This window comes from Chloroflexus sp. (genome assembly GCF_056331925.1).
On sequence record NZ_JBWGQH010000030.1, the window covers coordinates 1 to 57,671 of the forward strand.

The 57,671-nt window shown below is 54.4% G+C and carries 53 protein-coding genes; 27 read left to right on the forward strand and 26 right to left on the reverse strand.

Features of this window, described 5'->3' with window-relative positions; translation table 11 throughout:
* The first annotated feature begins 360 nt into the window (after window positions 1-360).
* From nrfD to AC01ZF_RS14590, 3 genes are read left to right on the forward strand one after another with little or no spacing between them, the layout of a single operon-like run.
* Complete coding sequence (gene nrfD / locus AC01ZF_RS14580) at window positions 361-2,040, forward strand: NrfD/PsrC family molybdoenzyme membrane anchor subunit (protein WP_424675291.1); 1,680 nt, start codon at window positions 361-363, stop codon at window positions 2,038-2,040.
* 13 nt (window positions 2,041-2,053) lie between these two features.
* Window positions 2,054-5,038, forward strand: coding sequence for a molybdopterin-dependent oxidoreductase (locus AC01ZF_RS14585; protein ID WP_428112560.1), 2,985 nt, complete (start codon window positions 2,054-2,056; stop codon window positions 5,036-5,038).
* Entirely contained in the window at window positions 5,035-5,976 is a 942-nt protein-coding gene (locus AC01ZF_RS14590; RefSeq protein WP_428112561.1) for a TorD/DmsD family molecular chaperone, read from the forward strand. Before AC01ZF_RS14585 ends, AC01ZF_RS14590 begins: the two co-directional genes overlap by 4 nt.
* 95 nt (window positions 5,977-6,071) lie before the next feature.
* Here the strand turns inward: AC01ZF_RS14590 and AC01ZF_RS14595 are convergent, their stop codons facing one another.
* Window positions 6,072-6,899 carry an ABC transporter substrate-binding protein gene (locus tag AC01ZF_RS14595; RefSeq protein ID WP_424675288.1) on the reverse strand — a complete coding sequence of 276 codons (828 nt, stop codon included), beginning with the start codon at window positions 6,897-6,899 and terminating at the stop codon, window positions 6,072-6,074.
* Window positions 6,900-7,095: 196 nt separating this feature from the next.
* Between AC01ZF_RS14595 and AC01ZF_RS14600 the strand changes: the two genes are divergently transcribed.
* The 5 genes from AC01ZF_RS14600 to AC01ZF_RS14620 all read left to right on the forward strand — a co-directional run bounded on the left by AC01ZF_RS14600 (window position 7,096) and on the right by AC01ZF_RS14620 (window position 13,047).
* Window positions 7,096-9,069 carry an AAA family ATPase gene (locus AC01ZF_RS14600; RefSeq protein ID WP_424675287.1) on the forward strand — a complete coding sequence of 658 codons (1,974 nt, stop codon included), beginning with the start codon at window positions 7,096-7,098 and terminating at the stop codon, window positions 9,067-9,069.
* Between the two features lie 163 nt (window positions 9,070-9,232).
* Window positions 9,233-10,063 carry an NADPH-dependent oxidoreductase gene (locus tag AC01ZF_RS14605; RefSeq protein WP_424675286.1) on the forward strand — a complete coding sequence of 277 codons (831 nt, stop codon included), beginning with the start codon at window positions 9,233-9,235 and terminating at the stop codon, window positions 10,061-10,063.
* Window positions 10,064-10,164: 101 nt separating this feature from the next.
* A complete protein-coding gene (locus tag AC01ZF_RS14610; protein ID WP_424675285.1) occupies window positions 10,165-10,866 on the forward strand; it encodes a MerR family transcriptional regulator in 702 nt (233 codons plus the stop codon).
* Between the two features lie 3 nt (window positions 10,867-10,869).
* Complete coding sequence (locus AC01ZF_RS14615; RefSeq protein WP_424675284.1) at window positions 10,870-12,219, forward strand: BCD family MFS transporter; 1,350 nt, start codon at window positions 10,870-10,872, stop codon at window positions 12,217-12,219.
* A gap of 72 nt (window positions 12,220-12,291) precedes the next feature.
* Complete coding sequence (locus AC01ZF_RS14620) at window positions 12,292-13,047, forward strand: DsbA family protein (protein WP_428112564.1); 756 nt, start codon at window positions 12,292-12,294, stop codon at window positions 13,045-13,047.
* A gap of 51 nt (window positions 13,048-13,098) precedes the next feature.
* On the opposite strand, the gene AC01ZF_RS14625 is transcribed toward AC01ZF_RS14620, so the two are convergent.
* Genes AC01ZF_RS14625 through AC01ZF_RS14640 form a run of 4 tightly spaced genes read right to left on the reverse strand, consistent with a single transcriptional unit; the run spans window position 13,099 to window position 16,105 of the window.
* On the reverse strand, window positions 13,099-14,148 hold the full coding sequence (locus tag AC01ZF_RS14625; protein WP_428112566.1) for an ABC transporter permease: 1,050 nt from the start codon (window positions 14,146-14,148) through the stop codon (window positions 13,099-13,101).
* Window positions 14,145-15,203, reverse strand: coding sequence for an ABC transporter permease (locus AC01ZF_RS14630; protein WP_428112568.1), 1,059 nt, complete (start codon window positions 15,201-15,203; stop codon window positions 14,145-14,147). The genes AC01ZF_RS14625 and AC01ZF_RS14630 overlap by 4 nt, the downstream gene beginning before the upstream one ends.
* Window positions 15,204-15,243: 40 nt before the next feature.
* Window positions 15,244-15,669 carry an AAA family ATPase gene (locus tag AC01ZF_RS14635; RefSeq protein WP_476575456.1) on the reverse strand — a complete coding sequence of 142 codons (426 nt, stop codon included), beginning with the start codon at window positions 15,667-15,669 and terminating at the stop codon, window positions 15,244-15,246.
* Window positions 15,635-16,105, reverse strand: a complete 471-nt coding sequence (locus AC01ZF_RS14640; protein WP_424675279.1) for an ABC transporter ATP-binding protein — start codon at window positions 16,103-16,105, stop codon at window positions 15,635-15,637. The genes AC01ZF_RS14635 and AC01ZF_RS14640 overlap by 35 nt, the downstream gene beginning before the upstream one ends.
* A 317-nt stretch (window positions 16,106-16,422) precedes the next feature.
* Between AC01ZF_RS14640 and tpx the strand changes: the two genes are divergently transcribed.
* The 15 genes from tpx (at window position 16,423) to AC01ZF_RS14715 (ending at window position 29,443) form a co-directional block, all read left to right on the forward strand.
* Window positions 16,423-16,938, forward strand: a complete 516-nt coding sequence (tpx, locus tag AC01ZF_RS14645; protein WP_424675278.1) for a thiol peroxidase — start codon at window positions 16,423-16,425, stop codon at window positions 16,936-16,938.
* Window positions 16,939-17,159: 221 nt separating this feature from the next.
* On the forward strand, window positions 17,160-17,876 hold the full coding sequence (rpsB, locus tag AC01ZF_RS14650) for a 30S ribosomal protein S2 (RefSeq protein ID WP_424675277.1): 717 nt from the start codon (window positions 17,160-17,162) through the stop codon (window positions 17,874-17,876).
* Between the two features lie 169 nt (window positions 17,877-18,045).
* On the forward strand, window positions 18,046-18,573 hold the full coding sequence (tsf, locus tag AC01ZF_RS14655; RefSeq protein ID WP_157044816.1) for a translation elongation factor Ts: 528 nt from the start codon (window positions 18,046-18,048) through the stop codon (window positions 18,571-18,573).
* A gap of 69 nt (window positions 18,574-18,642) precedes the next feature.
* The gene (gene pyrH, locus AC01ZF_RS14660; protein WP_424675276.1) at window positions 18,643-19,383 is read left to right on the forward strand and encodes a UMP kinase; all 741 of its coding nucleotides are present in this window, start codon (window positions 18,643-18,645) and stop codon (window positions 19,381-19,383) included.
* Window positions 19,377-19,934 carry a ribosome recycling factor gene (gene frr, locus AC01ZF_RS14665; RefSeq protein ID WP_287908284.1) on the forward strand — a complete coding sequence of 186 codons (558 nt, stop codon included), beginning with the start codon at window positions 19,377-19,379 and terminating at the stop codon, window positions 19,932-19,934. The genes pyrH and frr overlap by 7 nt, the downstream gene beginning before the upstream one ends.
* A 25-nt stretch (window positions 19,935-19,959) precedes the next feature.
* Window positions 19,960-20,685: an isoprenyl transferase gene (locus tag AC01ZF_RS14670; protein WP_287906549.1), complete on the forward strand. Its 726-nt coding sequence runs from the start codon at window positions 19,960-19,962 to the stop codon at window positions 20,683-20,685.
* A gap of 4 nt (window positions 20,686-20,689) precedes the next feature.
* Entirely contained in the window at window positions 20,690-21,529 is an 840-nt protein-coding gene (locus AC01ZF_RS14675) for a phosphatidate cytidylyltransferase (protein WP_424675275.1), read from the forward strand.
* Window positions 21,530-21,571: 42 nt separating this feature from the next.
* The gene (locus AC01ZF_RS14680; RefSeq protein WP_424675274.1) at window positions 21,572-22,534 is read left to right on the forward strand and encodes an alpha/beta hydrolase; all 963 of its coding nucleotides are present in this window, start codon (window positions 21,572-21,574) and stop codon (window positions 22,532-22,534) included.
* A gap of 3 nt (window positions 22,535-22,537) precedes the next feature.
* Entirely contained in the window at window positions 22,538-25,285 is a 2,748-nt protein-coding gene (locus AC01ZF_RS14685) for an alpha-L-rhamnosidase-related protein (protein WP_476575457.1), read from the forward strand.
* Window positions 25,286-25,365: 80 nt separating this feature from the next.
* Window positions 25,366-26,814 (forward strand): cellulase family glycosylhydrolase, encoded by a 1,449-nt coding sequence (locus AC01ZF_RS14690; protein ID WP_428112574.1) that lies wholly within the window; start codon window positions 25,366-25,368, stop codon window positions 26,812-26,814.
* Between the two features lie 127 nt (window positions 26,815-26,941).
* Window positions 26,942-28,108, forward strand: coding sequence for a M50 family metallopeptidase (locus tag AC01ZF_RS14695; protein WP_424675271.1), 1,167 nt, complete (start codon window positions 26,942-26,944; stop codon window positions 28,106-28,108).
* On the forward strand, window positions 28,108-28,338 hold the full coding sequence (locus tag AC01ZF_RS14700; protein ID WP_424675270.1) for a hypothetical protein: 231 nt from the start codon (window positions 28,108-28,110) through the stop codon (window positions 28,336-28,338). The genes AC01ZF_RS14695 and AC01ZF_RS14700 overlap by 1 nt, the downstream gene beginning before the upstream one ends.
* A 35-nt stretch (window positions 28,339-28,373) precedes the next feature.
* The gene (gene cas4 / locus AC01ZF_RS14705) at window positions 28,374-28,844 is read left to right on the forward strand and encodes a CRISPR-associated protein Cas4 (protein WP_476575458.1); all 471 of its coding nucleotides are present in this window, start codon (window positions 28,374-28,376) and stop codon (window positions 28,842-28,844) included.
* 39 nt (window positions 28,845-28,883) lie between these two features.
* The gene (locus AC01ZF_RS14710) at window positions 28,884-29,135 is read left to right on the forward strand and encodes a hypothetical protein (protein ID WP_012615842.1); all 252 of its coding nucleotides are present in this window, start codon (window positions 28,884-28,886) and stop codon (window positions 29,133-29,135) included.
* On the forward strand, window positions 29,132-29,443 hold the full coding sequence (locus AC01ZF_RS14715) for a hypothetical protein (protein WP_424675268.1): 312 nt from the start codon (window positions 29,132-29,134) through the stop codon (window positions 29,441-29,443). Before AC01ZF_RS14710 ends, AC01ZF_RS14715 begins: the two co-directional genes overlap by 4 nt.
* 187 nt (window positions 29,444-29,630) lie before the next feature.
* Here the strand turns inward: AC01ZF_RS14715 and AC01ZF_RS14720 are convergent, their stop codons facing one another.
* The 7 genes from AC01ZF_RS14720 to AC01ZF_RS14750 form a co-directional block, all read right to left on the reverse strand.
* A complete protein-coding gene (locus AC01ZF_RS14720; protein ID WP_428132351.1) occupies window positions 29,631-30,242 on the reverse strand; it encodes a biotin transporter BioY in 612 nt (203 codons plus the stop codon).
* A 106-nt stretch (window positions 30,243-30,348) separates the two neighbouring features.
* Window positions 30,349-31,530 (reverse strand): MBL fold metallo-hydrolase, encoded by a 1,182-nt coding sequence (locus AC01ZF_RS14725; RefSeq protein ID WP_424675266.1) that lies wholly within the window; start codon window positions 31,528-31,530, stop codon window positions 30,349-30,351.
* A gap of 125 nt (window positions 31,531-31,655) precedes the next feature.
* Complete coding sequence (locus tag AC01ZF_RS14730; protein WP_424675265.1) at window positions 31,656-32,504, reverse strand: ferric reductase-like transmembrane domain-containing protein; 849 nt, start codon at window positions 32,502-32,504, stop codon at window positions 31,656-31,658.
* A gap of 12 nt (window positions 32,505-32,516) precedes the next feature.
* Window positions 32,517-33,458, reverse strand: coding sequence for an FAD:protein FMN transferase (locus tag AC01ZF_RS14735; RefSeq protein WP_428112580.1), 942 nt, complete (start codon window positions 33,456-33,458; stop codon window positions 32,517-32,519).
* A 14-nt stretch (window positions 33,459-33,472) separates the two neighbouring features.
* Window positions 33,473-33,883: a hypothetical protein gene (locus AC01ZF_RS14740; RefSeq protein ID WP_428132349.1), complete on the reverse strand. Its 411-nt coding sequence runs from the start codon at window positions 33,881-33,883 to the stop codon at window positions 33,473-33,475.
* A 103-nt stretch (window positions 33,884-33,986) separates the two neighbouring features.
* Entirely contained in the window at window positions 33,987-34,826 is an 840-nt protein-coding gene (locus tag AC01ZF_RS14745) for a PepSY domain-containing protein (protein WP_424675262.1), read from the reverse strand.
* A 35-nt stretch (window positions 34,827-34,861) separates the two neighbouring features.
* A complete protein-coding gene (locus AC01ZF_RS14750) occupies window positions 34,862-35,326 on the reverse strand; it encodes a heme-binding domain-containing protein (RefSeq protein ID WP_424675261.1) in 465 nt (154 codons plus the stop codon).
* Between the two features lie 439 nt (window positions 35,327-35,765).
* Between AC01ZF_RS14750 and AC01ZF_RS14755 the strand changes: the two genes are divergently transcribed.
* Both AC01ZF_RS14755 and AC01ZF_RS14760 read left to right on the forward strand, forming a co-directional pair.
* Window positions 35,766-36,446 (forward strand): response regulator transcription factor, encoded by a 681-nt coding sequence (locus AC01ZF_RS14755; RefSeq protein WP_428112585.1) that lies wholly within the window; start codon window positions 35,766-35,768, stop codon window positions 36,444-36,446.
* 67 nt (window positions 36,447-36,513) lie between these two features.
* Window positions 36,514-38,022, forward strand: coding sequence for an ATP-binding protein (locus AC01ZF_RS14760; protein WP_424675259.1), 1,509 nt, complete (start codon window positions 36,514-36,516; stop codon window positions 38,020-38,022).
* Between the two features lie 32 nt (window positions 38,023-38,054).
* Here the strand turns inward: AC01ZF_RS14760 and AC01ZF_RS14765 are convergent, their stop codons facing one another.
* From AC01ZF_RS14765 to AC01ZF_RS14805, 9 genes are all read right to left on the reverse strand, one after another.
* Window positions 38,055-39,074 (reverse strand): 3-oxoacyl-ACP synthase III, encoded by a 1,020-nt coding sequence (locus AC01ZF_RS14765; RefSeq protein ID WP_424675258.1) that lies wholly within the window; start codon window positions 39,072-39,074, stop codon window positions 38,055-38,057.
* Between the two features lie 82 nt (window positions 39,075-39,156).
* Window positions 39,157-40,146: an NAD-dependent epimerase/dehydratase family protein gene (locus tag AC01ZF_RS14770; RefSeq protein ID WP_476575459.1), complete on the reverse strand. Its 990-nt coding sequence runs from the start codon at window positions 40,144-40,146 to the stop codon at window positions 39,157-39,159.
* 206 nt (window positions 40,147-40,352) lie between these two features.
* Window positions 40,353-42,047 carry a fatty acid CoA ligase family protein gene (locus tag AC01ZF_RS14775; RefSeq protein WP_424675256.1) on the reverse strand — a complete coding sequence of 565 codons (1,695 nt, stop codon included), beginning with the start codon at window positions 42,045-42,047 and terminating at the stop codon, window positions 40,353-40,355.
* 30 nt (window positions 42,048-42,077) lie between these two features.
* Window positions 42,078-44,117: a S9 family peptidase gene (locus AC01ZF_RS14780; RefSeq protein WP_424675255.1), complete on the reverse strand. Its 2,040-nt coding sequence runs from the start codon at window positions 44,115-44,117 to the stop codon at window positions 42,078-42,080.
* A 15-nt stretch (window positions 44,118-44,132) separates the two neighbouring features.
* Window positions 44,133-45,017: an alpha/beta fold hydrolase gene (locus AC01ZF_RS14785; protein WP_424675254.1), complete on the reverse strand. Its 885-nt coding sequence runs from the start codon at window positions 45,015-45,017 to the stop codon at window positions 44,133-44,135.
* A gap of 14 nt (window positions 45,018-45,031) precedes the next feature.
* Complete coding sequence (locus AC01ZF_RS14790; protein ID WP_424675253.1) at window positions 45,032-47,131, reverse strand: putative bifunctional diguanylate cyclase/phosphodiesterase; 2,100 nt, start codon at window positions 47,129-47,131, stop codon at window positions 45,032-45,034.
* A 51-nt stretch (window positions 47,132-47,182) separates the two neighbouring features.
* Entirely contained in the window at window positions 47,183-47,653 is a 471-nt protein-coding gene (locus AC01ZF_RS14795) for a response regulator (protein ID WP_424675252.1), read from the reverse strand.
* Entirely contained in the window at window positions 47,650-49,476 is a 1,827-nt protein-coding gene (locus tag AC01ZF_RS14800; protein ID WP_476575460.1) for a sensor histidine kinase, read from the reverse strand. The genes AC01ZF_RS14795 and AC01ZF_RS14800 overlap by 4 nt, the downstream gene beginning before the upstream one ends.
* Complete coding sequence (locus tag AC01ZF_RS14805; RefSeq protein ID WP_424675250.1) at window positions 49,477-49,755, reverse strand: hypothetical protein; 279 nt, start codon at window positions 49,753-49,755, stop codon at window positions 49,477-49,479.
* A 228-nt stretch (window positions 49,756-49,983) separates the two neighbouring features.
* On the opposite strand from AC01ZF_RS14805, the gene AC01ZF_RS14810 reads away from it, so the two are divergent.
* Both AC01ZF_RS14810 and AC01ZF_RS14815 read left to right on the forward strand, forming a co-directional pair.
* Complete coding sequence (locus AC01ZF_RS14810) at window positions 49,984-51,141, forward strand: TolB family protein (RefSeq protein ID WP_428132338.1); 1,158 nt, start codon at window positions 49,984-49,986, stop codon at window positions 51,139-51,141.
* A gap of 23 nt (window positions 51,142-51,164) precedes the next feature.
* The gene (locus AC01ZF_RS14815; protein WP_476575461.1) at window positions 51,165-52,088 is read left to right on the forward strand and encodes a M48 family metallopeptidase; all 924 of its coding nucleotides are present in this window, start codon (window positions 51,165-51,167) and stop codon (window positions 52,086-52,088) included.
* Here the strand turns inward: AC01ZF_RS14815 and AC01ZF_RS14820 are convergent.
* From AC01ZF_RS14820 to AC01ZF_RS14840, 5 genes are all read right to left on the reverse strand, one after another.
* The gene (locus tag AC01ZF_RS14820; protein WP_476575462.1) at window positions 52,050-53,531 is read right to left on the reverse strand and encodes a nuclease domain-containing protein; all 1,482 of its coding nucleotides are present in this window, start codon (window positions 53,529-53,531) and stop codon (window positions 52,050-52,052) included. The two genes, AC01ZF_RS14815 and AC01ZF_RS14820, sit on opposite strands and share 39 nt — an antisense overlap.
* The gene (gene corA / locus AC01ZF_RS14825; protein ID WP_424675246.1) at window positions 53,525-54,490 is read right to left on the reverse strand and encodes a magnesium/cobalt transporter CorA; all 966 of its coding nucleotides are present in this window, start codon (window positions 54,488-54,490) and stop codon (window positions 53,525-53,527) included. The genes AC01ZF_RS14820 and corA overlap by 7 nt, the downstream gene beginning before the upstream one ends.
* Before the next feature lies 1 nt (window position 54,491).
* Window positions 54,492-55,097 (reverse strand): GNAT family N-acetyltransferase, encoded by a 606-nt coding sequence (locus tag AC01ZF_RS14830; RefSeq protein WP_424675245.1) that lies wholly within the window; start codon window positions 55,095-55,097, stop codon window positions 54,492-54,494.
* A 55-nt stretch (window positions 55,098-55,152) separates the two neighbouring features.
* Window positions 55,153-56,496, reverse strand: coding sequence for an aspartate aminotransferase family protein (locus AC01ZF_RS14835; RefSeq protein WP_424675244.1), 1,344 nt, complete (start codon window positions 56,494-56,496; stop codon window positions 55,153-55,155).
* 76 nt (window positions 56,497-56,572) lie between these two features.
* Complete coding sequence (locus AC01ZF_RS14840) at window positions 56,573-57,346, reverse strand: inositol monophosphatase family protein (RefSeq protein ID WP_424675243.1); 774 nt, start codon at window positions 57,344-57,346, stop codon at window positions 56,573-56,575.
* Window positions 57,347-57,671 lie beyond the last annotated feature (325 nt).

A 57,671-nucleotide genomic window follows, 5' to 3' on the forward strand; every position in this document is an offset into this window, starting at 1 on the left:
GGGGCCGCCGGGCCTGGTCATAGCAAGTACTACGCACCATCCCCTTCCCGGTCATATCTCGTTCCGCGCCATCCACTCACCTGTCATGTCGAGCGAAGCGAGACATCTTCTAGACAATAGCGCTATTCCAAACCCAACCAGCTATGCGTATCACCCCTGAAACATGTACCAATACTAACTACAATATGCTGTAATGGATATACCTCGCCGATCTGTTGCATTCCGTCTCGGCTAGTATGAGTTTTCTATGCATAAAACTGATGCTATTTATCGAAAATATCTACTTGTTCGATAATTGGTTCTATGCTAGTATGTCATAAGACTAAGATCATCAGTATACATAGCCAGAAAGAGCTGGTCATGACAAACTACGGCTTCCTCATCGATCAGCGGAAGTGTATTGGCTGCCATGCATGCAGTACCGCCTGCAAGTCGGAAAATGAAGTACCACTTGGGGTGTACCGCACATGGGTTAAGTACGTTGAAACTGGAACTTTCCCTAACACACGCCGACACTTCCAAGTTACCCGCTGCAACCATTGCGCCAACCCACCTTGTGTCCGCATCTGTCCGGTTACGGCCATGTATCAGCGCACCGACGGAATTGTCGAGTTCGATCCGAAGGTGTGTATCGGATGCAAGGCCTGTATGCAAGCCTGTCCCTACGATGCAATCTACATCGATCCTGAAACACACAACGCCGCAAAGTGCCACTTCTGCGTCCACCGGATCGATCAAGGTCTCAAACCGGCTTGCGAGATTGTTTGTCCCGAACAGGCAATCATTTCTGGCGACCTCGATGATCCCAATAGCTTGATCAGTCAATTAATCGCCCGTGAACCGGTATCGGTGCGCAAACCCGAGCAAGGCACTGCGCCTAAGTTGTTCTACATCGATGCCGACCAAACAACACTTACTCCCACCGCTGCCCCGGTGGCCTCCACTTTCATGTGGGCCGATGTTGTCAGCGAGCAGTTGGTTGGTCACCACAACGGGAACGGCAAGCCTAAAGTAACACGCGAAGTGATCCCGCTCACCGCCGCTTCGGGCGCTACTATTCGTGTACCGCGCGAGCAAGGGATGGGTAGCGGCAGTAGTGCATTGATGTTAGGTGGACGAGTCGCCGGCCATATGGTACAGACCGGTTATAATGCCCAGCATAAGATTCCGTGGCACTGGCCGGTACCGGCCTATCTGGTCACGAAAGGGATCGGCAGTGGCATCTTTATGGCAATTGCTGCCGCTGTTGGTCTCGGTTTAGCCCAGTTGTCCGCCCCACTACTGGCAACCGCTCTCTTCGTCAGCCTACTCTTTATTGCAATTACAACTGGTTTGCTGGTCTTCGATCTTGATAAGCCGTTGATGTTCTACACCATCCTCACTCGCCCACAGTGGCGCAGTTGGCTTACCCGCGGTGCGTTTGTGTTGATCGGCTTCTCGGCTATTGGTGGGCTTTGGTTCCTGGCTGAGGCCGGTGCAGCGCTCAATTTCTGGTCAGAAGCGACGATTGCCGGCTTGCGACCGGTACTTGCTTGGCTTGGGATGCCGTTGGCCGTCTTGGCCGCTATTTACACAGCATTCCTCTTTGCGCAAGCCGAAGGGCGCGACCTCTGGCAAAGCCCGCTCTTGCCTGCCCACTTGCTGGTACAGGCACTTATGGTCGGTTCTGGAACCTTGTTGCTCTTTGTGCCATTTATGTCAATGCCAACGGAATTTGCGAACCTGCTCGTGTGGCTCTTTGCCGGTAGCTTAGTACTTGACCTCTTTATGATCCTGGTCGGTGAATTCGGCATTCCGCACGCTAGCGAAGTCGCTGCACGCGCCAAGCACGATATTAGCCACGGTCGCTATCGCAACCACTTCTGGCAAGGTGCGATTGGCCTTGGTCACATTGTGCCGGTGATCTTGCTCGGACTAGTCCTCCTTGCTCCAGCATTGGCCGTGCCACTGTTGGCCGTGGCCGGGATAGCAACCATCGCCGGGTTGTACGCCTTCGAATACGCTTTCGTCATGGCGCCGCAACACGTGCCGAACAGTTAAGAAAGGTGTAGTCATGGCGACGTCATTCCTCAACCGCTTGTTAGGAACACTCGGACAACAGACAGCAAAGCGGGTCGAACCGCTTGCACCACCGGTCGAGCGCTATGTCACGAACGCTGCACCGACGACCAATCCGGTAAGGAGCGAACTCCGTGATTATCCACCGGTCGAACGTTGGAACGATTGGACGGAGTACGATCCGAAGCACTGGCCGCGCAAGGTGCCCCGCCATTATACCCTTGTGCCGACCGTCTGCTTCAACTGTGAGAGCGCTTGTGGGTTACTCGCGTATGTCGATGTTGAAACGCTGAAGATCAAGAAGTTTGAGGGAAACCCGCTCCATCCCGGTAGCCGCGGTCGCAATTGCGCGAAGGGGCCGGCCACCCTTAATCAGGTCTACGATCCAGATCGGATTCTCTACCCGCTGAAGCGCGCCGGTAAGCGTGGCGAAGGGAAATGGGTGCGCGTTTCATGGGACGAAGCCCTCAACCAGATTGCTGCGCGCATTCGGAAGGCAATTATTGAGAAACGTCAGACAGAGATTATCTACCACGTGGGCCGTCCCGGCCACGATGGTATTATGGAGTGGGTGCTGCCCGCCTGGGGCGTCGACGCTCACAATTCGCATACCAATGTCTGTTCGTCGGGTGCGCGCTGCGGCCAGGCGATGTGGATGGGCTACGACCGACCATCGCCCGATCATGCGAATGCACGTGTTATTCTTCTGATCAGCTCGCACCTCGAAACCGGCCACTACTTCAACCCCCATGCTCAGCGCATTATGGAGGGTAAAATGGCCGGTGCAAAGTTGATCGTGCTCGATACTCGCCTCTCGAACACTGCGTCGATGGCCGATGAGTGGCTTTCACCGTGGCCGGGCAGCGAAGCGGCAATTCTGTTAGCGATTGCCAATTATCTTATCCGTACCGGTCAGTATAATCGCGACTTCGTGCGACGCTGGACGAACTGGGCCGATTATCTCCGCGCCGAGCACCCTGATGTCCCGGTCAGCTTTGAACATTTTGAGATGAAACTCCAAGAGCTGTACGCCCAGTATACGTTCGAGTTTGCTGCCCAAGAGAGTGGCGTGAGCGCTGAACAGATCGAGCGAGTCGCCAAAATGATCGCTCGTTGCGATGGGAAACTGGCGACGCATAGCTGGCGTAGCGCAACCAGCGCTAACCTTGGTGGCTGGATGATCGCACGCTGCCTCTGGTTCCTCAACGTGTTGACCGGTTCGATTGGCGTTGAGGGTGGTACCTCGGCGAATGTCTGGGATAAGTGGGTCCCCCGCCATCCCAATATGGCGCCACACGTAAAGGTGTGGAATGAATTGACATGGCCGCAAGAGTATCCGCTGACGTTCTACGAGCTTAGCATTCTCCTGCCACACTTCCTCAAAGAAGGTCGGGGGAAGGTTGACACCTATTTCACCCGTGTTTACAACCCACTGTGGACCAATCCCGACGGTATGAGCTGGCTCGAAGTGCTGACTGACGAGAGTAAGATCGGCCTGCACGTTCACCTCTCACCAACCTGGAGCGAAACAGGTTGGTTCGCCGACTATATCTTGCCGATGGGAGTAGGTGCCGAACGTCACGACCTCATGAGTCAAGAAACCCACGCCGGCTGCTGGATCGCATTCCGCCAGCCTGTGTTGCGTGAGGCGATGCGTCGCTTGGGCAAGCCGGTGAAGGATACGCGCGAGGCGAATCCTGGCGAAGTGTGGGAGGAGACCGAGTTCTGGATCGAGTTGTCGTGGCGGATTGATCCCGACGGTAAGCTTGGTATCCGCAAGACATTCGAGAGTCCTTATCGGCCAGGTCAGAAGATTACCGTCGATGAGCTGTACGGCTGGATGTTCGAGAATCACGTCCCCGGTCTGCCAGAAGCAGCGGCGAAAGAGGGCCTTACGCCACTTGAATATATGCGGAAGTATGGTGCATTTGAGCTGCGCAAAGGCGTGATGCCAACGTTCGATAAACCACTTGCTGCAAATGAACTGGCGAATGCGACTGTCGACCCGGAGACCGGTATCGTCTACACTAAGACACCAGCTCCACCGTCGTCAAACATTACCCCGGTTCCCTACTTCGAGCCTGACCCAGAACGTGGGCGTCCGATTGGAATCAAACTTGAGGATGGTTCCTTAGTTACCGGTTTTCCTACGCCGTCGCGTAAACTCGAATTCTATTCGACAACGCTGCGCGATTGGGGTTGGCCGGAGTACGCAATCCCGACCTACATCCATAGCCACGTCCATCCCAGTAAGATCGACCGTAGCAAGAATGAGGCGGTGCTTCTCTCAACGTTCCGGCTTCCAACGCTGATCCATACGCGCAGTGGCAACGCGAAGTGGTTGTACGAGATCAGTCACAAGAACCCGGTCTGGATCCATACCAGCGATGCCGAACGGTTGGGGGTGCGTACCGGTGATCTGATTAAGGTTGTTACCGAAATCGGGTATTTCGTTGATCGGGTGTGGGTCACCGAGGGTATTCGCCCTGGTGTCATCGCATGTTCGCACCATCTGGGGCGCTGGCGCCTCCAAGAAGATGGCGGTGGCCGGCTGTCTACAGCGCTTGTTGAGCTGAAGCAAGAAGGTGATGGTCAATGGAAGATGCGGCAGATCCACGGCATTCAACCTTACAAGAGTGAGGACCCCGACACGTCACGGATCTGGTGGGAAGATGCCGGCGTTCACCAGAACCTCACCTTCCCTGTGCATCCTGACCCGATCAGTGGTATGCACTGCTGGCACCAGAAAGTGCGCCTTGAGCGGGCTGGGCCGAATGACCGCTACGGTGATATTTACGTTGATACCAAGCGTGCGCATGAAATTTACCGTGAATGGTTGGCAATGACCCGACCGGCATCGCAGGTGTCACCGAATGGTTTACGCCGACCACACTGGTTGTTGCGGCCCTTCCGCCCGGATCGCGAAGCATACGTACTGCCACAATGGAAGGGTGCTAAGGTAGTGGAGAAAAAATCGTGAACACGGACGCCGATCTGGTAGCCCGCTATGCGTTGGCAGACCTGATCGGCCGCCAGTTGTTGGCGCCGCCGACCGCCGCTGATGTGGCGGAGGCGGCGTCGTTGCCGGAATTGGCGGCTGTGATGGCTGACGGCCCAGAAGCGTTGGCGATTGCTTACGAATATCTGTTCGGTCGCAATGTCTATCCTTATGAATCGATCTATCGCGATGAGGAGTTAATGCTCAATACGGCTGTGGCTGAACAGGTTGCTCATTTTTATGCTGAGTGTGGATTTACTCCTGAATATAACATCGGTGCCCCCGATCATATCGGGCTAGAACTGATTCTGCTGGCACGCCTCATTGCTACCGAGCACACCGCGTTGGCGCAACATGATCATGCGCTAGTGCGCTGGGCGCGCCAACGCACGGCTACATTTCTCCACTGTCATATCGCCGCCTGGGCGCCAATCTGGGTACGTGCCGTTCAACGCATTCCGGCTCACCCCTTTTACCAAACACTTACCACATTCCTGCTGGAACTGCTCGGTAGTGAACTCGAACGGCTGGCAGGTGAGCAGGTATCGCATACGACCTACATCCCTTTACAACCGGCGAATCCCGCCGCCGACGAGACCGATCTGAGTGCGCTTATCCGCTATTTGATTACCCCGACTAAATCGGGTATTTTTCTCAGTCGCGCAGATTGTTCGATGCTCGCCCGTCGGCTCGGTTTTAGCATTCCCATCGCTGACCGATTTACGATGGCACGTACCTTGTTTGAAACCGCCGGTCAATTCGATCAGGTCGGTGAATTGATCGACATGCTACGTGAGCTGTTCGCCACCGAGCTTGCGGAGTTACACCGCCTCAGCGACACGCAACCGTTGTGGCAACCATTGCTGGAACCGTGGGTAGCACGCCTGGCCAATACCAACTGGTTAACAACCGAACAATAGCTTGCCGCTCACAACGTGGATGGTCGGCAGGTTATTGCATCTATTCACGAACCGGATCATGACTACCCATCCACCGCTGCTGCAATGCTTGTAGCTCACCGCGTTCTTCCAGGCGGATGCTCGATAATTAGCATTTTATTTCGACACAAAAGCTGCAATGCTTGTAGCTCACCGCGTTCTTCCAGGCGGGCCAAAACCCGGTTGATTTCAGACTCAAGTTGAAACGCCGCCGCCGGCATCGCTAACACATACGGTTCGTAGCTCAATGCAGCCGCGATCCGCAGATCGCCGGCAGCTATTGCTCCCAACGCCACCACGCGATCGAGAATAGCAGCATCAATCGTACCGGCACGCAACCCTTGCACCAATGGCGCAATCTCATCGGTTTCAATGAGCGTCACCGGTGTCTGCAATGCAAAACGGCGAGCTAATGAATCACCTTCGCTGCCCAGTACAACCCCCAAACGTCGATCTTGCAGATCGGCAAGCTGCCTAATTGTACTATCGACCTGCGTCACTAACATTAACCCGCCATCAAAATAGGGGCGCGAAAAGCGGGCACGATAGCCCTGTTCAGGGGCATACGGTAACGCTGCTGCGATCAGATCGGCCTGTTGACCGGTTAACTGATCGTACAGCGCATCGAAACCACTACGGATAAAAACCACGTCGACCCCAAGCTCACGTCCGATTGCACGCACCAGATCGATATCAAATCCCACCAATTCGCCAGCACGCTCTTCGGCAAATGGGCGATAACCGACATCGACGGCAACACGCAAGACACCGCGCGCGCGAATACCGGCATACACCGGATCGATCGGTGTCACGGCCTGATTCACATTCCACGCAAGCCAAGCGTAAGCAAGCACCACCACAATCGCGCACCCATCCAGCCAGCGTTGCCATTGACCGACGTTCATTTGTCACCCCTATAAGATACAGCCTAACCGCACTACTCACGTAAGCTTCCTTAGAGCTTTCTCATTTTCGCGCCTTGACCGCTCGTTTATCCATCGGTATACTTGAAATAGTAAGCAGACATCATAGCACAAAGCCATTTCCCTCTGTTAGCGCAAATTGCGCAGCCGTATCTCAATTCACAAACGGGAGTCGCGCATGGCAATTGAGCCTTACCGTCCAACCCCTCAACCACCCTCCAACCAACGAGAGCAAGAGCTTGAGAAGAAAATTAGCAAACTTTTCGAGCGGTGGAATTGGAAGCTATTCCGGTTTCTCCGATTTATGCTCTTCCTCAGTATTGGTATTTGGCTGGCGGTTAATCTGCTACCTGGCATTTTCGAGATCATTGTTACCGGTGAAATCGGCAACCTGATTCTGCAAATCATTCCGGTTGCCGTCTACCTCTTCTTCTTCATCGGATTCCAGTTCTGGCTGATGTACTTTTTCATGGCCCGCACCCGCATCTACTGGGTCAAGCCGGGTGAAACAGGCGTCAGCTTTAAAGACTATCGCGGTAACCCTGAAGTACTCGAAGCTGCACGCCGGGTCGTTACCCTACTCAAGGGTGCGAAAGAGTTCAAGCAGATGGGTGGTGAAGTCACCCGCGGCATTTTATTGATTGGCCCGCCCGGTACCGGTAAAAGCTACCTTGCCCAAGCTATCTCAACGGAAGCCGGTGTACCGTTCGGCTATCTGAGCGCACCTTCACTCCTCTCGGCATGGATGGGCATGGGCAATATCAAGGTCATGAACCTTTACCGCAAAGCTCGCCGTCTGGCCCGAGAGTACGGTGCCTGCATCTTGTTCATTGACGAAATTGATGCGATTGGAGCCGCCCGTAGCCCAAATCTGATGGGCACAGGCGCAGCCGGCGCCGGTATGAATAACCGGGAGAATGTGGTGATGGGTGTTGGCGGGATGATGGGTGGTGGAAGCAGCTTACTGAACGAGCTATTGCTTCAGATGGACCCACCGCCGCAAGAGCAGACGTGGTGGGGCAAGCTCCTGCGCCTCGTCGGCCTCCGCCGCGGAAAAGCCGATATGCCTCCCGTGCTAACAATGGCTGCGACTAACCTCGCCGAGACGCTTGATGCTGCGCTGTTGCGTCCCGGTCGCTTCGACCGCAAGATCGCCGTCGAACCACCTGATGCCGATGGGCGTCGCGAGGTGATCGAATACTACCTGAGTAAGGTCAAGCACGAACCGATGCCGATTGACCGTATGGTTGCCGATACAATCGGTTATACACCGGTGGCGATCAAGTATGTGATAAACGAAGCGACGATCCATGCTCACTTCGATGGCCGCTCGGCGATTAACTATTGGGACTTCACGCAGGCTCGCGAGATCCATGAATGGGGATTGAAGCAACCGATCCGTAGTATGTCGTATGAAGAGCGCCGACGTATTGCCTACCATGAGGCCGGTCACGCCTACGCGGCAGTTAAGCTGCTGAAGAAAGAACGCCTCACCAAAGTGACGATCGTTCGCCACGGCAATGCGCTAGGTTTTGCGGCTTGGAAACCAGAAGAGGAGATCCATACCCGCACCCGTGAAGAACTGCTTGACCGGATCAAGATCGCACTGGCGAGCCGTGCTGCCGAAGAACTGTTCCTCGGCACACAAATGAGTGGCGTAACCAGTGACTTGCAGAGCGCAACCGGCATTGCCGCAATGATGGTCGGTGCGTATGGCATGGATAACAGTTTCTTCTCGTACCTCCTTTTCGGTATGCAGGGCCTTTCGGCGCCAGATGTAAAGCCACGGGTTGAAGCAATCTTGCAAGAGCAGTACCGGATTGTCAAGCAAATGCTTGAACGGAACCGAATGGCGGTGATTGCAATTGCTGAAGCGCTGATCTTACGCAACGAGCTGACCGACATTGATGTGAAAGAGATCTTGGCGCGCGTTGAGGCCGAACATCCCTACTTACCACCGAACGAGAAGCCTGAGCGACCAGCCTTTGGCTTTGCGGCTGCATTAACGCCATCGAATACGACACTAGTCCGCCGACGGCGCGAGCAGGTCGTGTTACCGGCGCCCAAACAGCCTGCACCGGAAATTACGATCATTGATGCGCAACGGCGCGACGCCAACGGACCCCAACCTGATCCTAATACTCAGGCATAGCTCGTAAGGCGTTTGTTGCACTGCTTGTTGTTACCGGCCCCCTGACCATACGGTCATAAGGGGCTTTGTTTTCGCTCGGACATAGCTGCATGCTGCCACGCTTTGCTAGATAAACCGTGTATAATCAGCACGTAGGATTGACCGATCCGTATTGAGGAGTAACATGACCAACTCTGTACTCACCACGCAAGAGTTACTGCATCAGCGATACGGCGCAGATATACCTGCCACGATTATCAGCCACCCCGTCGTCGATCTGCTGTTAAGCCACCGATCGGTGCGTTCCTACAGCAATGAGCCGTTGCCGGAAGGGGTGCTCGAAACAATGATTGCTGCTGCTCAGTCAGCCTCTACCTCATCGAACTTGCAAACGTGGAGCGTTGTGGCAGTGACCGATCCTGAACGTAAAGATCGGTTAGCAACTTTGGCCGGCAATCAAAACCAGATCCGACGTGCTCCGCTCTTCCTCGTCTGGCTGGCCGACCTCGCCCGGCTTGCCCATGCTGCCGAAACGCGCCAAATGCCACATGAGGGACTCGATTATCTTGAAATGTGGCTTGTCGGCGTTATCGATGCTGCTCTCGCTGCCCAGAATGCGGCGATTGCAGCCGAGGCACTCGGTCTTGGCATTGTGTACATTGGCGCAATCCGTAATCATCCGCTTGAAGTCGCCGGCGAACTCCAATTGCCGCCAATGGTGATGCCGGTCTTCGGTATGTGCGTTGGCTGGCCCAATCCCGCTCGTCCGGCAGCTATTAAACCGCGACTACCGCAAGCAGCGGTTTTGCATCGAGAAGTGTACCAGCCAGAACAGATACCACCGGCGGTTGAGCGCTACAATGCGACAATGAACGCATTCTACACCGCTCAACAGATGAACGTGGAGGGCGATTGGGCAGATCATTCGTCACGACGTGTCGCCGGTCCGCAAAGCCTTTCAGGCCGCCATGTGCTGCGTGAAGTCTTGCACCGACTCGGTTTTCAGTTGAAATAGTACAACTGTGTTAATGATCGTGCCCCTTCTCCCGCCGCCCTGACTATTGGGTGGCGGGAGATATGTTATACTAAGATTTAGTTAGCTTTATAAAGATTCTTGTGTCGAAACCGCACGCGGTTCAAACCGGAGCAACGTATCGTTCAGTAACGTTTTTGGCCGACAATGACTACAACCTTATGCGTGAGAAAGACCCACCAGCTTACCTTTCTCTATCAGCGGCCAGCCAATTACTCGGTGTACATAGTTCAACGCTACGCCGCTGGGCTGACGAAGGAGCCATACCGGTTTACATCACCCCCGGCGGTCACCGTCGTTTTGCCCGTGCCGACATTCTAGCGTTGGCCGCTCGCCGACCAATGCCGGCCCAATCGATTAGTAGCGTACTCGCTAGCAAGGCACTCGCCCAAACCCGCAGCGACCTGACCAATCCGGCGGTAACACCGGCGTGGATGCAGAAGATGAGCGACAACGAGCGATTGGCGTGGCGGCGGGTTGGACAACAATTAATGGGAGTAGTGCTTCGCTACGTAAGTTCACATGATGAACATAGCCCGCTGCTCGATGAAGCTCGCGCTATCGGGAGAAGCTATGCGCAGCTTGCCCGTGCAAGTGGGCTGTCGCTTAGCGATGCCATTGCTGCTGCTCTATTCTTCCGTGATTCGTTGGTCGAAGCAGCGATGGATCTACCTGAAGAAGCACATGTGCGTCCTGCCGACAGCGCTCGCCTCTTACGGCGGATTAGTCGCGTGGCTAACGAGGTGCAACTGTCAGTCGTTGCCGGTTATGAAGCAGAGGAGTAAACTGTGAAACTAACAAATGAGCAACGCCTCAACCTACCACGCACACTGAAACTTGGTACCTTTCATATCGGTTCATCTTTCATTGATCTGTTGACTTCTGGGGTTCTTAATCGGATTCTCATTACCGATCTCGCCCTGGCGGCGACCCCGGTGGCATTACTATCGGCATTACGCTATCTGCTAGCCCCGTTGAGCGTCTGGGCCGGTTATCGATCGGATTTACGTCCACCCGGTACTCTGCGCCGCTTACCCTTTATTTGGGGTGGACGGTTACCAATGCTGCTCTCACTGCCGATCTTGCCCTTCGTCACAGCTTTGCTGGCCGAAGATCCCGGCTCGGTCTTGGGATGGTCGCTCGCCTTTGTCGCTTTCTTGATTTACGGTATCGGTACCTTGATCTCAGGGGCTACGTACCTGAGTCTGGTACGCGATAGTGCGCCACCGACTCGACGTGGGCAAGCGTTGGCGATTGTGCAAGTGTTTCTCGTCATTAGCTTCCCGTTGGCCGGCGTGATCTACGGACGATTGATGCCGGTCTACGATCAGGCCAGTTTCTGGCGCCTGGTTTTGATCGGTATGACCATCGCGTTTGCGTTTATCGCGTTTGCACTGTGGGGCGCCGAACGACCGGCAGAAACAACGGCAGCGGTCGACCCGACGCCGCCCGAGCCATTTTTGCCTCTCTTACGGCAGATGTGGTCTGACCCGCGAGCACGCTGGTTCTTCATATTTCTGGCTCTTGGCGCCGTTAGTGCCTTTGCCCAAGATGCAGTGCTCGAACCGTTTGGCGGTGATGTATTTGGCCTCGATAACGGTCAGACCACCCGCTTCAATGCGTATTGGGGGGCGGGAGTAGTGGTGAGCCTCCTCGGCACAGTCTATGTTACTCGCCATCGTGCAGCCCACGAGCAGACCAGCGTAGCTAAGATCGGTCTAGCGCTAACGGGGATACCGTTGTTTTTGCTGAGTGTCATTGCGCTGACCGAATGGCAAGCACTGTTGATCCCGGTGTTGGTTCTGTTTGGGCTAGGGTTCGGTATCTACACGGTGGGAGCCGTCTCATTACTGGCTGCAATGACGACCGAGCGGCATGCAGCGGCGTACCTCGGCTTGTGGTCGATGACTCAACTGCTCTTCCGCGGCTTAGGTATTTTTGCCGGTGGTGCGATACGTGATATTGCGCTATTCTTCAGCGGATCGTATACTATAGCGTATGCCAGCGTCTTCTTACTCGAAGCGCTAGGGCTGTTTGTGTGCATTGCCATCTTGCAACGGGTGGATGTGCCTGGCTTTGTGCGTGGTGAAAGTCGCCCGCTAGGCCCATCGGCCACCCTCGCGGCAGCCGATGGGTAAGTGAGAGCATATAGTCACCGATTGATCATTGCCGGTGTGCAGCACATCATCAGCCACCGGTAAACAAATGTTATGATGCGTATATTGTCATTATGGATTGTCATCTTGGTTGTGCTCTTCGTCGGTTGCGGTAGTGCGGCACCACCAGCCCCCACGCGTTCACCGATCGAAATTCGGCAAACCCAAGTAGCCCTGCAAGGGTTACCGACCGTTCCACCGGCGCCCACCGAACTCACACTGCCCACCTCAACTCCCCAACCGACACGTGATGTGGTAGCGCTGCTAAACCTCACGCCTGATGATCCACGTGCATTAGGCGACCCCAACGCACCGGTGTTGATGATCGAATTCACCGACTATGAATGTCCCTTCTGCGCGCGGTTTGTGAGCGAGACACGCTCTCGCCTCATCAGTGAGTTTGTCGAGGCCGGTGTAGTCCGACTAGTCGTGCGAGACTTTCCACTAACCTCGATCCACGCTTCGGCAGTACTGGCAGCCAGCATCGCACACTGCGCCGCGGCCCAAGATCGGTTTTGGCCGGTGTATGAGATGTTGTTTCAGACCCATAACATTGAGTGGGGCGGTGTCCCCCGGCGCGATCGACCCGTTTTGGTAGAATTAGCCGGCAAGCTAGGTGTTGATACTGCTCAACTCACGACGTGCCTCGATGATCCGGCCACCGAAGTTGCGGTTCTGAATGAGGTGGCGGTGGCGACGCAACTGGGGGTCAATTCGACGCCGAACTTCTTGATCAACGGTCAGATCGTGCGAGGTGCTTTACCGTTTGAGAACTTCGCGAGTTTGATCCGACAATTGGCAAAACCCTAGCCCGCCACAAGCACCTTGCATACCTTTTACTCCCGCCGGGGCTTTGCGTTTTCAAGCACTCCGTTCGCGGACAAAACGCAAGGCCACCGCAATCCCCACTATCATACCGACTAAAACAACCAACTGACCGGCAATATCCTGGAAGATCGCACCGCGCTGTACCAACGCAATCACCGGATCGACCATATAAAACGTTGGGAAGATTTGGGCAATCCACTGAGGTAGCTCAGGGAAAAGGGCAATCAAGGCTGGTGCATAGAGCACCAAACCGAGCGCTTTTACAGTAGCAAAGAGCGAATTAATGTCACGAACCAGTACCCCAATCAGAATACCAACCTCCGCCGACAACACTGCACCGAGGAATAACACCAGCAGCACTAAGCCTATCTGATCGCTCCATGCCCCATTCAACGCCAGTACAAATACCGCCATCACTACACTCAACCCGACACCGAGGATTCCCTTCGCAATATAAATCTCGCCACGGGTAGCCGGCGTAACTAACAACGCCGTCAGAGTACAGTGCTGCTTCTCACTCACCAACGAAGAAGCCGGCAACATCAATGACCCAAAGACCACTGTCATCAATACCAACAACGGCAACAAACGCTGCTGCCATGTCAGTGTATTGTTTGCACCAAGCAGCGTTGTCTTGATCGTTACCGGTAGCTCATGGCCGGCCAACGTGCGCAACCAATCGGCCAGGGCAGTGCCGATCAATATGCGATCGCGGAGTAAACTCTCGCCCCAAACAAAGACGGTCAAGTCACTTGTTGCGTCACGCGCCAATTGCTGATCGAAACCGGAGGGTATGACCACTCCCACATCCACAGCTCCCCGTGCGGTCGCGTCACGCAATTCGGCTTCGGTTGAATAGCGTCGCACGATCAACCCCGGTACGGCTTCGGCGAGTTGGCTCAACCGCGAATGATCGGCAGCGACGATCCCAAGGCGAGGCTTACCGCTAAAAAATGTGCCAAAGATCAGGCCAAGCGCCAGACTCAACCCTAATGGGACGACGATCGTAAAGATGAAAATGAAATTCTTAGGCCCTTGCACCATCTCACGAGAGAGTAAGGCCAGAACGCGGCGTAGACTCATACAAACCTCCGTTGGAGAATACCCATACCCAAGCCGAGCAAGAGCAGGGCTGAGCCAGCCAAGGGGAGCAGATTCGCACCCACCTCAGACCATTCCGCGTTGAAATTGAGCGAGCGATAGATCGTATCGACCAGATAATAGGTTGGAATAAACTGAACCCAAGTCGCGGCCAAACCCGGCGTCAGGATAGTCAAGGTCGGTAAGGTCATAATCAGCAGCGCCAACATCCCCCAACCCATAACCGACATCAGATCACGACTGAGGGCAGCAATGAAAAACGCCACTCCCGTCATCAGCACTGAACCGATCAACAGCGCAGTCAGGTTCAAGAGCGGTGCTTTCACCAAACCGCCGGTAATCGCCAAGAGTAACGCGGCCTGCACAAACGCAAACAACGAGCCAAACAAGCTCTTGGCAACAAACAGACCACGCATCGTTAAGGGAGTGACCAACAAGGCCCGGATCGTCCCTTGTTCGACCTCAGCCGCAATAAGACTGGCCAAACCTAGACACTCAACCATTAACACTAACACGGCAAAGAGCGGCAACATCCGTTGTCGTGGTGCGATTTGCGCCCCGGCCAGATCGGGTCCGAGGATGACCTCGTTGATCATCACCGGCAACTCTTGCCCGATCAGACTAAAACTTAGCTCACGAGCAGCCGCTTCATAGACACCGACAATATCAGGTGTCACTGTTGGCGCCAACAGTAATTCAACCGTTGGCCGCGCATCTTGACGGAGCTGATCGTACAGGTCAGGAGGGAAGGCAAATCCAACCGTCACCTCACCGGCAGCAACAGCCGCCCGCAATGCTTCGACCGACGCAAATTGGGTGATCACAACGGCCTCATCGTTTAGTATTTCGGCCATTGCCGGTGGCAGATCGGGAATGACCAGACCGATCGGAAGCGTCTCATCAACGGTTGATGGCAGAAGAAAGTAGATGACAGTGTAGGCCACCAAGCCTAATATCGTCACCAATGCAAACAACCGGTTGGCAAAATAGAGCCGGGCGTCCTTACGGATCAATGCCCAAACAGCAGCAGCACTCATAGGAGTTCCACAGGCAATATCGGTGATCGGTAATGGTGGTTCACGCCAAACCGCGACCGGTTAAACGAATAAAGATATCTTCGAGGGTTGCCTCTTCGCTATGCAACGTCACTACATGCTCATGGGTCAGCAAATCGGCAAGCTCGGTCGGCGTCTCGGGGCGGTCGAGAACAATCTCACGGGTATGTAACGTCCCATCGGGACCAACGAGTTCGGCGCGCACCATCCGTTTACCGTACTGTTGCTTCAGATTATGCGGGGTATCAAGTGCGACAATCTTACCGCTATTGATAAACGCAACCCGATGACACAGACGGTCGGCCTCGTACATATCGTGAGTGGTGAGAAAGATGGTTGCACCACGTTGCTGCTCTTCGACGATCACCCGTCGAATTGCCTCAGCAGAGGTTGGATCAAGGCCCTCGGTTGGTTCATCGAGAAAGAGAATATCGGGGCGATTTACCAATGCGCGCGATCATGAGGCGCTGTTTCATGCCTTTGGAATATCGTCCAACGAGATCGGTACCGCGACCATCCAGACCAACTCGGCGCAGTAACCCCTGAATATCGACATCACGCACGCCAAAGAGACGGGCAAATAACTGGAGATTCTCAACCCCGCTCAACTCTTCGTAGAGATTAGGCTGCTCGAAGCACACCCCAATCCGTGCTTGCACCTGTTTTGGGTGGCGAGCCACATCAATTCCTAACAACACTGCACGCCCGCTAGCAGGGCGAAGTTGGCCGGTCAGCATCTTGACAGTCGTCGATTTACCGGCACCGTTGGGGCCAAGAAAACCGAGGATTTCACCGCGTGCGACGGTAAAGCTGATGTGATCGACGGCGAGCAGGTCACCGTAGCGATACGTCAGCTCTTCGGCGATAATTGTAGGTTCGGACATAGCAACCTCACATAAGACAAAACCGCCGACACAACGCCGGCGGCTTATGTGACTATGGTGTCATTATATTACCGTCTTCATAACATGCAAGGGGACACGGATGAGTAGGTAAGGGGACACGGATTAAACGGATTGGACGGATGACCACGGATCGGACGGATAACCATTATCGCAAATCCGTGCCAATCCGTCACATCCGTACCTATCCGTGTCCCCTGAGGAAGCCGCAGATTAAAGAGACAAAATATTGACAGTTCCACCTTACATATCCTACACTACATACGTAGAGGACATACTGAGAAGAAAGGGAACACATTATGACCATCGAGCGCCCAGAAGCGTTCGTCTTCTTCGGCCCACAGACAGTTGTCGGCCCGGAGTTAAAGCCCGGTGACAAAGCACCTGACTTCAAACTCGTGAACAACAAAATGCAAGAGGTAACGCTGGCCGACTTTGCCGGCAAACCACTGCTGATCAGCGTCGTTCCCTCGCTTGACACCGGCGTGTGCAGCAAGCAGACCACACGCTTCAACGAAGAGGCGGCACGCCTAGCCGGTCAAGCAAACTTCATCACCGTCAGCGCCGATCTGCCGTTTGCCCAGGCCCGCTGGTGCGGTGATCACCATGCCGACGCCATTCAAACGCTGTCCGATCATCGTGATATGAACTTCGGCATGGCTTACGGTACCTATGTGCCAGCCTACCGCATCGAACAGCGTGCCGTCTTTGTCGTTGACGGCGACGGAGTGATTCGCTACAGCGAATACGTGCCGGTGGCCGGTCAAGAGCCGAATTACGATGCAGCCCTGGCAGCGCTCAAAGCGTTGCTGTAAGCGACGGCAACCATTCCCTCACTACTCGACATCTCTGTAAGGAAGAACACCGCAGGGAGCGCTTGCCTCCAGCGCTCCCTTATGCTATACTGCCCGTCGGCATTGTGGAATGCCAAATACACACACCCTATGGCGCAGTCGCTCCTGCCGGTGATACCGGTCTAGACTGCGAGGTACGATGGGTGGAGGCGGCCTTGACCAGATAAGGAGCAAAAGAGGGTATGACACACCAATTACCGCGCGTCGTAACCATTCGAGAATTGTTGGAAGCAGGCGCTCACTTCGGTCACCCAACGAATCGCTGGAATCCGAAGATGAAGCCGTACATCTTCACCGCCCGCAACGGCATTCACATCATCGACCTTCAGAAAACGGTTGCCGGGTTGAGTCAAGCGTATCAGTTCATTACTGAAGTTACAGCGCGCGGCGAGAAAATTCTCTTCGTCGGCACCAAAAAGCAGGCCCAAGAGGCAGTGATGGAAGAGGCGATCCGCGCCGGTCAGTTCTATATTAATCGGCGATGGCTCGGTGGGACGTTAACCAACTTTGCGACAATAAAGCGTCGGCTCAAGCTGCTCAGCGATTTGGAAGAGCAGCGCGATCGTGGGGATTTTGCTCGCCTCACCAAAGCAGAAGCGGCAAAACTCGAAGAGAAGATTGATCGTCTCAATCGAGTCTTTGCCGGCTTGAAGGGTATGGAACGGCTGCCTGGCGCGATCTTTATCGTCGATCCACGCAAGGAAGAGTTAGCGGTGCGGGAAGCAGACAAAGAGGGGATCCCGATTGTGGCAATGGTTGACACCAACTGTGATCCCGACCCAATCGATTACGTCATCCCGTGCAACGACGATGCCATCCGCGGTATCCGACTGATGACCAGCAAAATTGCCGATGCTGCCATTGAGGGTATGCGGCGGCGCGAATCGTCGCAAGAATAACCCCTACCCAAGCGATCACTCACAACAATAGATGAGTTGCTCGTTTGTCAAGATGGGGTAACAGACCGGCGCAAACCGACGAAGCACGGGGGGGCGCATGCCCCTCCGTAGCACGATCCGGAGATGAACGATAGCGGAGACAGTAGCTTCATCCAGAGGGAGTATAACCGTGGCGGTACCAATCGAATTAGTTAAGGAACTACGCGAACGCACCGGGGCCGGTATCAAAGAATGCCGGGATATTCTCGAGCAGACCGGTGGTGACATCAACAAGGCTATCGAGATTTTACGGGAGCGTGGGATTGAGGCGGCAGCCAAGAAGGCCTCGCGCGAAGCCAATGAAGGTCTCATTGGCGTATATGTCCACTACGGTTCACGAATTGCCGCAATGGTTGAGCTGAGCTGTGAGACCGACTTCGTCGCACGCACGGCCGAGTTCAGCCAGTTGGCGAACGATCTAGCCCAACATATCGTTGCGCTCAACCCGCGCTTTATCAGCGTCAACGAAGTCACTGACGAGATGATCGCCGAGAGCGGCCAATCGCGTCAAGCGTTCATCGAAGAGACTGTACTGCTCGAGCAGAAGTTTATTAAGGACCCGGCCCGCACTATCGAAGAGAAGATCAAAGAGGCTATCGCCAAACTGGGCGAAAATATCGTTGTCCGGCGTTTTGTCCGCTACGAAGTTGGTGCATAACGAGACACTTAACAGGCGGTTTGCCATTGTGCAAACCGCCTTGTTCACGATACCATGGTGGGATACTCCATGCAACAACCAAAATACCGCCGGATCTTAATTAAATTGAGTGGTGAGCAAATCAAAGGGACTGATGGTGAGGTCGTCAGTTACGACATGCTGGATTTTCTCGCCCAAGAGATCGGTCGTGTTCATCGGCACGGTGTAGAGATCGCGATCGTCGTTGGAGGCGGTAATATCTGGCGCGGTCACCGGGCCATTGAACGTGGTATGGATGCAGCGCAGTCGCATTACATGGGCATGCTGGCCACCATTATTAATGCGCTCGCCATGCAAGATGCACTCGAACGACATGGTCTCGATACACGCGCCATGACGGCCATTAAGATGGATGAAGTGGCCGAGCCGTACATCCGACGTCGCGCAACGCATCATCTCGAAAAAGGGCGCGTCATCATTCTCGCCGCCGGTACCGGCAATCCCTACTTCACCACCGACTCGGCAGCCGCACTACGCGCTGCGGAAATTCACGCCGAAGTGATTTTGATGGCAAAAAATGGCGTCGACGGTGTCTACGACGATGACCCACGCCGTAATCCGGCAGCAACGCGCTTCGATCATATTCACTATCTTGAAGCGATTAATCGCGGTCTGACCGTGATGGATAGCACAGCGCTGACGTTCTGCATGGATAATAATCTACCAATTATCGTCTTTAATGCGCTCGAACCGGGGACAATCGAACGGATTGTCATGGGAGAACATGTTGGGACACTTGTAAGCAATCAGCGAGGAGGCGCGCGATGCTGAACGATGTCATTAACGAATATGAGGCGCATCTGAAGAAGGCGACCGAAGCGCTCCGTCATCATCTGGCGTCGATCCGGACCGGACGCGCCTCGGCGGCGTTGGTCGAACATCTGCACGTAGAAGCCTATGGAACGACCATGCCGCTGAACCAATTGGCGAACATTAGTGTACCCGAACCCCGCATGATCATCATCCAACCTTACGATACCGGTATGATTAAGGCTATCGAAAAGGCGATACAGCAATCAGATCTCGGTCTTAACCCGAGTAACGATGGTCGGATCATTCGTCTACCGGTACCGCCACTGACCGAAGAGCGTCGTCGTGAGTTGGTAAAAATGGTGCGACATCGGGTAGAAGAGGTGAAAGTATCGGTGCGTAACCAGCGCCGTGATGCGATTGATGATCTGAAAAAATTGGAAGCAGAAAAACTGATCAGTGAAGACGAGTTACATCGTGGTCAAGAACGGATTCAGCAACTGACCGACCGCTGCAACCGTGAACTCGATCAAATCGGTGCGGAAAAAGAAGCGGAAGTGATGGCGATATAACGCTGTCGCTGAGAGGCGCTATCGTATGAGTCAGGATGGTGTACCGTCCGGCACAAAAATTCCGCAACATATCGCGGTGATAATGGATGGTAACGGACGCTGGGCCCAACAACGGGGCTTACCACGACTGGCCGGTCATCGTGCTGGGACCGAGAATATTCGTCCAATCGTCACGGAATGCGCACGGCTCGGAGTGCGTGTATTAACCTTATACGCATTTTCAACCGAGAACTGGAACCGGCCATCGGTGGAAGTACAGGGGTTAATGCAGATTCTGAGCGACTTTATCGACCGCGAAATCCGGAATCTGCATGCACAGAATGTGCATTTGCGACACCTTGGCCGGCTCGACGGTCTCAGCCCCCATTTGCGCGAAAAGGTAAAATACGCGATTGATCTGACACGTAACAATACTGGGCTGATTTTGGCGATCGCCTTCAACTACGGCGGAAGAGCCGATATTGTCGACGCAGTGCGTGCCATTGTCGCCAGTGGTATTCCTGCCGATCAAATTACCGACGAGGTGATAAGTGCGCACCTCTCAACCCATGGCCTACCCGACCCGGATATGATCATCCGTACTAGTGGCGAGCGGCGCCTCTCGAATTTCTTAATCTGGCAGTCGGCTTACAGCGAATACTGGTTTACGCCGGTGTTCTGGCCCGATTTTCGGCCCGAACATCTGCATCAGGCAATTCTTGACTATGGACGGCGCGAACGCCGCTTCGGCGGGCTCCCCGAGTCGAGCTAATACGTTGGCGACAAGGATCGCCAGTGTCGTGGTGTTACTCCCACTGATTATCGCCGCCGTGTGGTGGCCGCCAACGACTGCCTTACTGGCCGGTCTCGCAATCGCACTGTCGATCGGTGAGTTGTTTGCCATCTTTCGCCACGGTGGCTATGCGCCACGCACGGTGGAAGGGATTACCATCGGGTTAGCGATCTGTGCGGCAACCTTTTTTCAGCCTTTGACCACCATTGATCTGATGTTGGTGGTGATTTTTGGCTCAATCATCGGGGCACTGATCGTTGAGATTGCGCGTCATGAGCGCCAAACCAGTTTGCTCAGTTGGGCGTTGACTTTTGCCGGTGCGTACTATGTCGGTGGTTTGCTGAGTAGTTATTTGCTATTACGTCAACTTGACATGCCACTCCAGAACGGTTGGTTGGCATTTGCCGGCATTCCTCCCGGTGCAGCGTGGGTCTTTTTTACCTTAGCGATTACGTGGTTGCAAGATACCGGTGCTTTTTTTGTCGGTCGCAAGTTGGGTCGTACCCAAATGGCACCTATCCTTAGCCCCAAAAAGAGCTGGGAAGGTTTTTTTGGTGGTATGACAGCGGCAATCGCGACTGCCTTGTTCTGCGTGCCACTACTCGGTCTGCCTATTACACTCTGGCAAGCAGCGATTCTCGGTGTCGTTGCCGGTATCTTTGGGCCGCTTGGTGATCTTGCCGAGTCGTTGATCAAACGACAAGTTGGGGTGAAGGATTCAGGCTTTATTATCCCCGGTCATGGTGGTATTCTTGATCGGATTGATAGTATCTTGTTTACCGGGCCGGTGGTTTATTATTTCATCGTACTGTTTACCCGTTGAGATACAACGCCGATTCGTTGGTGTAGAACAAGGTGCGATCCAATGATTACAGCGGTACCAACTCAACAACAATGGAGGCCCGACGTAGCCTTAGCCGGATTCGAGATGCGCCAAATCGATGTAGCGGGGGGTCGTGCCGTCTTGGTACGCCGATCACATCCGAATGCTGCAGCGCGGGCGGTGTTGTATGTGCATGGCTACTCCGATTACTTTTTTCAAACGCACCTTGCCGAAGTGTTTCAGGCTCACAGCTACGCCTTCTACGCCATTGATCTGCCGGGCCACGGACGCGCGATGCAGCCTCACCAAATCCCCTGCTTCTACCGCGATATTGCCGAGTTCTATCCGTTCATCGATGCGGCGATTGAGATCATCGATGCAGAACAACACCGGCCATGGCTCGTGTTGCACGGCCATTCGGCAGGGGGATTGATTGCGGCAATGTACGCCGGAGAAGGGCAGCGCCGTGATCGGCTTGGTGCGTTAGTGTTAAACAGTCCGTTTTTCGATTTCTTTATCGATCCACTCACACGAGCCTCAATCCCGTTGGTGATGCTGCTTGGGCGCTGGCAACCTATGCGGATCGTTGGTAAGCTCTCATCGGTATACGGCGAGACAATTTATCGAGGAGCGAACGGTGAATGGGAGTTTGACCAGCGTTGGAAACCGATCAACGGTATTCCGATGCGGGCCGGTACGGCGCGGGCTATCTTGCTGGCCCAACGTCGATTACGACGCGGACTCGGTATTCGCTGCCCGATTTTGATTACCCACTCGGCACGCTCGGCATGGCCTATTCCCGGTAGTGCTGAGATTACCAAGGCCGATATTGTGCTTGACGTTGCGCATATGCGCCGTGATGGCCCACGGCTTGGTGATGATGTGACGATGATCGCGATTGAGGACGGTTTACATGATCTCGCGTTATCACCGGCGCCGGTGCGTGAACGCTACTTTGCCGAGATGATGGAGTGGTTGGACGAGGTAGTGCGTCAGAAACAATAGTCAATGCAGCGATCGTTCACCACATTCTGGCTGATTACGGCTTTACTTTGCCTCTGCTGGCCACAACCAACACGGGCAGCCGATCTCTGTTTTTGCGCTGCTACTCCGATCTGGTGGCACAGCTCTACACCGGCAGCCCATGAAGTTGCGCTCTTCCGTCTTGTCATCGAGCGCGATACACTCGCTCCGAACGCAATCCTCTCTATCTTTGCCGATACACGTTACGAAGCCTACCTCAACGGCAATTTCGTTGGGCGTGGTCCGGCACGATTCTCGCGTCAACATCGTGAATACGATCAACTCTCGCTTGGTGATCTCACGCCAGGCAGGCACGTGTTAATCGTCCGTGTCCAATGGGCACCCAATTTTCGGCGGAGCGAATCGGAGCGCCCGTTTTTATGGGCGCTTCTCCAGAGTGCGGGTCAAACGCTCACTACCAGTGGCCCGCATTGGCAAACACAACCACTCTTCGCCTACCGTAGTGATGCGGCTCCTGTTCATCGTTGGGGACTGATCGGGCCGACCGAAATTGTTGATTTGCGTTTGTTACCACCCGATTGGTCACTTATGGGCACAGAGTCACCGTGGCAACCAGCCGTTGCCGTCGAGGTGACGCCCGCTCGGTTTACCGCCCGCTCGATACCCTTAACGGTTGAAGTTGATATACCAATTCAGCGTATTAGCACCGGTTGGCTGGGGAAAGATTTCGTCCCGATTGAGTTATTGAGTAGCGAGGATCAGGCGCGTTTCCAGATTCAAGTAAAGCACCAGACAATGCTTACACTGGTAAGTTTACAAGACGAACTTACCACAAATATAACGATAAACGGAAATCAACTCATCTGGAGACCCGCATCCGAACGACCACCGGGCATTGTCACTGCTTCGTATCTGGCAAATGTTGGGACGCATACGCTGCACGTCACCGGACTCAGCGAGCGACCAGAAGGCTGGACGATATTCATCTCGCGAGAGGGGTTAGCAAGCATACCGACATTGAACGCTACAGCCCACGCCGGACGGCGAGTGTTGCTGGCGCCGCCACAACCCGATCCACAAGCAGTCACCGTATCCGAGACACCCTCACCGACACTATCCTTCCAACCACCGGCCAGTTATGCCGTTCTTGACTTGGGGCGAACCGTGCATGGCAGGTTATACGCAGAGGTAGCAGGACCGGACGGGGCCACGGTTGACATTGGTTGGGATGAACGATTATGGCAACAAACTATTCCGCTCCCATTTCCCGGCGAGTTACACCCAGAATGGAACCAAATCGATTCGTGGCGGCTTGATGGGCGCGAACAGCGTCTAACCACTATCGATACCCGAGCCGGGCGGTACATTGTCATTGCGGTCTGGAGTAATGAATCGGTTGAGCTGCGCAATCTCCAGGTGCGTGAGGAACGGTATCCGGTTACTCAAATTGGGTCATTTACGAGTGACGATCCGTTGTTAAACCAGATTTGGCAGGTCGGCGTCGATAGCTTACTGCCAAATATGACAGATGCCTACACCGATACGCCCTGGCGTGAACGAGGGCAATGGTGGGGCGACGCATTTGTATCCTATCACATCAATCAAGTTGCCTTCGGCGACCAATTATTGCTCCGACGCGGGTTACGGCAGCTTGCCGACGCCTTCACCCCTGAAGGGACACCGGCAGCAATGGCACCGAATGTTGCCGGACGAATGCTTGATTACGGCATGCTGTGGGTTCAAGCGATTGCCGCAGATCTCCAACGTACCGGTGACGCAACCCTTGCCCACGAGTTATGGCCTACCATTACTCGTTTTTTGGACTACATCGCCGTCTATCGCCAGAATGACACCGGACTACTTGAGCTACCGACAAACCTGGCGTGGCGACCGAGCTATATTGACAGTAGCGTCGTAGCCGCTCGCTACGGCAGATCTACTCCGGTCAATGCAATGTACTATGGCACATTGCAAGCAGCGGCTACGATTGCCCAGGCGCTCGGTGAAACCAACACGGCTACGCAATGGCTAGACGAAGCAACACGGGTACGTGAAGGGATCAACCGTTACCTATACGACTCATCTGAACACCGCTACGTTACCAGCATTATTGACGAGCACATTATTGCCCCCGGCCCGCACGCGCAAGCGTTTCCGCTTGCCTACGGTATAGTACCGGAAGCGGAGATCCCACTGGTTGCTACCGCACTGCTCGACTTGACCGAACGTGATCCGGCCCGCGCCAATGTACAGTTATACGGTATGTTTTGGGTACTAGAAGGTCTGCGCCGCGCGGGAAGATTCAACGATGCTATCAATCTCATAAAAACATTTTACGGTTGGCAACTGGCTAACGGTGCTACGACGTGGTGGGAACATCTGAACAGCGATCGGTTTTGGTACGCGAGCCGTTCACATAGCTGGAGTGGAGCGCCGACGTGGTTTCTGACCACCGCTATTGTGGGAGCGCGCCAAACCAGTCCAACGACATGGGAGGTTATCCCGGCTTGGGAGAGTATGAATCATGCAACGGGAATAATACCCTTGCTAAGCGGTTCGCTTACTGTAACATGGGAAAGAGCCGATTGCAACTCCGGCAGAGTGACGATTCAGGCACCTGAAGGGACACAAGGAGCTTTGCTGCTCCCACCCCCATCCGATTCAACGGTGATCACCTACAACGGGGAAGAAGTATGGTCACCAAACTATCACAACGCTACGATTAGCCAAATGGCCGATGGACGTATGCGGATACCGTTAAGCGGTGGGTAATAGAACATCAGTGAACGACAACAGGTGTGTTTTACGATCTGGATACCTATGATTCAGCACCGAATCTTTGGGAGAAAACCATGATTCATCGTCTCATCCTCGCTCTCCTCGCCATTGTATTGCTTGCGACTGCATTACCAACAGTGGCACAGACACCGGCCATTACCACAACCCTCTATGTACCGATCGTTGCTTCGCACGCGATTCGACCGCTCGGGTTTGAGACAAATCCAGGTTGGCTGTACAGTTCACAAGTTAAACCACGCGCCCAAGCCCTCAATGCGCACTGGGTACGACTCAACACGCTGAGTTGGCGGGAAGCGCAACCTACCCAGAACAGCCCGATTAACTGGAATGCGCCCAGCTTCCAGATATTTGAGCAGGAGGTCTTGACGGCCAATGAGTTAGGGCTGCAGGTAATGGCCATCATTGACGATCACCCATCGTGGGCGACCGGGAGCAGCCATATCTGCGCGGCCATTCTTGACGAATACCATGATGAATTTGCCATGTTTGTACGAGAAGTTGTTGCAAAATACAGCCAAGCCCCATATTTGGTCCGTTACTGGGAATTAGGTAACGAACCAGATGTTGATCCTATTCTTGTTCCTACTAACTCTCAATTCGGCTGTTGGGGTAACATCGCCGATGAATATTACGGTGGTGAGCGGTATGGCAGGATGCTAAAAGTTGTAACCCCAGCAATTCGGGCTGCCGATCCGGGTGCAAAAGTTGTTTTCGGCGGTTTGTTACTAGCACGTCCTGAGAATCAGCCAACGAATACAGACGGCAAACCGTTCAATTTCTTAGAGGGTGCTCTACGAGCCGGTGCCGGCCCGTATTTTGACATTCTAGCGTTTCATAGCTATCCGAGCTATATTGCCAACGTTCTAGGAGTCCCCAATGTCGATTTTGATCTCCATGAACAGAGTCTCAACGGTGCTTGGAAAGATCGAGGAGGGACAACAATCGGCAAAATTCGCTTCCTCCGTGACGTGATGCAACGCTACGGCATTAACAAACCACTCTTTCTGAATGAGACCGGTTTACGATGTATGAATGAATATTTCAATTGTAATTCTATACTACCCCAATTTGAACAGGCAAAAGCCAACCATCTGATCCGTACATCGATACGGGCAATGGCTGAAGGGGTTGAAGCGTATGTCTGGTATACCTTGCAAGGTCCTGGGTGGAGCTATACGAGCTTACTGGACGACAGTCAGCAGCCACGACCGGCCTACAATGCGATGCAATTCGCTATTCAACGGCTGAACGAGGTGCGCGTGCCACCACAAGCGTTTACCGGCTATGGTACCGGCATCGAAGCCTATCGCTTCCGAGGTAATGGCTTTGTGCTTGATGTGATCTGGTCAACTGATGGGACACCGCGCCAGATTACGTTACCGGCCACATCAGTTATTGCCGCTTATACGCGCGATGGCACATCGATTACTCCGACTATCAGCGGTTCAACAGCAATCTTCAATGTTGGGTTTGAAAACATTTATCTGAAACGACAACCGTAACTTACCGACGGGTCAATATTTGAATCCCTTGACTTGACCAAGTCGATCCGGTACACTATCTGTAGACACGAGCGGCGGCGGGCGGTTGGCTCGTCGCCGTTATTACTCTTACTGATTGGGGCATGGTATGCTCACTACAACTTTGAACACACTTTGGTCACAACTTATCAGTGGGATTCTCGATCCATTGCTGACAACTCTGGTCTTTCTGATAATGCTCAGCCTACTGGTGTTTGTCCATGAATTAGGTCACCTGTGGGTTGGGCTGCGTATGGGGATTAAAGTTGAAGAGTTCGGCATCGGATTTCCGCCGCGCGCATTAGTATTATTTGAACGAAACGGGATCAAATACACTCTCAATTGGCTACCGCTAGGCGGTTTTGTCCGCTTTGCCGGTATGGACGGAGAAAAAGATGCGGTATACAGTAGTGGTAGTCTGGCCGCAGCGCCACCGTGGCGTAAGATACCGGTGATGCTGGCCGGCCCACTGATGAATTTTATCTTAGCAGTGGTGATCTTTGCCGTCCTCTTTGCTACTACCGGTATTCCAACGCCGACCGGACGGATGGAGATCAGTAACGTTTTTCCAAATACTCCGGCGGCGATGGCCGGCTTTCAGCCCGGCGATGAGTTGGTGTCGCTTGATGGTCAACCGGTTACGAGCGAGCAGGTCATCCGTGATGTTGCCCGCAAACGGTTAGGATCAATGATTGAAGCGGTGGTGGTGCGAAACGGATCGGAACTGACGCTGAATGTTACCCCAGGACCGTGGACAGCGCCCGACGGGCGCGAGTTTAGTGCCGGGTTTGGGTTCAGTTACGGGCCACAAGTCGTGAATCAGCCGATTCATCCGCTGGCTGCAATCGGTGCCGGGTTGATGCATAGTTTTGAACTGACCGGGCGGATGGTAATGATGCTGGCCGATCTACCGGCAGCGATTGCCGGACTATTTAGCCCAACGCCGCCACCTACCGGTGAGCCACTGGGTCCGGTCGGAATTGCCCGTGCGACCGGTGAAGTGATTCGCCAGCCCGATGGTTTCATCTCATTCTGGTCGCTCACGGCAGTGTTAAGTCTGAACCTGTTTATCCTCAATTTGCTACCTATCCCGGCGCTCGATGGTAGCCATATTATATTCGCATTGATTGAATGGGTGCGAGGGAAGAAGCTACCACCTGAAAAAGAGGCGCTGGTGCATACATTTGGCTTTATGGCGTTGATGGGCCTGATGTTGCTCTTGACGGTAAACGACGTGATCAATGCCGTGCAAGGCACACCAATCTTTGGGCGCTGATGGAGATTATTCGGGCAAGTGAATTGGGCGAGTACTACTACTGTGCCCGTTCGTGGTGGTTACGTCGAGTTGGTGGTCGCGAACCTGAAGGTGCCGAACGACGCGCCTTCGGGACAATAAACCATGTTCGTCACGGGCGATTAGTGGTATTCAGCCAGCGTCTGCTTTGGCTTGGTGTTGCGCTGCTGATCGGTGGGATTGGACTCGTGGTTTGGGCAGGCACATGGTAGGGCTAGGTTTCGTACTCATCCTCTGCGCTGTAGTAATGCTTGTCCTTGCGGTTGTGCTCCGACGCCGCAGCGGTTTACCATGGGCACGAGTGATCGACATGGATACCGGCCCGACCCGCACATTGGCGAAGCCACTATATAGCGCGCGACTTGGCCTGACCGGTAAGCCTGACTATTTGTTGCAGCAAGGACAGGCGCTGATCCCGGTGGAGGTGAAACCAAACCGACAGGCTAACCAGCCTTATCTGTCGGATTTAATGCAATTAGCGGCGTATCTCGTGTTGTTGGAAGAGACTACCGGTAGTGCTCCACCTTACGGCCTCCTACGATACGCCAATGATACCTTTCGACTGCGCTATACCGATGAGGTACGGAACGAGGTATTGAATACGTTGGCCGAGATGCGTGATCTCCTCACCGCCACGAATGTCGCTCGTAACCACGATGAAATCGCACGCTGCCGCGGTTGCGGTTTTCGCAGTCAGTGTGAAGAGGCGCTTAGCTGACGACAATCTTCTCGTGCTGCTGAGAAAGCGAGGATGGCAATGGAGTTTTCGTGCGATGATCTCGTATCGGCGATTGCCGAACATCTAGCCGGTCGCCTCTCGCGCAAACAACTGGCTGCATGGGCATTTGACCGGTTTTACGAGTTAGAGCAGGGTGAGATCATCGTGCCTCCTGAAGAAGAAGCTGTGATTCGCGACGCTCTCGACGATCTTATGTTCGCCGACGATGCGCCGTTCGTATTATCCGAAGGTGAGCTACGACAATTAATGGAACGGTTAGCACAGGTATGAAAATTCAACCGCATCCCCGTTTGCACGGCATGCTGATCGGTGACGAGGTGTATTCGTACCACTACCATCTAGCCGCCCGCGTAGCCGATATTTTTCCCGCTGCCGTTTGTGTTCGGATCGGTGTGCTGACAACCGAGGCACCAATGGAGTTAAGCCAGACGCCCCAGTTGTGGCGCGCTGATGAGATCGCAAATCTGTCGGTGTGTCGGTATTGTGGTACGCGCGATAATGTACGTGTGATGAGTGAAAATGGCATCCCTTTTCGGGTGTGTACAACGTGCGTACCGTACCAGGAGGACACGGATTAGACGGGTCGATCAGGGGACTCGGATTAGACGGATGACCACGGATCGGGCATATACTTATTGTCTCAAATCCGTGTGCATCCGTCACATCCGTTATTATCCGTGTCCTATTTCATCCGTGTGCATTCCGTCACATCCGTCAGGATCCGTGTCCCTTTTCATAGTATCCGTGTCCCCGTCCATCCGTATCTTACCGACGCTCCCGCAACCACTTGAGGAATTGCCAACCGCCCGGCAGAGCAACAGCGGCAAGAACGATCTTGATTGCATCGCCGAGCAGGAAGGGGAGCACGCCCTTAAGGATGGCATTTTCGGCGCCGATAAAGAATGCCAACCATGTTGCCCCAATCAGATAAATAACCACGTTGGACAACACCATTGACGCTACAGCAGTCAAAAAACGACGATCCCAACCACGTGTTGCCAGCCAACCGGTCAAAGCAGCAGCGATGGGAAATGAGATCAGATAGCCACCGGTTGCCCCAAAAATGTACGTGTAACCTGCGGCGCCACCGGCAAAGAACGGTAACCCGATTGCACCCTCGAGCAAATAGAGCACAAGTGCTAACCCACCAAGTCGAGGTCCTAACAGACTACCTGTTACCAGTACCCCCAGCGTCTGACCGGTAATCGGTACCGGTGAGAAGGGCATAAGTGAAATACGGATTTGTGCCGTCAGCGCAACGAATAGGCTACCCAATACCACCAGCAGTGCATCGGCCACTAATGGGTAAGCCAGCCAGCCACGGCGCGGCAAAACTGCTTGGGCCAGCGTCTCGGTTGTGGTCAATGTCTGGTTCATGACACCTCCACCTGTTATCTATCGGCGAGTCCTTCTGATGAGATACAGTATAGCCGATCTTCGACCGATGTAAAACAAGTGTAAAACAAGTGTTGACCGTTATCATTCAATTCGCTAAGACACAATGGGATGGTTCCACTTCAAGCTCAGCCACTTCTTCGGATCTGAGCTGACGTAAGCCGAGATTGACTTGCCAAAAGGTATCGACCGTGGTTGATACCGCAGCCGTTGGCGGATTCACTATCACCAACAACTCCGTCGGATCTGAAGTGCGTAAAGCCGGATGTTGATTGCGCAAGACGGCAAACGGCACAGCAATCGTCCCGTTAGGTTGGACTTCAGCCAAACTCACACTCGACGACGGTAAAATCAGCGTCTGATCGTTGACCAATTCGGTGAGCGTCGTGTGTAAACTACGGAAGAGTAGCTCAGTCCAAGCAACCGGATGCCCGGCGAGGTCGGTACGGCCACAGCCGGATACCAATAACGCATCGCCGGTAAGCAAATAGCGTTCACCGTTGGGCGAAATCACCCGATAGACGAGATGCCCGGGAGTATGACCGGGGAACCAGTGGGCTTCAATGAGCAAATGACCGAGCGGTAGTCGTTCGCCACCAAGCAACGGCATATAGGCAAGACGGGCCGGCAACAATGTGCGCGGATGGAGGGCATCATACGGATGGATATAAAGCAAGGTATGGCGTGTACCGGCAAGTAATGGCCCACCCGATAAACGACCGGCGGCGAGGTGGGTAAGTAACACGCGGGTAACATCGGCTTGCGCCGCAGCAGCAATCTCCTGGTAGAGGTGGATCTGGCGACCGGGATCGATCACGGCGGCCTCGCCAGCACTAATGATCACGTAGCTCAGATCACCACGAGACGGTCGGAAAACTTGCACGATACGACCCCATGGCGCATTGACAACTTCGTTGACAACGTGAAAATCAAGCCAGGCGCGGAATCCACCCAGCAGATAGCGTGCAGCAATACCGTGAGCCGACAACAATTCGGCTACATACTGCGATGAATCCTCTTTGGCACAGATCACCGTTACCGGCTTATCGGTAGATATGCGAGCAATTGTCTGTTCTTCATCCTCGATAAACTCAAAATAGGGGATATTTAGGGTGGGAATAGGTTGACGGCCACGCACTCGATTGCGTGCATATTCTACCGCATTACGAACGTCAAGAATCATCAACGGGCGCTCGGCTAGCAGCTCGGCATACAACTCTGCCGGACTAAGCACGCCAATGCCGGTTTGCAAGTGTTCGAGCGTCGTCATTGGCCACTCCTTTGCGGTGATGGTGCCTCTTCGCAAAACCATGAAAACAGTTTACCCGCCGCAACTTGGTGAAACAAGCGCAAAGCGGGTAAATTGGGTTGCGATTTATTTCTCAATGAGAGACATTACTCGGTGGCACGCGCCGGGCGTGGCTTGGTCGGCTGAAACGAGACCAGGATCCGATAGATGGTCAAAAACAGCACACTACCGCCACTCAGCCAGTACAATCCGGTGAGAATATCGAGGTCGCTACCGCTGTAAATGGCATGCAGGAGGCTCAGAATCCAGATGACAAAGCTGAGGAGGTGAATCAGCCGCCACATCGCTCGCCCGATCCACTGCTTGATGTAGAAGCTGAGGCCAACCACCGCCATGCCGTACAGTGCAAGCTGGCCTAAACCAACCCAAAACGGTTCATAACCGATATAACCGAAGGGTGTCAGAACTTCTGTCAGAGTTGCACTGATGTAACGGTCGCCGAGCAAGATGAGGGCGTGGAAGATGGCGAAGGCAAGCCCCAACAGGCTTGTATGCTGATGCAGATCGAAAGCGCCCGGACCGCCCGGCCATAGCCGTGCCATGCGGTTGGTCATGAGCAAGCCAAAGACCATCGATAACCAGAGGAGAGCATACGCGACAACAGCACTACTGCGCGAGAGATACCAATAGGCTTTCGGCTCATCACCGCTCAACGACCAGCCCAGCCCTGGTAACCAAGCCGGTAAGATGATCACGGCCGCGAATGCACCAAGAATAGCACCGAGCAGAATAGTAAAGAGCGCCGGTAACGACATCGCCGGTGGTAGATCGACCAGATCGGGATTGGCGGTGAGCGTGCGTTGTGGCCGTGCTGTCGGCTGCGCCGACTGAGCTGCTGCACGCGCCGGTCGAGGTGGACGAGACGGTGCAACCGGTTCCGCCTGAGCGACTTCGGCTGAGATTGATTGGTCGTTAGCGAGTGGTTCAGTGCTCATATCGATGTCTCCTCATGAAGTTGGGATTGCCGTTGGTTGCCAGCAATAGCGGGCAAGATTCGGCGTGCGAATGATCGTACCGTCAAGTCGTATCAATAGAGCAGCAAGTTGAGGACGAGCCGCGAGCCAGGGCAAACCTGCCTCAGAGCCGAGGATGACGACCGTTTTGGCCGCCATTTCGGCGATAGTAAGGCTGGATGCAACAACAGTCGCGGCTAGGATATCGGTAGCAGCAGGAGAACCGGTGCGCGGATCGATCAGATGGTGCTGCCATCGATCACCTTGTTGCCAGCGTCGATAATCGATGCCGGAGGTAGCGACACCGCCACGCCAGAGTAACAGAAGTTCGAGACCATGATCGGGATCACGTGGATCGGCCACCTCAACCGGCCAAGGCGCACCTTTGCGCTGCGGACCGCTAATGGCAATATCGCCACCGGCGTCGACGAGTGTGGGAAAGCGACGACCCAAGCGACGGGCAACGATAGCCGCCGTCCAACCCTTGGCACTCCCTCCTAGATCGAGCTGTACCCCGGCGGGGAGGGCGATAGTACGCCGACTCGGATCGAGCCGAAGGTGTCGCCAAGCGGGAGCAGGATGGGCAGCGGCTGGCCGACGTACAATCCCATCGGCGAGGGTTGCAAAATCACGATCATAGCCAGCAGCAACCAGTGCAGCACCAACAGTCGGTGTCACAATGCCATCGCTGGCAGACGCAGCCCTCAAGGCATACTGCACGGCACACCATAGGGTGTATCCGACGCGAACCGGCCCACGACCGGCACGTCGGTTAAGCGCCGACAGTTCGCTATGCGAACGAAAGCGGCTCAGAATCTGCTCATAGCGCAGAAAGGTTCGCCGGGCGATATTGAGGGCTGAGCGGGCTGTCGGATCATCGCTATCGATCACGATAGTGATCGTTGAACCCATCGCGCGAAACTGTAGCCGCTGCATGATGATTCCTCCGCTTACCGTGACGAGCGAGTGCGAGCCGCCGGAGCGGGGCGGGGTGCCGGTGCCGGTACTGAGACTTCACGGAGAGCTGGCGCCGGAGCGGGGGCTGCTGCCGGCGCCGGAGCGGAGGCTGCTGCCGGGGCCGGAGCGGGGGCTGCTGCTGGTCGTTCAGGGATGTTCAACGGCGCCACCGTTGGCAACACCGGGATACCAGGTGCCTGTACCAGCCAATTCGGAAGAGGCTGACGTTCTACCAACGGCTCCTCAATCACGATATTCGGTGTTGTTGCGGCTATATCCATCAGGGGTGGGTTTTGTGTCGTCAGCCAACCCCAGCCACCGATAGTAGCGGCCAGTGCCGCTGAGCTGATAAACCACTTGAGACCGGTGACATCGGCACGAGCAGATTTACGCTGTTGTTGCATGGTATATCCTCCTCTTGTGGATTGCAATAAACGTTGGGATCACTACACGGGCAGTGGGTGGACTAGCATTGGGTAGTCCACCACCCGGATTGTCAAGCAGCGACTAGTCGTCCTTATCCTTGTCCTTATCCTTGTCCTTGTCGCCATCGCCATCATTTTTGACTTTAGCATAGACGACCTGACCGTTATAGGCATCAACATAGACTTCGCTGCCATCGGTGAATTTGACTTCATAGACATCGACGCCATGCTCATATTCACGCTTCACTTTTGCTACGGTACCGCCGCCAAGGTAGGCAGTTGCCGCTGCAATAGCTTGGTCTTCACCGATCGGATTAGCAGCTTGTGCAACTTCAACGATAGTGTTGGCTAAAATCGCACCGGTTTGGGCATCGATGTAGATGGCACCGCGATCAAAGACAACTTCATACGCCGGTGTACCTTGTAAGCTGACCAACTCAGGGAAGCGCATCAAGGTTGCGCCACCGGCATTGGCGATAGCAATGGCTTGAGCTTGCTCAGGCGTGACTGCATAGGCCGGGGCCGGAGGTGCTGCTGCCGGGGCGGTAGCCGCTGCTGCCGGGGCCGGAGGTGCTGCTGCCGGGGCGGTAGCCGCTACTACCGGAGCTGGAGGTGCTGCCGGTGCAGAAGCTGCTGCCTGAGCTGAAAGTTCCTGCTGAGCAATAACAAGGCGCTGATTGGCTTCGGCCAAGCGCTGATTGGCTTCGGCAAGGGAAGCTTGATATGCTGCTTCGCGCTCACGGATCAATGCTTCCGCTGTCGGATCGATAGCCGGAACGGTGACAGGAGTAGACTCAACAACAATCTCGGTGGGTACCGGTTCGGCAACCATAGTAAGGCTGAGTTGGCCGGCAACACCACCAATTACGACAAGTACGAAGGCAGTCAATACGGCCGAGATCAGAAACATTGTGCGATTCATACGGTTCATTTCCTCCTTATTTGTAATGAATGGGTTTAATCGTCATCGTGTTCGGATGTAAGACCATCGGTAGCACCGGGTGTACCGGCAATGAGCGTTTGCACCTCTGGCGGGGTCAGCTTCGCCTCGGGATGGGTCAGCAGATAGGCGCGCGGCGGCATCTCACCGTTACGCACCACCTCGGCAATGTCTTGGGCTAATTCAGCCGGTTCGCGCAGCGGCAGCGAGAAGTTCAGCTCGTTACGCCCTTTGATCACGTCATACGTCACCAGCCACGAGACCGGTGCAATTTTGCTGTACCACGGCCAGACTGTCTCGTTGCTATGACAGTCGTAGCACGCGCGGCGGGCGATGCTTGCTGCTTCGGGTGTCGTCCATGCCACATCTGTCACTACCGGTGGATTGGTTTGCCATGCCCACACCGGTACGGCTTGGATAGCGACAAAGAAGATCACGATGGCAATTGCTACATTGCGAGGCCGGAATAGTTGCTTCAACATAAGGTCATCTCCATTGCATTGTTCAGGTTCCGCCTATAACCATATCGGCGCTTGCTCAAAAGAGTCTTAAAATGAAACACGGATATTCCAATCTTTTTCCAAGGTTTTCGGGGTATAACAGGGGTAGCTACAGAGGATGCCCCTACCCCAACCCTCCCCCGCTAGGGGAGGGTGAACGAATAGGCGCAGATGATTCAAACGCAAAGACGCAAAGACGCAAAGACGCAAAGACGCGAAGACGCGAAGACGCGAAGACGCGAAGACGCGAAGACGCAAAGACGCAAAGACGCAAAGACGCGAAGCGCGCAGAGGGCGCAACGTGGTTTAATGGGGGAGTGCCTCAACCCAGCCTTCTCCCGCTGGGAAAGAGAGATGATTTGGCTCGAATTGAGAGCGATTCCCCGCGCAATAACAGCGGAATACGATAGAGGAGCAAATCGTGCGGATTTTAATCGTAGAAGACGACAAACGGCTGGCACGCTTGATCGAGCGGGTGTTGCGCGAAGAACGCTATACTGTCGATGTTGCTCACGACGGTGAGAGTGGGCTCGATTTGCTATTGCAGGGCGTGTACGACGTAGCAGTGATTGACTGGATGCTACCAGGGCGAGATGGGCCGTCGCTATGCCGAGCCGTCCGCGCAGCACGGCTACCAACAGCGCTCCTCTTACTCACAGCACGCGGACAGCTCGAGGATAAAGTACTGGGATTTGAAAGTGGCGCCGACGATTATCTCGTCAAACCGTTCGCTTTTGAGGAATTGTTAGCCCGTGTGCGCGCATTGGGACGGCGATTTAACCCGAGTCTTGGTAATAACGAGCTACGGATCGGCGCTATCGTTCTCGATTTGCGTAACTACACGGCCCGTCGTGGCGAACGCCGACTCGATCTGACGCCAACCGAATGGCGGCTACTCGAATATCTGATGCGAAACGCCGGGCAAACTCTCACCCGTCAACAAATCCTTGATTATGTCTGGTCGTTTGAACATGACGTACAACCGCAAATGGTTGATGTGTATATTTCATACTTACGGCGCAAATTGAATGCGCCAGGTGAAACCGATCCAATTCTAACAATACGCGGAATTGGGTATCGATTGGAGGCGGAACGTGCTTAAACTACTGATGAAGAGTGTGACCCAATCGGCCTCAAGCGTGAAGCCAGGTGGCGATTGGAGGCAGAATGTGCTCAAACCACTGCGTTGGCAGTTTACTTTTCTCTATACACTTGCCGCTATCGTGATCATTGTTTTAGTCAGTGGTGGTGCCTACACGATTGTTAACCGCTACTTCGAGCAGATTACCGATCTTGCTTTACAGCACAAAATGGTGCATGAGTTTCATTCACTCAATGCGCCACTGCCACCGGAATTGGCAACAGCCGATGTAGACTGGTCGGTGTTACGAACAGAGGGGACGGGCAATCGCAGCCGTCTGTTAACACCGCAAGAAGCGAGCCGGATTGCACGTGCGGCGCGCAGTGGTGAGATTAAGAGTGTGAAATTGAAAAAAGAAAACAATGAATACGAAATAAAATTCCGTGATGATAGTGAAATGATCATCGATGCGTATAGCGGTAGGATTCTTGAGATCGAAATCAAGGGTGAACACCTGAATCCACCGACAACAACCTTACTGCCAGCAGCTTATGATGCTGAACTAGCCTCGATCTTTGTACTGCCACTCGACGCCCAAGGCCGCATTTTGTTTAATCCCAACGCAGCAGCATTACCAATGACTGCGCACCAAGAAGCGTTAGCGGCTGCCCTGTGGAACGGCTCAGACCTGCGCACGATCACGACAATAAACGGGGAACGGGTACGGTTATTAACCTACCGGCTTACTCGGCCCGATGGACCGGCAGCACTGCAATTAGGTCGGGTGCTCAACGATCAAGACCTGGTTCTGCGCCAGTTACTGACGGGATTGGTAGGGTATGGGACATTCGGCGCAGTCATGATCGGCATTGCGAGCTGGTGGTTGGCCGGACGAGCATTGCGTCCGGCGGAGGAGGCATGGGTGCGCCAATTGCGCTTCATCTCGAGCGCTAGCCATGAACTGCGGGCGCCGTTGACGCTCATCCGGGCCAGCACCGAAGTGGCGTTGCGGAATGCTGAAGATGAGGATCAGCGTGAACTTTTGACCGACGTACTCACCGAAAGCGACCACATGCGCCGGCTAGTCGATGATCTACTGACACTCTCACGGCTCGATAGTGGATCGTTGACGTTACAACGCCAACCGATAGCACTCAACGATTTTCTGGCCGATCTCCACCGTCACGTCAGTCGGCTCGGTGACGAGCATGGCATCACCATCATACTAGCGCGAGCCGAGGGTACAGTATTAGTCGATCCCGACCGGTTGCGTCAAATTCTGCTGATCCTGATCGACAACGCGCTGCGCTATACGCCGGCCGGTGGAACGATTACGATCACCGCCGAACCGGTTGGTAAACAAGTACGGATCGGTGTGCGAGATACCGGCTGTGGCATCCCGACGCAGCATCTCCCGTATCTCTTCGAGCGGTTTTATCGCGTTGATCAGGCTCGCAACCGATCGAGTAACACCAATAATGCCGGTCTTGGGCTCTCGATTGCCAAAGGCTTAGTTGAGGCCCATGGCGGCACGATAGGGATCGAGAGTGAGGTTAAGCAAGGAACACTAGTGTGGTTCACCATCCCAGCCGCGTAGCGAAGCGCGACCGTGCTCGCTCCATCGCCGACTCACCACGTCACACTCATCATCGCACAGTTGAGACCAGACCCAATTCCCAGCAGGCCGATATGATCACCGGCACGCACACACCCGGCTTCGACGGCTTGAGCCAACGAGATCGGCAAGGCAGCCGGCCCGATGTTGCCAAGGGTCGGAAAGTTAAGAAAGAGCTTGGCCGGCGTAATCCCTAACGCTTTGGTTACCGCGGCCATATGGCGCGCACCGACCTGATGGGGTGCATAGAGCGCGATCTGGCGATCACTCCAGTTGGGCAACGTCTCTTGAGCTAATTGCCACGTCGCCACGGCCAACTCAACACCGGCATGCATTAATGCGGTGGCATCGGTCTTCATATAATCGGGTTGGCCGAGACAGAGGTGATTGTATTGGGTCGCCGCCAGTGTAACCACACCGTTCAAGCGATGGCCACTGCGCGAGAGGCGCTCGTGGGTCAGCAGCATCGCCGCGCCACCTGAGCCGAGCGTAAGCGTGGCAATGTTATCGCGGAGATCTTGCTTGGTGGTTTCTGGCCGACGCAAACGCCGGATTGTCGCCATTACCGCATCTTGCGAACCCTCACCATCGACAATCAGCGCATAATCAATCGTACCGGCATCGATCATCATCCCGGCAATTGCCATTCCGTTCAAGAAACCAAGGCATGCATTCCGCACATCGTAGTTGATCGCGCGCGGCGACAGGCCGAGATTGCGATGAACAAAACAGGCGGTTGATGGTTCGAGATAGTCTTGGCACACCGAGGTGTTGATCAACAGACCAATCCGCTCGCGATCAATGTTGACCCGGCTCAAGAGCTGCTCAGCAGCCATTGTCGCCACGGTGCTGGGCAGGGTTCCCTCATCCCAAAACCGACGCTCACGGATACCAGAAAGTGCCTCAAGCTTACCGCGCGGAAAACGCAGACGCTCCATTGTTTCGGCGATCTGATCCTCGATCCAAGCCGATGTAATACGATGGGGAGCTAATACATAACTAACTGCTTCGATCATGACATGCTTGAAGAGCACGTAAGCCTCCGTGTTGTATTGACCGTGCGGCAGGTGAACATATCTTTGCGGTAGAGAAACTGCTGCATTATAGAGCGCTGCGTTACGTTGCTTGCTGAGCAAACGTTCGCCTAAGTCCTTCTTCAATGCTAATCCGCGGCGTATAACCAAAATCGCGTTCGGCAGCAGCATGGCTAAACCAATGGGAATGGCTCAACTCATGCACCATCAATCGAGTGAGCGGTGGTTCACCGGGCAACCGCAGCGTGGCATAGAGAAATTCTAGGACGGTTGCGAGTCGGTAAGCGACTGTAGCCGGTAGTTTGCCACGTACCGGTGGGCAGCCGGCATGGGTAAGAATCTCGCCAATAAACTGCCAGAGATTGACCGGGTGCTCTTGGCCGATAAAGTAAGCCCGTCCACGCAGCGGGGAGCGCTCGTCGAGGGCCGCCGCCGCCAGAATGTGAGCCTCGGCGACATTTTCTATGTAACAGACATCGACCAGATTCGTACCATCCCCGATCTGAAACAGCATCCGACGACGTGCCCGTTGTAAGAGTCGCGGCAAGATATGCGGATCGCGTGGGCCCCAGATAAGATGAGGCCGCAACGCGACGGTGGCGATCCCGGTCTGAGCAAGCACGTAGCGTTCGGCGATGGCCTTCGTCTGCGGATAAGGAGCCAGGTAGCGGATTGGGTACGGTGTCTGTTCATCGACGCCGTGCAAGTCTTCCATCCCAATCACAACCGACGGTGTGGATGTGTAGACAAACTTGGGCACACCGGCACGGATAGCAGCCTTCACCACGCGCTGGGTAGCGCTGACATTGGCCTGATAGAAGTCGTCGTAACGGCCCCACAAACTGGCTTTAGCTGCGACGTGAAAGACCGTTGTCACGCCGCGCATAGCGCGGGCCAACACTGGCGCCGCTTCGGGTGTAGCGAGATCGGCGCGAAATGTCTCAACGCCGAGCGCCTGCAATTCAGGATACTCACCCCTCCCCACCACGCGCACGTGGTCGCCGCGGGTTAAGAGTTGTTCAACCAGATAGCGGCCAACAAAGCCGTTGCCGCCGGTAACGAGAGCGATCATTGGATAACACCAGGCTGACTATGCACTTTGCCCCGTATTCTGCTTGCACTCGCAGACGCATGCCGCGAGAGAGCATAGTGATGGGCTGACTGATAGTCAATCGATGAGTATGCGGCAGAGAAACTGTTGCATTCCGCACGATTACCGCATTCTATCACATTCAATGAAACGTGACACATCGAAGCACAGTTTTTTGCGCCACATGCTCACCCTGGTACGCGCAACTGCTTGGCCGCCCAAACCGCCAATTGCTCGCGAAAGATTTTGGCATTGTGGCGAATATCGACCGGAAATGCCGTATGGATCAAAAAATTATGGATCGATGCAGTCATCTCTGTCGTCGCAGCGAGTTGGCGCAATTCGGCGATAAGTTGGGTTGGCGCGATAGTGACCTGTGGCCGTCGCTCGACAATGACCACCGGCAATTGCGCACCGCTCGGCCCAACACCGACCAGCGCCGAGCGCGCCACCGCCGGGTGCTGGTTAAAGAGCAACTCGACCGGCTCAGTGAAGAGCGTCCCATAAGACGTGATCACACGCTGACTTTTTCGCCCATAAAACCACAACCGACCATACTCATCGAAATAGCCGAGATCACCCATACGGTGCCAAACCTGATCGCCGTCGGCAATCTTAGTTAGAGCCGTTGCTTGGGGTCGGCCCACATATTCGCGGGTCACTGCCGGCCCGCTCACGCAAATCTCGCCAATCACGCCTGCCGGGAGAGACTGGGTTTCTTGCCACGACCGGATCGGCTGATCGCTGATCGGAATAATCGCCACTTTTACGCCGGAGGCTGGCCAGCCAACACAGGTGCCGGCCAGTGGCGATGGCTGCTCGGCGCGGGCCGCGAGCACCTCACGGCCACTAATCGAGGTGACGGGGAGGGCTTCGGTGGCACCGTAGGGCGTGAAGCTATCGGCCGGCGGTATCAAAATCTGGTGGAGGCGCTCGTGTAAGTAGGCCGGTACCGGCGCACCGGCCATCAGTACCCGACGCAACGATGGAAGTTGAATACCGTGTTCAAGACAGTAGGCTGTAACCTTTTCCCAAATCGCCGGTGAGCCAAACGTCGAGGTAACACCGAGATCACGGATAAACTCGACCACTGCTGCCGGATCACACCGGGCAGGGCGCGTCGGATCAATTGGTGGGATAGCCGAAGTGACACCGAGCGCAACATTAAAGAGGGCAAAGAGCGGAAAAGCCGGCATCTCGATCTCACCCGGTTCAATACCAAACAATTCACGCAATACGTGAATTTGGGCCTCAAACATTCCGTGGGTATACAGCACCCCCTTCGGCGTACCGGTGCTCCCACTGGTAAAGACGATCGCTGCTGGATCGGTAGGGGCGACTTCGGCCAGCGCAAAGGGAGCATTCACCGCCACCTCTAGCTCGTGCAAAGCCACGGTACCGGGCAACGCCGGACCAACTGAAACCGCGTGCTTGATCGTCGAGCAGGCACGCGGAAAGATGAGTCGGAGGAGATGCGCACGCGGCACACCGATTAGGGCCTCCGGTGCAACTTCGGCAATACACTGAGCCAAATTGCGTCGCCCCATCGCAGGATCGATCAAGATAGGAACACAACCAGCCTTCAGCAGAGCGAAGGTCAGACGGATCAGTGGTTCGCCTGCCGGAACCATCAACAAGACCCGCATACCTGGGCGAAAGCCGTAGGCTGTCAACCCCCACGCCAGCCGGTCGCTAGCGGTATTGAGACCGGCGAAACTTTGCCGGCGATAGATCACCTTGCCAGACCGATCACGGCCCACCCCGGTGATAATCGCCGTCTGTTTTGGTATGTGTTGGGCCATCCACGGCAGATAACGGGCGACATTCGCCCCGACCACCTTGGGCCATAGCTCAGTTTCGCTGCGTTGACTAAGGTTGCGCATAGCACATTCCTCTTGGGAAACGCTCGACACCTACGATGACACCATTCCCAAGGCAGTTAAGATAAACGCATACTCCCATGCAAACTCAGTGAGACGGGCAAAGCGCCCAGAATGGCCGCTATGACCGGCCTGCATATTGGTGCGTAACAGTACCATCGCATCATTGGTTTTGACAGTACGCAGCTTAGCCACCCATTTGGCCGGATCCCAATACGGCACTTGCAAATCGTGGAGACCGGCAGTCGCCAGAATGTGTGGATACGGCCCCGGCTTCAAGTTCAGATAGGGATCGTATGAACGCATCACTCGATATTCGGCTTCGATGGCCGGATTACCCCATTGTTCCCATTCAGTGACGGTGAGTGGTAGATCGGGTTTGAGCATCGCGATAATCACATTGGTAAACGGCACTCCGGCGACCACCGCCTGAAAGAGATCGGGGCGAGCATTGACGACGGCAGCCATGAGCAAACCACCGGCACTCCGCCCGCTAATCGCCAATTGACAAGGTGAGGTGTATCCGGTAGCAATCAGATGTTCGGCGCAGGCAATAAAGTCACTGAACGTATTGGGCTTATGAAGCATACGCCCCTGCTCATACCACTGTCGCCCTAGTTCTTGACCGCCGCGAACGTGGGCGATTGCCACAACAAAGCCCCGGTCGAGAAGACTGAGGCGCTTACTATCAAAGGATGGCTCATAACTGTAGCCATACGAGCCATACCCAACCAAAAGACAAGGTCCACCGTTACGCGGTCGGTCACGCCGGTAAACGAGTGAGATCGGCACCTGTGCTCCATCTGGCGCCGTCGCAGCGAGGCGTTCGCTGACGTAGTGCGATGGATCGTAGCCGGACGGAATCTCCTCCTGCTTCACCACCTGCCATGAGCCGGTGCGCATATTGTATTCGACGACCGACAGCGGTGTGATTAGTGAACTGTAGCTCAGGCGTAACCGGTCAGTTGCGAACTCTTTGTTTTCGTGCGGTCCACACGTGTAAACCGGTTCGGGGAACGAAACGTAACGCACCTGATTACCATCGGGGGTGCTGATCCGAATCTGACGTAACCCATCGCGCCGCTCATAGACTACCAAATAGTCAGCGAAACAATCAAAATGGTCGATTAGCACATCAACACGACCGGGCACGATTTCCATCATCGCCATCGGATCGGTGATCGGTGCGCGGATCAGGCGAAAATTCTCGGCGCCGTCGTTCGTGCGGATGTAGAAATATTCACCATGATGATCGACAAAGTAGTCAACCTTGGGCCGTCGCGGATAGAGCACCTGCCAGTCGGCAAATGGGGTAGCAGTTGACACATAGCGTACTTCAGTTCCCCCGTGACTATAACTCGTAAGGAGGAGATACGATCCCGAACGGGTACGACGTAGGCTCAGACTAAACCGTTCATCGGTCTCTTCATAGATCAACGTATCGTCGGCAGGTGAAGTCCCCAGTACATGACGGTAGAGGCGGTACGACCGGTGAGCATCATCGAAGACGGTGTAGAAGAGGGTTCGGTCATCGGCCCATTGTACATCATTCACCCGCTCGATAGGCGTATCGAGTAAGGCACCAGTTGTGAGATCTTTGATGAACAGCGTAAAGATAATTGAACCGGTGGTATCTAAGCTATACGCCAATAATTGTTGATTCGGTGACGGCTCGTAAGCTCCCAACTGACAAAACACATACCCGATTGCTAATGTGTTCAGATCAAGTAACACCTCTTCCGGTCCATCATCACCCGCGGTGCGACACATCACCGGATACTCAGCACCGGCCTCAGTCCGCGAGTAGTAACGATACCGTCCCCGCGGCACCGCCACCGACCGATCTTCCTCTTTGATCCGGTCACGCATTTCAGCGTAGAGCTGCTCACGCAGCGGTGCGGCCGGTGCCATCACTGCTTCAGCATAGGCATTTTCAGCTTCGAGATAGGCAATGACTGCCGGATCATCACGATTCTCCAGCCACGCAAACTCATCAACGATCTCATCACCGTGTAGACGAATTATCACCGGTTTGCGTTCGGCGTGTGGCGGACGGAGAGCCTCAACACTCATAACGTCTCACTTTCGTTATTCGGCCAATAGCCAGCGAGCAATGCGGGCAATCACTTCATCAGAAGCATCTTCCAACACGTAGTGCCCGGCGTCATCAAGGCGGGTCACTTCTGCATTAGGGAACCGTTTGAGCCAGCCGGCCAAAAATCGGTCATCGAAACACCAATCGCGACCACCCCAGACGATACGCATCGGTTTGTCACGTAGACAGACCAACTCGCGGTCAATAGCATCGATCAGCGGCCATGTCGGATGCGCAGGGTGGAGAGGAATATCCTGTACAAACCGCGCAACGGCAATCCGATGAGCCGGTGTATCATAAGGCCACAGATAACCCGCGCGAACCTCCGGTGGCAACGGACGTTCGACAGCCCATACGGTAGCAGCCAGCACGAATGCGTTGAACTGACGCACAGTCCACTCGCCAAGTTGTGGAATTTTCGCTATAGCAATCCGCAATGGGATGTGGGGTGAAAGGAACGCTGCCGTATTCAACACTACAATCCGTCGTACCAATTCGGGATGGCGTACAGCCCAGCCCATCCCAATCGCACCACCCCAATCGTGCACAACGAGATCGACCGGGCCGGTGGCAAGGTGGAGGAGCAACTGTTCCAGATTGGCAATATGGTTGGCAAGACAATAGTGATAATTTTGTGGTTTATCCGATAAACCACAGCCGAGATGGTCGGGAGCGATGATTCGTCGCCGGTCACGAAGGGCAGTAATCAGACGTCGATAAAAGAACGACCATGTCGGATTACCGTGCAACATTACGACCGATGGGCCAACACCTTCATTAACATAGCGGATCACACCAGACGATGTCGTATACGCACCGATCTGAAATGGAAACAGGGTACGGATAGGCGAATGGACAAATGCAACAGTCATCGGCATGCAAGAAATGATCCTCAATCCTCGGGCAACTCCATCTTCTGCACCATCTGCGTCGCCTCGTCTGCCGTCAACGGCAGGCCCATCAGATAACCTTGTCCATACTGACAACCGATGGCTCGTATCCGATCGAGTTGACCTTGTGTTTCTACCCCTTCGGCCACCACCTCAAGATTAAGGTTATGGGCCAGATTAACGATCGTATTGACAATCGCCTGTGAATGGTGCTTGCTTTCAAGTTGGAAGATAAAGTTTCGATCAATCTTGACCTGATCAATGGGTAACTGCACCAAATAGCTGAGTGACGAATACCCAACCCCAAAATCGTCAATCGCAATCTGGATACCCTGCTCGCGTAACCGTGTTAAGAGTGCCACCGCATCATGATTGTATTCCATTAATGCACTCTCAGTCAATTCAAGCTTCAGGGCAGTTGATGGCACCTGATACTGTTCAAGCAATTGAATAAGACGATCGTACAGATCGGGCTGCATAAACTGTCGTGCTGACAGATTAACGCTCACCGACAATGCAGCGGCGCGCGGATTCAGACGCCGCCATACCACCAGTTGCTGGCACACCTGTTCCAGAACCTGCCACCCGATACTATCATTCAAACCAGCCTCTTCGGCCACATGCAGAAAAGCAGCCGGCAACAAGATGCCACGTGTGGGATGCCGCCAACGGACTAAAGCTTCAAACCCAACCAATCGTCCGGTAGTCAGGTGAATGATCGGTTGATAATAGACGCAAAACTCGTGATTGGCAACGGCCCGTCGTAGCTCGTGTTCGAGGGCAAGCCGAATCTGTGCTGCTTCGCGCATTGCCGGCTCAAAGATACGGTACCGCCCTTTGCCGGCCATTTTGGCTTGATACATGGCAATATCGGCATCGCGGAGCATCTGCGACGGATCGGTGTAGTTGTTGGCACCAAACACGATCCCAATACTCGCCGCGGTATGAAATAATCGGCCATCGATCTCAAACGGTAGGCTCACCTGCCGTAAGATACGTTCGACAATCCGTATGGCATCGGTAGGTGATGCAATATCATCGAGTAGAATCACAAATTCATCACCACCTAACCTTGCACAGGTATCGACAGCACGCAAACAACTGCGCAACCGTGAAGCAATGGCGATCAATAAACGATCACCGACCGGATGACCAAAGCTATCGTTGATAAACTTGAAATGATCGAGATCGAGAAAGAGAAGGGCAAATTGATAATGAAGGTTGCGGTGGCTGCGTTTGATCGCCTGCCATAATCGATCGTTTAACAACAAGCGGTTAGGCAAACCGGTTAACGTGTCGTGCAAAATACCGTGTTGTAACCTCAGCTCCATCATTTTACGCTCGGTAATATCGCGATAATTGACGATAACTCCCTGTACTGCCGGATCATCCAGCCAGTTTGAGGCGGTTGCTTCAATCCAGCGCCAGCCACCCTCGGCATGGCGAACACGAAAATCAGCCGTTACCGATGAGCCGGGGTGCTGGATAAGTTTGTTAAACAACTGACGTACCCGCTCACGGTCGATAGGATGGATGACGGCAAAACCGTTGATCGGCACCGCGAGCATTCCATCTACCGCATATCCGATCAGATGACGGGTCGAAGGGCTTGCGTACCGAACCAGTCCGGCACGATCAACAATCGATATTGCATCACTGCTCCGCTCGATCATCGCGCGAAAGAGCCGTTCACTTTGACGGAGCGCTTGCTCAGCTTGCCGGTGCTCAACCAGCAAACGACGTTCACGCAAAGCACGTTCGATAATCCGCGGCAAATCGTGCACCGAAGCCGGTGTCTTAACAATGTAATCAAGGGCACCGGCCTTAAGGGCAGCGACGGCAATTTGTTCATCGCCCTGACCGGTCACTAACACAACCGGTAATGGCAGGTCATCATCGGCGGTGGTAAGCAACTCATCACCACGGCCGTCAGGCAATATCAGGTCGCTCACTATCAGATCAAACGTTTGCTCAGCGAGCAGGCGTCGAGCCTCGGCTAACGACGACGCTAGTGTGAGGACAAAATGGCTCTGATCACACGAACGCTGCGCCAGTACGAGATGATCTGCGTTATCTTCGATCAATAAGACGTGAACGTTCACTGTTTCACCTTCACATGGGCGACCAGGGTGATGATTCTAGCGGGCATAACCTTATGGCATTGGTGGCGATAGCCGTTCGCGCAACGGCCAATTCCAACCCAACCAGTAATCACCGAGATCGTGCAGCATACGAGTGAATTGCTGAAAATCTACCGGCTTGACCAAATAGCTGTTTGCATAGTTCCGATATGCGGCAGACACATCGTGCTCAGCATGTGAGGTAGATACCACCACAACCGGGATGTGACGCATCTCGACACTACTCTTAATCGCCTGCAAGACCTCAAGACCGTTCAGGCGCGGTAACTGGAGATCGAGAAGGATCACGTGCGGTTGCGGATTGGTAGCCGGATCGGCAAATTGTGCCCGTCGCCAGAGGTAATCCAGTGCCGCTTCACCATCGCTCACATGGATAATCCGGTTCGGAATCTGATGATCACTCAACGCACGTATAATTAGTTCGGTATGATCAGGATTATCTTCGACCAACAAAATCACCAATGGCTCAGTATGTACATTCATGGAAGATGATCCTCATCCGCTAATGGCGGCGCGGCCGGTAAGGTAAGATAAAACGTCGTTCCCTGACCCAACCCGTTAGAGCGCACCCATATCTTACCACCGTGCGCTTCGACGATCTTACGGACTAACGTCAAACCGATACCGGTTCCTTCGATACGCTGGTCAAGGCGCTCAAACAAACCGAAAATACGTTGATGATGGCGTGGATCGATGCCGATACCATTATCGCGCACACTCACCAAGATAACGTTGGGATTCTCAGCCGGTTGCGCCTCGATCCAGATCTGAGGCGAAGGCTGATCGCCCATAAACTTAGCCGCATTATCGAGCAGATTTTGAAATACCTCACGGAGGCGAGTGCGATCACCAATGACTTCAGGCAAATTCGGTGGCACATGAAGCAAAACGTTTCGTTCGGCCAATCGCGCACTGACGACGGCTGCCGCTTCACCGATGAGCACGCTGAGCTTTATTCGTTCAGGTGTGCTAAGTTGCCGTCCGGTCTGTGCAAGGTGTAAGAGATCCTCGAGCAGTTGGTGCATACGGTCGGCAGCGGCGATAATGCGTTGCAGATCGTTAGGAATTCGGTCAAGCTTACCAGCCATCAGGTCCTGTTGAATATAACCGGCAAAGCCTTTAATCGTAATCAGGGGACTTTTCAGATCGTGCGAGACAGTGTATGAAAACTGTTCGAGCGTCTCATTACGGGCTGCAAGTTCGGCGATCAACTGCTCGCGCTCGATTTCAGCCCGCTTGCGGTCGGTTATATCAATACCCAACGCTTGATACTCAACCGGCTCGCTATCGGTAGTGAGCAGGAGACGGTTAATCCAACGCTGCCAGCCTATCGAACCATCGGGATGAATGACTTCGTGTTCATGCACCATCACCGGCTGGGCTACACTCAATTGGGCAATACCGGCGGCTACCGCAGCGCGCTGTGACGGTGGGATAAGGTCATAAAAGTTAAACCCGATCAACTCCACACGCGATCGTTTGAATACCTCACAGTAGAGCTGATTAACAAATGTGAGCGTACCATCAGGGCGGAAGCGGCAGACCATTGCCGGTAGATCCTCGACCAAACTGCGATAATACAGTTCGCTACGTTCGAGTTCAGCTTCAATCTGTTTGCGGGCGGTAATATCGATCTGTAAACCGGCGATACCGCGCAGCGAACCATCGGCATTGCGAATCGGCCGTCCAACACCGAGCAACCATCGGGTCGAGCCATCAGGCAACACCACCCGAAACTCGACCTCAAAATCACGCTGCTCGCTGATTGCGTGATCAACCACTGCTTGTAATCGAGCTTGATCGGCGGGATGGATCCGCTCACACCACGTGCGATAGGTCAACCGGTCTTTACCGGGAATCAATCCCAGCAATGGATAGTTTTCCTCAGACCAACGTATCGTTCGTTTAGAGGCATCCCATTCCCATACCCCAGCCCGTGCAGCCAAGAGGGCGAAGTGCAATGACTGTTCGGCATACCTGCGTTCACTCATCTCGTCGCGAGTTACCTTGAGTGCCGCTGAGAGTTGAACATCGACAATCGATAGGATTAGGCCGATAAGGATAAAAATAGCACCCAGCATGATGGTGTGCGCCAGCGGTGTTGCCAAGAGTGCCGAATCTGATGGTAACATGTGGTTGGTTTCTAAAAACCAAAGCACAACGAGCGTAAGCGTATTGATCAGAGCGGTTGTTAATGCACCGAGGCGGCCAAAACTCACCCCAGCCAATAACATCACGATAACGTAATGCAAACTAGCCGAACTGCGAACACCACCGGTGAACAAGGCCGTGATCGTGACAACCAACTATAGCACACCACAGACCAGCCAACCGGCGATCTTCACATTATTGCGTCGCAGGAGCCAGACACCACCGGCAAAGGTTGTTGCCATCACGAGTGACGCTAAGGTTGGGATCTGTGGGGCATTGTAGAGAAATGGGGTGACAAGGGCAAATACCACCGATACCACGGCAAGCATGCTAAGAAGGGGAAACAAGATAACGGCTACTCGTTGCTGCTCATCAGCAACAAGAAAGGAAAGTTGCTGGCCGGTAGGCCGCAATACTGAAATAAACCGGCACATATGCATATGGGTTGAGCACGAGTAAACTTCTACAGTTTTCCATGTATCAGCTATTATAAACCTAATCATGTCTATTCCCGACATGACGTATACTGAAAAAGATTACCGGCGAGCACATATTCTCGTCTGTATTACCGTCGCGGTACATAGCATCAGACCCTGCATCTCGTTTTCTGGGTAAAAAAACCGCACGAAGATATCTTTCTTTCGCTCAACAGAGGCTACGCTATGAGATGGTGCTTGATCATTGTGGTCATTGTCCTATTCGCCGGGTGTTCTGCTACTACTTTGCCATCTGTACCTTCCTCACCCACACCAACACCATCGAGCGCCGTCGTGCAGCCGACGCCGGGCATACGGATATTACCGGCTCCCTTGTACGTCCTCGACCGCGGCCAAATCGCTCGGATCGAAGCAGACGGAGCAACACGCCGCCAACTAACTCGCGAGCGGATCGAGTTCGCCGGGATACCACCGATTAGCGATATGGACCTCCATCCGACTGCCGGCCTGGTCTACGTGGTTGGGGATGCACAAGGCGACCGACTGGTGCGTGCCTCTCTCGACGGTGATAATCCAGAGACTATCTTTTTCGAGACCGATTATCAATTGAGTGCCGTGCGTTGGTCACCTGATGCGCAGTTTATCTATCTACACCTGCAAAACAACCGCACAACACGCGATCAACCCGATGGTCTGTACCGCGTACCGGCAACCGGTGGTCCACTCGAACTCTTACGAGCCGACGATCCGGTGGATGATCCGCTCAATCCAAGCCGGTCGGTACGGAGCTATGCGCCTCTCTTATGGGAACCATCAGGTGATTCGCTTATCTTGGCATCGACTGCAACCTTTTATGATGATTGTGAGTTGGTGTTTTGGCGACCACAGGATGGCGAATTACGGCGTCCGGTCTTACCTGAGGGTATGCAGAGTTGGTGCGGTGAAGCGATGTGGCGTAGCGATCAGACCGCACTGATGCTCATCGGACCGCCGGAGGGTCCCGGTGTTTGGCAGGTTGACACCCGCACGCTGCAGGCGACCCGTTTGAGTACCGAGGGGACACTGGCGCGTGCTCCGTTCTTTAACGGCACTGACCTGCTGTTCATCGCGGTAGACCGGGCTGACGACGGTTTTACCTTTACGCTTACCCGCCAATCACCTGATGGGATGGTAACACCGTTGCGACCGCCGTTCCGTGAGGTACCGGTGCTCGTTCGCTGGGCACCTGACGGAAGTGGCATTGTGGCGTTGGTGCGCACCGAAACCGGTACGAGCTTACGCTGGTACCCGATCGGTGAGCAACCGGCCGTAACCCTACCACAAACCGAAAGTGGCGCTACGTGGTTGATGTGGGGATCTATCCCACCGCAAGGGCAGCGATAAATAACCACAGATGAGGTTACCCCGTGGCGGGAATTGCACGCTACAGCCTAACCCTCTTCATCGAAATGGCCGGTGTTGCGTTACGCTATATCGTGATCGAGCACACCGGTTCACGATTTTTACCCGTTGCAGCTTCCGAAACACTCGCTCTTATCGGCGGAATCGGACCACCGTGTTATTCGTTACTGGCATGGTTTGGGCCACCCGGTGGTCACTGGATTGTGCGCTGGAAATTGCAGGGACGCCGGCCAACCATCACCGAACAAAGTATCCTTACCAATACCTTGCGCGTACTCGCTAATCGTGGAATTCCTCCCCCAGCCTTCATTTATATTCTCGATCAACCGGGGCTAAACGCCGGTGTGATCGGCCATACTCTATACATTCACCGTGAGCTGCTCGACAGTCCGCATTTGGCTGCAGTCTTGGCCCACGAAATGGGTCACTATCACAGCAGCGATGGACGGCTCGCACTGGCCCTCCAACGGCTAACCATTCCTGGTGGCAAGACCCTAGTCAACAGTATTATGCATGGTTACGATCTGATAGAGTGTGGATTAGCATTGATGTTCGGACTAATGAAAGCGCTCGCGTATGTATTGTTACGGGTAGAATGCAACCTCGGAGTGCGTCTCATCAGATTTGGTCGGCAGTTTGTTCGGGCAGTACTCTTAACGCTAGTGGGTGGATACGGTATTGTCGTTACCACATACATCTGGTGCGATTATCTACGCCAGCGTGAACTGGCTGCTGACCGATTCGCCGCCTATCACGGCTTTGCGTACAGTCTTCTCCTGTTTCTTGAGCAGATTCGTCTCCTTGAGATGAACCTACCGTGGACAGACGACTCCTTCCATCCAACGGTCGAGGAGCGAATTACAGCGTTGCAAGCGTATCTCTGTCACCTATCAGGTAATCCTGTCGAGCACGTTATGTCGAAGCCATGAGTCTAAGTTGTCACATGACGCACCCGGCAACAACGGTAAGACGGTCAAACCACTAGCGTAGGTTATCGGTGCGTTGTGGCCGGGAAAGAGCAGGGCCAACGCACTGACGGCACACCCACTATGCTCACGGCCCAAGCCGGCCAGATAGCTATAGCCCTCATCGAGAACATGTGCTGGCAGCTCACCTGATTCACTGCGGTATTTAGCATCAAGGATGATCAAGGTGGGGGATCGATTGGGAGCAGCAATCTCGATGGCCAAATCAGGCACCCGCACCCGATCATCGAGGGAACGGAATGGCGTGCTGTTAGGTGTATAGCGCGGCTGATAGCGGAGGGTGATCGTCGTATTGTTGGGCAGGGCGAGAGTTAAGAGTGGATGTCCGGTAGTTATCTGTAGGGTTAAATCAGAAGCGAGTAATGTCTGCGTCAATACCTCACTACTACCGAGTCGTAACAGACTCAAGGCCACACGCACAGCACACCACAGCTCGTATAAGCGTGCCACATCTCGTACCGGAATAGAGAGCAATTCAGGTGTCCAGCCTACGCTCAGTTGGCGGCGCAGCAACCGCCGATACGCAGCGAGCACCCGTTCATCAGCACTCTGTGGCGTCCACGCTGATAGTGACGGTGGCAAGCGCGCCGGAACATCGAGCCGGATGCGGAGGGTGCGCATTCTCCCCAACACCATCACGAGCGTAGCCCGTACAGCATGAGGAACATCGCGTAACATCACCCACCGACCGATGTTGATGAGCCAGTCAAGTAACGAAGCGGCCACTACCAAATGACGGTCAAGCGGATCGGTTTGGGAAGTAACGACCCACACCCGATCTGGCCAGCCGGTATTGGGCAGTGGCAAGGCATCAGCAGCAGGCCGCCATCGAGCAGGATCGGGCCGTTCGCGCAACGCGCCCAACTCGTGCCACCCTCCTGCTTGCAACCGTTGTCGGCGCGGGCGGCGCGCCAACCGCTCGATGGTCGTCAACAACCGCCGCGTTGCCGACCCTGTCAACAGAGCAGCGAACGCTGCCGGGTCAGAAACACCATACCCACCACTTCCTGCACCGAACCGACCGCCGTACAACGCATGGGCTAATACCGGCCCGATGGCAGCGAGATCGGCGAGCAGCGATGCATACTGTTGAGCATCGAGCAAGGACGGCGCCACCTGCACAACATCGCACCACTCGAACTGCCGATCCGGCCACGTCGCTGTGAAGCGCACCGTATACTCACCGGCGACAGATGGTACCGACCAGCGCCAACGCCAGATGCGCTCACCAGGCCGTAAAAACGGCTCTAGCGTTGCTCCATCGATCACAAGTTGCGCCGTCGCCGTCGCAGGCAGCTCACACGACCATTCGACGACACTTCGTTCGATCACTACTGCACCGGCCGGCGGCACGCCGTCGAGTAACAACACCGGCTCGCTTACCACCAGTTTCTCCGTTTAAAATAGATACTCAGACCAACAGCAATGATTAGCATCAGACTCAAGGCAAAGGGATAGCCCCATGGCTGTTGAAGTTCGGGCATAAACACGAAATTCATGCCGTAAATCCCGGCTACCAGGGAGCAGGCCATCAAAATAATCGACCAGAGGGTCAGTACCTTCACCAACTGGTTAAGCTGGTTGCCTTGCAGCGACAGATAGCTATCGAGCGCATTCGACAACAGATCGCGGTAGAGATCAATCGACTCGGTCAAGCGCACAAGATGATCGTAGACATCGCGTACATAGGCAAGTTCGCGTGGCTGAAAGATGCGTACCTCTTGACGGAGCAACACATTGAGGATATCACGTTCAGGCGCAACAATCCGGCGAAAGAGGAGCAGATCTTTCTTCAACGCAAAGATACCGCTTGCCACCTCGTTTCGCCTGTGACTGAAAATCGCTCCCTCGACTTCATCAATTTGCTCGCCAATTCGGTCAAGCACCACGAAATAATCATCGACAATCGCGTCAATCAGGGCATACAGCACGCTACTGATCTGATACCCGGGAACTTGACTATTTCCCTGCCAACGTGCTAGTGTTTGCTGCACGTGGCTCACCGGACCACTTCTGATACTGACCAAATAATTTGCACCGACAAACAGCGTGATCGGTAGAAACTGGAGTGATCGTTCCGAGGCGTTGTACCCCACGCTATAGAAAATGATAAGGTAATAGCCGGGATATGTCTCGATCTTTGGCTGCTCATGCTCTTGCAAGGCATCTTCCAATGCAAGCGGGTGAAAGCCGAATTCTACGCGCAAACGTTCGATTTCTGACGAGGTGGGCTGTTCGAGATCGAGCCAGATCAGCGTGCGTGGCTGCATCAGCAAATCGCTGATTTGATCGAGATCGGTCACGGCTTGAAAACCGTGGCGTTGAAAAACGGTCAATGTATGCACGTTAGGCTTCCCAAACAATCAAGGTAGCGTGGGGATTCTCGCTATCGTGGATATGGTTGTAGATAATCCCGCGCACAGTAAAGCCATTCCGCAACTGAGGAGTCAATGTCGGATCGGTTAGGCGACCGGCGACTACCGCATCAACATACTCCTCAAAGGTCATCTGGTCGCGGTAGGCCACATAACCGGGGGTCATACCACCGGCGACGATCCCGCGCATCCCAAGGCGACGCACCAATTCCTTGCGTGCATTGTAGAGCATACGGCTAATCCCTCGCCCGCGATAATCAGGATGCACACTCATATCAGCGCCGTACAACCATTCACCTTCGGGGTCGTGATTACCGAAATTACCATAATCAACAATTTCGTGAAACGTATGGTGGACAAACACTTTTTCGCCGCGGATGCGGAAGGTACTACTCTGCCCAACTACTCGATCACCATCAAGTGCGACATGCTGACCTTCAGGAAAGACTCGTAAATGGGCAGCAAAATTATCAGCATCAAAGTGATCTTCGGGGGCAAGGTGCGGGAAGCAGATCTTTTGGTGGATGACCAATTGAGGAATATGTTCAGGTCGGGTTTGCACAATGACGATACTCATACGATCCTCACAATAAAAAGCGGCGGACAAACACGCCAGTGTCCGCCGCAGTTCTTCAACCACGCATCGCACCGATCAGCACATCGAGACCTTCATCAAGCTGATCATCGGTAATCACGAGTGGGACCAACAAGCGGATGCAGTTGACATAGAGGCCGGCCCGCATCGCCAGCACCCCGCGTTCAAGTGCCCGACCCAGAATTGCCAATACCTCTTCGGCAGCAGCCGGTGTGCGCTTGCGGCGATCCTTCACCAACTCAATCCCGATCATCGCGCCCAAGCCACGCACATCACCTACGAGCGGATCGAGCGAGTCATCGGCAAGCAACGGTTCAAGGCGATCCCTGATGCGGCGACCAATGATGTGCGCCCGTTCTACCAATCGTTCACGTTCGATAATCTCAAGCGTAGCCAGGGCAGCAACACAGGCCAGCGGATTCCCGCCATACGTTCCACCGACCCCGCCGTAATGGGCTTTATCCATTACCCGTGCCCGCCCGATAGTAGCAGCGAGAGGCATACCGGCAGCAATACTCTTCGCAGCGACGATAATATCCGGTTCAACCCCAAACTGTTCGATAGCAAACAGCGTACCGGTCCGTCCAAAGCCACTCTGCACTTCATCAACAATCAGCAGCGAGCCATTCCGATCGCAGAACTGACGTAGCCGACGCATAAATTCTACCGGTACCGGAATGAAACCACCCTCTCCCTGCACCGGCTCAATCAAAACTGCAGCGACCGTTTCAGGATCAACGCCGGCGATCTGCATACGTTCAAACGCGGCCCAACACTGTTCAACCGCTTCAGCCTCATCGACTCCCATACGGTAGGCATCGGGAAAGGGGGCGCGGTAGATTTCAGGTGCGAACGGACCAAACTTCTTTTTGAAATAGGTACGCGAGGTTAAGGAGAGGGTCAGCAAAGTACGCCCATGATAAGCACCGTCAAACACAATAATGGCGGGGCGTCCGGTCGCAGCGCGAGCGAATTTAATCGCATTCTCCACGCCTTCGGCGCCGGAATTTGCGAGCAACGTCTTGCACGGTTCACTAATCGGTGCCAGTGCATTCAATCGCTCGCACAACGCAACATACGGCTCGTAGGTACCGACCAATGCCGACAGATGGATCAACTGTTCAGCCTGCTGCTGGATCGCCTGCACCACTTCGGGCGGGCAATGACCGACAGCCAACGTACCAATACCACTAACAAAATCAATCAACGTATTGCCATCAACGTCCGTCACGAGTGCTCCACTACCCGAAGCGATAGCGATCGGCGTAGCACGGCCCAGACCGGCTACAACCGCGGCATCGCGCCGCGCCAACAGCTCGCGCGAACGTGGGCCGGGAATCGCAGTGACAAGACGAATATGGCGCACAGCAGGCGCAGTCATAGGTAACACTCCCTTGTGTATCGATGGATCCAGACTATTGGTAGGGGCATTATAACAAAAAGTGTGACCGAGTGCGTCATACCGGTATCCGTCGCACCCACGAGCAGACACGCGCCACCTGTTCGGCATGACCAATAACGACAGGAGTCGGCAAACGAACTGTATGGAGCAGCGTCGTCCAATCGGGCAATGTCCCTTCAAGCGGACACACCACCCCACCGGCAGCTTGGACGATAACCCAGCCGGCAGCAACATCCCACACCTTCGCCCGTCCGATAATCGCGGCCTGTGCTTTGCCACGAGCCACGTAGCAACAATCGGCGGCTACCGACCCCAGCACTCGCACCTTACCGGGATAATGAATGGTGTAGGCACGGTGGAAGGTAGAAGGGATGGCAATCCAATCGTTAGGATTAGGAGGTTCAGGTGGAGCGACGTGAATTGGCGTATCATTCCAGAACGCAGCTTCGCCAGCAATCGCCCAATAGCAATCACGCAGCACGGGCAGATAGATCACACCGATGAGCGGTCCACCACGCCACAGAACACCGATCGAGACGGCCCACATCGGCAAACCAGCCACGAACGAACTCGTACCATCGATTGGATCGATCACCCACACATATTCACGCTCGAGACCGATCGGCTCACGCTCTTCACCGATCACACCGTGGTGAGGATAATGAGCAAGAATCTGCTCGCGTAACCAATCCTCGATAGCGCGGTCAGCCATTGTCACCACACTCTGATCAAGCTTTCGCTCAGGTGTCACCTGGTTAAAGTAGGAGTGTAATAACAGCTCACCAGCGCGTTGCGCCCAGGTACGCACTAGCGCCACATCAATCTCCACGCTAAGCCTCCACCGATAAAGCGCCTTAAGCCTCGCTGCTTGCAGCGCGTTATTTCATTGTACTACCAGTAGAGCACCTATGGAAACGTATCAACGACGCACCAGGCCCAACAGAGCAGGCTGCGGCAGTCCGCGCATCGGCGGAAATCGGATACACAACGAGCATCTGCTGCTCAGCAAAATATCGCGAACGTTTACCGTGTTAGTGAGCGAAGATTGATGAAAACCGAATATTGCTTAGCAGGAGCTTGCCCCGCTTATGAATGACGTACAGGTTTCATCAGTAGCTCCGCAGGACGTCGCAGAAGTTGCACCGAAATCATAA

What these genes read in the sequence shown, in the direction of transcription:
- AC01ZF_RS14625 (WP_428112566.1), bottom strand. Translation starts at nt 14,148, where the DNA reads ATGAGTCTACGCCGCGTTCTGGCCTTACTCTCTCGTGAGATGGTGCAA.
- AC01ZF_RS14830 (WP_424675245.1), bottom strand. Translation starts at nt 55,097, where the DNA reads ATGAGTATCGTCATTGTGCAAACCCGACCTGAACATATTCCTCAATTG.
- AC01ZF_RS14715 (WP_424675268.1), top strand. Translation starts at nt 29,132, where the DNA reads ATGAAAATTCAACCGCATCCCCGTTTGCACGGCATGCTGATCGGTGAC.
- rpsB (WP_424675277.1), top strand. Translation starts at nt 17,160, where the DNA reads ATGACACACCAATTACCGCGCGTCGTAACCATTCGAGAATTGTTGGAA.
- AC01ZF_RS14595 (WP_424675288.1), bottom strand. Translation starts at nt 6,899, where the DNA reads ATGAACGTCGGTCAATGGCAACGCTGGCTGGATGGGTGCGCGATTGTG.
- AC01ZF_RS14710 (WP_012615842.1), top strand. Translation starts at nt 28,884, where the DNA reads ATGGAGTTTTCGTGCGATGATCTCGTATCGGCGATTGCCGAACATCTA.
- AC01ZF_RS14835 (WP_424675244.1), bottom strand. Translation starts at nt 56,496, where the DNA reads ATGACTGCGCCTGCTGTGCGCCATATTCGTCTTGTCACTGCGATTCCC.
- AC01ZF_RS14685 (WP_476575457.1), top strand. Translation starts at nt 22,538, where the DNA reads ATGCAGCGATCGTTCACCACATTCTGGCTGATTACGGCTTTACTTTGC.
- AC01ZF_RS14780 (WP_424675255.1), bottom strand. Translation starts at nt 44,117, where the DNA reads ATGAGTGTTGAGGCTCTCCGTCCGCCACACGCCGAACGCAAACCGGTG.
- AC01ZF_RS14775 (WP_424675256.1), bottom strand. Translation starts at nt 42,047, where the DNA reads ATGCGCAACCTTAGTCAACGCAGCGAAACTGAGCTATGGCCCAAGGTG.
- AC01ZF_RS14690 (WP_428112574.1), top strand. Translation starts at nt 25,366, where the DNA reads ATGATTCATCGTCTCATCCTCGCTCTCCTCGCCATTGTATTGCTTGCG.
- AC01ZF_RS14745 (WP_424675262.1), bottom strand. Translation starts at nt 34,826, where the DNA reads ATGAATCGCACAATGTTTCTGATCTCGGCCGTATTGACTGCCTTCGTA.
- AC01ZF_RS14600 (WP_424675287.1), top strand. Translation starts at nt 7,096, where the DNA reads ATGGCAATTGAGCCTTACCGTCCAACCCCTCAACCACCCTCCAACCAA.
- pyrH (WP_424675276.1), top strand. Translation starts at nt 18,643, where the DNA reads ATGCAACAACCAAAATACCGCCGGATCTTAATTAAATTGAGTGGTGAG.
- AC01ZF_RS14680 (WP_424675274.1), top strand. Translation starts at nt 21,572, where the DNA reads ATGATTACAGCGGTACCAACTCAACAACAATGGAGGCCCGACGTAGCC.
- AC01ZF_RS14630 (WP_428112568.1), bottom strand. Translation starts at nt 15,203, where the DNA reads ATGAGTGCTGCTGCTGTTTGGGCATTGATCCGTAAGGACGCCCGGCTC.
- tpx (WP_424675278.1), top strand. Translation starts at nt 16,423, where the DNA reads ATGACCATCGAGCGCCCAGAAGCGTTCGTCTTCTTCGGCCCACAGACA.
- AC01ZF_RS14730 (WP_424675265.1), bottom strand. Translation starts at nt 32,504, where the DNA reads ATGAGCACTGAACCACTCGCTAACGACCAATCAATCTCAGCCGAAGTC.
- cas4 (WP_476575458.1), top strand. Translation starts at nt 28,374, where the DNA reads ATGCTTGTCCTTGCGGTTGTGCTCCGACGCCGCAGCGGTTTACCATGG.
- AC01ZF_RS14605 (WP_424675286.1), top strand. Translation starts at nt 9,233, where the DNA reads ATGACCAACTCTGTACTCACCACGCAAGAGTTACTGCATCAGCGATAC.
- AC01ZF_RS14810 (WP_428132338.1), top strand. Translation starts at nt 49,984, where the DNA reads ATGAGATGGTGCTTGATCATTGTGGTCATTGTCCTATTCGCCGGGTGT.
- AC01ZF_RS14700 (WP_424675270.1), top strand. Translation starts at nt 28,108, where the DNA reads ATGGAGATTATTCGGGCAAGTGAATTGGGCGAGTACTACTACTGTGCC.
- AC01ZF_RS14750 (WP_424675261.1), bottom strand. Translation starts at nt 35,326, where the DNA reads ATGTTGAAGCAACTATTCCGGCCTCGCAATGTAGCAATTGCCATCGTG.
- AC01ZF_RS14585 (WP_428112560.1), top strand. Translation starts at nt 2,054, where the DNA reads ATGGCGACGTCATTCCTCAACCGCTTGTTAGGAACACTCGGACAACAG.
- AC01ZF_RS14795 (WP_424675252.1), bottom strand. Translation starts at nt 47,653, where the DNA reads ATGAATGTACATACTGAGCCATTGGTGATTTTGTTGGTCGAAGATAAT.
- AC01ZF_RS14770 (WP_476575459.1), bottom strand. Translation starts at nt 40,146, where the DNA reads ATGATCGCTCTCGTTACCGGCGGCAACGGCTTTGTTGGCCGCTATCTG.
- AC01ZF_RS14720 (WP_428132351.1), bottom strand. Translation starts at nt 30,242, where the DNA reads ATGAACCAGACATTGACCACAACCGAGACGCTGGCCCAAGCAGTTTTG.
- AC01ZF_RS14725 (WP_424675266.1), bottom strand. Translation starts at nt 31,530, where the DNA reads ATGACGACGCTCGAACACTTGCAAACCGGCATTGGCGTGCTTAGTCCG.
- AC01ZF_RS14670 (WP_287906549.1), top strand. Translation starts at nt 19,960, where the DNA reads ATGAGTCAGGATGGTGTACCGTCCGGCACAAAAATTCCGCAACATATC.
- AC01ZF_RS14695 (WP_424675271.1), top strand. Translation starts at nt 26,942, where the DNA reads ATGCTCACTACAACTTTGAACACACTTTGGTCACAACTTATCAGTGGG.
- AC01ZF_RS14785 (WP_424675254.1), bottom strand. Translation starts at nt 45,017, where the DNA reads ATGCCGATGACTGTTGCATTTGTCCATTCGCCTATCCGTACCCTGTTT.
- AC01ZF_RS14740 (WP_428132349.1), bottom strand. Translation starts at nt 33,883, where the DNA reads ATGCAACAACAGCGTAAATCTGCTCGTGCCGATGTCACCGGTCTCAAG.
- AC01ZF_RS14735 (WP_428112580.1), bottom strand. Translation starts at nt 33,458, where the DNA reads ATGCAGCGGCTACAGTTTCGCGCGATGGGTTCAACGATCACTATCGTG.
- nrfD (WP_424675291.1), top strand. Translation starts at nt 361, where the DNA reads ATGACAAACTACGGCTTCCTCATCGATCAGCGGAAGTGTATTGGCTGC.
- AC01ZF_RS14620 (WP_428112564.1), top strand. Translation starts at nt 12,292, where the DNA reads ATGATGCGTATATTGTCATTATGGATTGTCATCTTGGTTGTGCTCTTC.
- AC01ZF_RS14640 (WP_424675279.1), bottom strand. Translation starts at nt 16,105, where the DNA reads ATGTCCGAACCTACAATTATCGCCGAAGAGCTGACGTATCGCTACGGT.
- frr (WP_287908284.1), top strand. Translation starts at nt 19,377, where the DNA reads ATGCTGAACGATGTCATTAACGAATATGAGGCGCATCTGAAGAAGGCG.
- AC01ZF_RS14805 (WP_424675250.1), bottom strand. Translation starts at nt 49,755, where the DNA reads ATGTGCCGGTTTATTTCAGTATTGCGGCCTACCGGCCAGCAACTTTCC.